At 43.4% G+C, this 45,946-nt stretch carries 42 protein-coding genes and 1 pseudogene; 23 read left to right on the top strand and 20 right to left on the bottom strand.

From position 1 onward, the window contains the following. Positions 1–471: 471 nt before the first annotated feature. Entirely contained in the window at positions 472–606 is a 135-nt protein-coding gene (gene psb30, locus LC653_RS18055; RefSeq protein WP_199784655.1) for a photosystem II reaction center protein Ycf12/Psb30, read from the bottom strand. A gap of 232 nt (positions 607–838) precedes the next feature. On the opposite strand from psb30, the gene LC653_RS18050 reads away from it, so the two are divergent. The 3 genes from LC653_RS18050 (at position 839) to LC653_RS18040 (ending at position 2,121) form a co-directional block, all read left to right on the top strand. Next, the gene (locus LC653_RS18050) at positions 839–1,189 is read left to right on the top strand and encodes a YkgJ family cysteine cluster protein (protein WP_229483706.1); all 351 of its coding nucleotides are present in this window, start codon (positions 839–841) and stop codon (positions 1,187–1,189) included. A gap of 101 nt (positions 1,190–1,290) precedes the next feature. Next, the gene (locus tag LC653_RS18045; RefSeq protein WP_229495820.1) at positions 1,291–1,722 is read left to right on the top strand and encodes a TMEM165/GDT1 family protein; all 432 of its coding nucleotides are present in this window, start codon (positions 1,291–1,293) and stop codon (positions 1,720–1,722) included. Positions 1,723–1,818: 96 nt separating this feature from the next. Next, positions 1,819–2,121 carry a TMEM165/GDT1 family protein gene (locus LC653_RS18040; RefSeq protein ID WP_109010448.1) on the top strand — a complete coding sequence of 101 codons (303 nt, stop codon included), beginning with the start codon at positions 1,819–1,821 and terminating at the stop codon, positions 2,119–2,121. A gap of 504 nt (positions 2,122–2,625) precedes the next feature. Here the strand turns inward: LC653_RS18040 and LC653_RS18035 are convergent. Next, positions 2,626–3,552 (bottom strand): cobalamin-binding protein, encoded by a 927-nt coding sequence (locus LC653_RS18035; RefSeq protein WP_229495819.1) that lies wholly within the window; start codon positions 3,550–3,552, stop codon positions 2,626–2,628. A gap of 460 nt (positions 3,553–4,012) precedes the next feature. Between LC653_RS18035 and LC653_RS18030 the strand changes: the two genes are divergently transcribed. From LC653_RS18030 to LC653_RS46845, 3 genes are all read left to right on the top strand, one after another. Then, on the top strand, positions 4,013–6,241 hold the full coding sequence (locus tag LC653_RS18030; protein WP_229495817.1) for a hybrid sensor histidine kinase/response regulator: 2,229 nt from the start codon (positions 4,013–4,015) through the stop codon (positions 6,239–6,241). 357 nt (positions 6,242–6,598) lie between these two features. Further along, complete coding sequence (locus LC653_RS18025) at positions 6,599–6,805, top strand: hypothetical protein (RefSeq protein ID WP_229495815.1); 207 nt, start codon at positions 6,599–6,601, stop codon at positions 6,803–6,805. A gap of 68 nt (positions 6,806–6,873) precedes the next feature. Then, positions 6,874–9,387 (top strand): beta strand repeat-containing protein, encoded by a 2,514-nt coding sequence (locus LC653_RS46845; protein WP_308189099.1) that lies wholly within the window; start codon positions 6,874–6,876, stop codon positions 9,385–9,387. A gap of 136 nt (positions 9,388–9,523) precedes the next feature. On the opposite strand, the gene LC653_RS18005 is transcribed toward LC653_RS46845, so the two are convergent. The 3 genes from LC653_RS18005 to LC653_RS17995 all read right to left on the bottom strand — a co-directional run bounded on the left by LC653_RS18005 (position 9,524) and on the right by LC653_RS17995 (position 13,741). Beyond that, on the bottom strand, positions 9,524–9,997 hold the full coding sequence (locus LC653_RS18005; protein WP_372478186.1) for a GNAT family N-acetyltransferase: 474 nt from the start codon (positions 9,995–9,997) through the stop codon (positions 9,524–9,526). Between the two features lie 177 nt (positions 9,998–10,174). Next, positions 10,175–13,207, bottom strand: coding sequence for an L-glutamate gamma-semialdehyde dehydrogenase (pruA, locus tag LC653_RS18000; protein ID WP_229495814.1), 3,033 nt, complete (start codon positions 13,205–13,207; stop codon positions 10,175–10,177). A 249-nt stretch (positions 13,208–13,456) separates the two neighbouring features. Beyond that, complete coding sequence (locus LC653_RS17995) at positions 13,457–13,741, bottom strand: protein kinase family protein (RefSeq protein WP_229495812.1); 285 nt, start codon at positions 13,739–13,741, stop codon at positions 13,457–13,459. Between the two features lie 42 nt (positions 13,742–13,783). Between LC653_RS17995 and LC653_RS17990 the strand changes: the two genes are divergently transcribed. The 3 genes from LC653_RS17990 to LC653_RS17980 are packed head-to-tail and all read left to right on the top strand — an operon-like array spanning position 13,784 to position 18,424. After that, positions 13,784–14,176 (top strand): hypothetical protein, encoded by a 393-nt coding sequence (locus LC653_RS17990; protein WP_229495811.1) that lies wholly within the window; start codon positions 13,784–13,786, stop codon positions 14,174–14,176. A gap of 9 nt (positions 14,177–14,185) precedes the next feature. Beyond that, the gene (locus tag LC653_RS17985) at positions 14,186–14,977 is read left to right on the top strand and encodes a P-loop domain-containing protein (protein ID WP_229495808.1); all 792 of its coding nucleotides are present in this window, start codon (positions 14,186–14,188) and stop codon (positions 14,975–14,977) included. Positions 14,978–15,004: 27 nt separating this feature from the next. Beyond that, positions 15,005–18,424: a toll/interleukin-1 receptor domain-containing protein gene (locus tag LC653_RS17980; protein WP_229495806.1), complete on the top strand. Its 3,420-nt coding sequence runs from the start codon at positions 15,005–15,007 to the stop codon at positions 18,422–18,424. A 113-nt stretch (positions 18,425–18,537) separates the two neighbouring features. Here the strand turns inward: LC653_RS17980 and LC653_RS45935 are convergent, their stop codons facing one another. Together LC653_RS45935 and LC653_RS17970 are read right to left on the bottom strand one after the other, a co-directional pair. Beyond that, positions 18,538–19,122 carry a tyrosine-type recombinase/integrase gene (locus LC653_RS45935; RefSeq protein WP_233718333.1) on the bottom strand — a complete coding sequence of 195 codons (585 nt, stop codon included), beginning with the start codon at positions 19,120–19,122 and terminating at the stop codon, positions 18,538–18,540. A gap of 267 nt (positions 19,123–19,389) precedes the next feature. Next, positions 19,390–19,635, bottom strand: coding sequence for a hypothetical protein (locus tag LC653_RS17970; protein ID WP_229495802.1), 246 nt, complete (start codon positions 19,633–19,635; stop codon positions 19,390–19,392). 200 nt (positions 19,636–19,835) lie between these two features. Here LC653_RS17970 and LC653_RS17965 point away from each other — a divergent pair, with 200 nt between their 5' ends. Next, entirely contained in the window at positions 19,836–20,486 is a 651-nt protein-coding gene (locus LC653_RS17965) for an HD domain-containing protein (protein ID WP_229495801.1), read from the top strand. A 691-nt stretch (positions 20,487–21,177) separates the two neighbouring features. Here LC653_RS17965 and cpcF read toward each other — a convergent pair. The 7 genes and pseudogenes from cpcF to cpcB form a co-directional block, all read right to left on the bottom strand. Beyond that, entirely contained in the window at positions 21,178–21,906 is a 729-nt protein-coding gene (cpcF, locus tag LC653_RS17960) for a C-phycocyanin alpha-cysteine-84 phycocyanobilin lyase subunit CpcF (protein WP_229495799.1), read from the bottom strand. Between the two features lie 170 nt (positions 21,907–22,076). Beyond that, positions 22,077–22,922, bottom strand: coding sequence for a C-phycocyanin alpha-cysteine-84 phycocyanobilin lyase subunit CpcE (gene cpcE / locus LC653_RS17955; protein WP_229495798.1), 846 nt, complete (start codon positions 22,920–22,922; stop codon positions 22,077–22,079). A gap of 5 nt (positions 22,923–22,927) precedes the next feature. Further along, positions 22,928–23,179, bottom strand: a pseudogene (cpcD, locus tag LC653_RS17950) (rod-capping linker protein CpcD); the annotation flags it as partial. 123 nt (positions 23,180–23,302) lie between these two features. After that, on the bottom strand, positions 23,303–24,172 hold the full coding sequence (locus LC653_RS17945; protein WP_229495794.1) for a phycobilisome linker polypeptide: 870 nt from the start codon (positions 24,170–24,172) through the stop codon (positions 23,303–23,305). 159 nt (positions 24,173–24,331) lie between these two features. Next, positions 24,332–25,144, bottom strand: coding sequence for a phycobilisome linker polypeptide (locus tag LC653_RS17940; protein ID WP_229495793.1), 813 nt, complete (start codon positions 25,142–25,144; stop codon positions 24,332–24,334). Between the two features lie 162 nt (positions 25,145–25,306). Next, on the bottom strand, positions 25,307–25,798 hold the full coding sequence (gene cpcA / locus LC653_RS17935; RefSeq protein WP_229495791.1) for a C-phycocyanin subunit alpha: 492 nt from the start codon (positions 25,796–25,798) through the stop codon (positions 25,307–25,309). Positions 25,799–25,885: 87 nt separating this feature from the next. Next, positions 25,886–26,407 (bottom strand): C-phycocyanin subunit beta, encoded by a 522-nt coding sequence (gene cpcB, locus LC653_RS17930; RefSeq protein WP_229495790.1) that lies wholly within the window; start codon positions 26,405–26,407, stop codon positions 25,886–25,888. A 703-nt stretch (positions 26,408–27,110) separates the two neighbouring features. Here cpcB and LC653_RS17925 point away from each other — a divergent pair. Both LC653_RS17925 and LC653_RS17920 read left to right on the top strand, forming a co-directional pair. Further along, the gene (locus tag LC653_RS17925) at positions 27,111–27,338 is read left to right on the top strand and encodes a hypothetical protein (RefSeq protein ID WP_229495788.1); all 228 of its coding nucleotides are present in this window, start codon (positions 27,111–27,113) and stop codon (positions 27,336–27,338) included. 10 nt (positions 27,339–27,348) lie between these two features. Continuing rightward, positions 27,349–27,510: a hypothetical protein gene (locus LC653_RS17920; RefSeq protein WP_229495786.1), complete on the top strand. Its 162-nt coding sequence runs from the start codon at positions 27,349–27,351 to the stop codon at positions 27,508–27,510. 489 nt (positions 27,511–27,999) lie between these two features. Here LC653_RS17920 and hpnH read toward each other — a convergent pair whose 3' ends face one another. From hpnH to LC653_RS17905, 3 genes are all read right to left on the bottom strand, one after another. Beyond that, positions 28,000–29,019, bottom strand: coding sequence for an adenosyl-hopene transferase HpnH (hpnH, locus tag LC653_RS17915; RefSeq protein WP_229495785.1), 1,020 nt, complete (start codon positions 29,017–29,019; stop codon positions 28,000–28,002). 63 nt (positions 29,020–29,082) lie between these two features. Continuing rightward, a complete protein-coding gene (gene hpnA / locus LC653_RS17910; RefSeq protein ID WP_229495784.1) occupies positions 29,083–30,114 on the bottom strand; it encodes a hopanoid-associated sugar epimerase in 1,032 nt (343 codons plus the stop codon). Further along, positions 30,114–32,813, bottom strand: a complete 2,700-nt coding sequence (locus tag LC653_RS17905; protein ID WP_229495783.1) for an efflux RND transporter permease subunit — start codon at positions 32,811–32,813, stop codon at positions 30,114–30,116. The genes hpnA and LC653_RS17905 overlap by 1 nt, the downstream gene beginning before the upstream one ends. On the opposite strand from LC653_RS17905, the gene LC653_RS17900 reads away from it, so the two are divergent. The 4 genes from LC653_RS17900 to LC653_RS17885 all read left to right on the top strand — a co-directional run bounded on the left by LC653_RS17900 (position 32,783) and on the right by LC653_RS17885 (position 37,334). Further along, complete coding sequence (locus LC653_RS17900) at positions 32,783–32,983, top strand: hypothetical protein (RefSeq protein ID WP_229495836.1); 201 nt, start codon at positions 32,783–32,785, stop codon at positions 32,981–32,983. The genes LC653_RS17905 and LC653_RS17900 overlap by 31 nt on opposite strands. Next, on the top strand, positions 32,964–33,818 hold the full coding sequence (locus LC653_RS17895; protein WP_229495781.1) for a ferritin-like domain-containing protein: 855 nt from the start codon (positions 32,964–32,966) through the stop codon (positions 33,816–33,818). The genes LC653_RS17900 and LC653_RS17895 overlap by 20 nt, the downstream gene beginning before the upstream one ends. Then, the gene (locus tag LC653_RS17890; RefSeq protein WP_229495780.1) at positions 33,811–34,527 is read left to right on the top strand and encodes a 5'-methylthioadenosine/S-adenosylhomocysteine nucleosidase family protein; all 717 of its coding nucleotides are present in this window, start codon (positions 33,811–33,813) and stop codon (positions 34,525–34,527) included. Before LC653_RS17895 ends, LC653_RS17890 begins: the two co-directional genes overlap by 8 nt. A gap of 1,094 nt (positions 34,528–35,621) precedes the next feature. Next, positions 35,622–37,334 (top strand): putative bifunctional diguanylate cyclase/phosphodiesterase, encoded by a 1,713-nt coding sequence (locus LC653_RS17885; protein WP_229495779.1) that lies wholly within the window; start codon positions 35,622–35,624, stop codon positions 37,332–37,334. 506 nt (positions 37,335–37,840) lie between these two features. Here LC653_RS17885 and LC653_RS17880 read toward each other — a convergent pair. Next, the gene (locus LC653_RS17880) at positions 37,841–38,506 is read right to left on the bottom strand and encodes a helix-turn-helix transcriptional regulator (RefSeq protein WP_229495778.1); all 666 of its coding nucleotides are present in this window, start codon (positions 38,504–38,506) and stop codon (positions 37,841–37,843) included. A gap of 420 nt (positions 38,507–38,926) precedes the next feature. Between LC653_RS17880 and LC653_RS17875 the strand changes: the two genes are divergently transcribed. The 4 genes from LC653_RS17875 to LC653_RS17860 all read left to right on the top strand — a co-directional run bounded on the left by LC653_RS17875 (position 38,927) and on the right by LC653_RS17860 (position 41,832). Continuing rightward, on the top strand, positions 38,927–39,346 hold the full coding sequence (locus tag LC653_RS17875; protein WP_229495777.1) for a DUF6220 domain-containing protein: 420 nt from the start codon (positions 38,927–38,929) through the stop codon (positions 39,344–39,346). Between the two features lie 214 nt (positions 39,347–39,560). Beyond that, positions 39,561–40,394, top strand: a complete 834-nt coding sequence (locus LC653_RS17870) for a sulfurtransferase (RefSeq protein ID WP_229495776.1) — start codon at positions 39,561–39,563, stop codon at positions 40,392–40,394. Between the two features lie 36 nt (positions 40,395–40,430). After that, positions 40,431–40,625 (top strand): hypothetical protein, encoded by a 195-nt coding sequence (locus LC653_RS17865; RefSeq protein ID WP_229495774.1) that lies wholly within the window; start codon positions 40,431–40,433, stop codon positions 40,623–40,625. Positions 40,626–40,707: 82 nt separating this feature from the next. After that, positions 40,708–41,832 (top strand): site-2 protease family protein, encoded by a 1,125-nt coding sequence (locus tag LC653_RS17860; RefSeq protein ID WP_229495772.1) that lies wholly within the window; start codon positions 40,708–40,710, stop codon positions 41,830–41,832. A 101-nt stretch (positions 41,833–41,933) separates the two neighbouring features. Here the strand turns inward: LC653_RS17860 and nagA are convergent, their stop codons facing one another. Further along, the gene (nagA, locus tag LC653_RS17855; RefSeq protein WP_229495770.1) at positions 41,934–43,154 is read right to left on the bottom strand and encodes an N-acetylglucosamine-6-phosphate deacetylase; all 1,221 of its coding nucleotides are present in this window, start codon (positions 43,152–43,154) and stop codon (positions 41,934–41,936) included. A 277-nt stretch (positions 43,155–43,431) separates the two neighbouring features. Between nagA and purE the strand changes: the two genes are divergently transcribed. Continuing rightward, positions 43,432–43,950 (top strand): 5-(carboxyamino)imidazole ribonucleotide mutase, encoded by a 519-nt coding sequence (gene purE / locus LC653_RS17850; protein WP_229495768.1) that lies wholly within the window; start codon positions 43,432–43,434, stop codon positions 43,948–43,950. A 500-nt stretch (positions 43,951–44,450) separates the two neighbouring features. Then, positions 44,451–44,618: a hypothetical protein gene (locus LC653_RS17845; protein WP_229495766.1), complete on the top strand. Its 168-nt coding sequence runs from the start codon at positions 44,451–44,453 to the stop codon at positions 44,616–44,618. Here the strand turns inward: LC653_RS17845 and LC653_RS17840 are convergent. After that, the gene (locus LC653_RS17840) at positions 44,607–44,864 is read right to left on the bottom strand and encodes a hypothetical protein (RefSeq protein ID WP_229495765.1); all 258 of its coding nucleotides are present in this window, start codon (positions 44,862–44,864) and stop codon (positions 44,607–44,609) included. The genes LC653_RS17845 and LC653_RS17840 overlap by 12 nt on opposite strands. A 242-nt stretch (positions 44,865–45,106) precedes the next feature. Here LC653_RS17840 and LC653_RS17835 point away from each other — a divergent pair, with 242 nt between their 5' ends. Beyond that, a complete protein-coding gene (locus tag LC653_RS17835; RefSeq protein ID WP_229495764.1) occupies positions 45,107–45,886 on the top strand; it encodes a class II glutamine amidotransferase in 780 nt (259 codons plus the stop codon). Positions 45,887–45,946 lie beyond the last annotated feature (60 nt).

The raw sequence follows: 45,946 nt of genomic DNA, 5'->3' as shown, positions 1-45,946 counted from the left end.
ACTCGATGGATTGGATCACCATAAGAGCGGAAATCGTAACTGTAAGGTTTAGCCATAGTAAATCAGGCGAGAGTCGGTCATGATAATACTTATAGTCTATGTCCTAATGGGCTAGACGGTTGCTATAGTATCAGTTTCAGTCCCTAAAAAGCAGGACGCTACGTGTAGCTTGCTTCCCCGTAGGGGTAAGACAGGTCTTACAGTGAGCTTGCCGAACTGCTGAGGAACCATCGGGGTTTAAATCCCCCGAAGTTGCCACAACGCGGGGAACCCGCGCAAGGCACTTCTCTTTTCTACGAGACGCTACGCGAACGTCTGAAATGTCTTTGATTTTGAATTTTGAATTATTAACACTTGTGACTGTGACACCGTGAGTGCTGATTTATGAGTTATGAGTTATGAGTTGAGAATAAAATTTAATTCCTCACTCCTAACTCCTCACTCCTAACTCTCAATCAGCACTCATAACTCTTATAGGTTGCCGTTGCGAAATGCCAGCAAAAAGATTACCACTGGCCCAGCAATCACAATTAGCGCCACGGACAGCAATTGGAAAATAACTTCCCAATTAATACTGGTAAAAGCGTTAAACAAAGAGTCAAACATTTTTCCTTTTCTCCTCTCAATTGCCTTAAAAAATTCAATAACTTAATTACAAAACCCGCAATCGATCATATCTGGCTATGGCCTGTTAGATTTAATTTACTTAACAAAATTATAAGAAAAGATATAAAAACGTAAAATAAGGGGATTGGGGACTGGGAAAATTTTCTCAATACCTAATCCCCACTCCCTAATCCCCAATCCCCAGTCCCCAATCCCTACTCCCCAATCTAAAATGTCAACTTGGCAATGTGTAAAACAATGTGGAGCCTGCTGTAATCTTGATCCAGCAGAGCGTCCAGATTTGGATGAGTACCTCTCACCACCAGAACTAGAACTCTACCTCAGCATGGTAGGCGAAGGGGGATGGTGCGTTAACTTCGACCATACCACGCGAGAATGCCGCATCTACTCAGATCGTCCTCGTTTCTGCCGTGTGGAATCAGAAGTTTTTCAAGATATGTATGGTGTTGAACCAGAAGAAGTTAACGATTTTGCTATCGACTGCTGTCGCCAGCAAATAGAAGGAGTATACGGCGATCGCAGTCTGGAAATACTACGCTTCAATAAAGCTGTCGGGCTGTGACACTCCCATTACTCGTTTTAGTATCTGGAGTTGCAATTTATTACAACAATCTGAGAATATGATAGAAATATGAAAACAACCTCGCAACAAAACTATTGCCTGTGAAACTTGATTCTGCTCCTTTGGACATTTCTGGCATATCTCAGACTGAGATCGAGCTAGAACTGAAAGACAGCAATGATTTTAACTTAACTCCTGCGATCGCCCAAGCAGTTCAGCCTGTAGTTGCCGATAGTCCTCAGAAGCAGCAATCAGCACTAGTAGTTTTTGGTACAACTTTTATAACCATTTTTCTAGCAGAAATTGGAGATAAGACTCAGCTATCCACCTTGTTAATGAGTGCAGAATCTCATTCGCCGTGGGTGGTATTTATCGGATCTGCGGCTGCGCTGATAACCACCAGCTTATTAGGCGTGCTTTTAGGTAGTTGGATAGCCACCCGACTCAGCCCAAAAACTGTAGAAAAATCAGCAGGTGTGATGTTGTTGGTAATTTCTCTAATGCTCTTTTGGGATGTATTTACTAGTCATTAGTCATTAGTCATTAGTCATTAGTCATTAGTCATTTTCCTCCTGCCTCCCCTGCCTCCCCCACTCCCCACTCCCCACTCCCCACTCCCCCTTAATAATATGGATTGGCATCTTTTAGGACTAAGCTTTATTACAGTTTTTTTATCAGAATTGGGTGACAAAAGTCAGCTAGCAGCGATCGCACTTTCAGGGCGTTGTAATTCTCCGCGTGCAGTATTTTTTGGTGCAGCAGGCGCATTGCTGTTGACAAGTCTGTTGGGAGCATTAGCAGGGGGTGCAGTAGCAGAATTATTACCTACACGCTTGTTAAAAGCGATCGCTGCTGTGGGATTTGCCATCCTCGCTGCACGCCTGCTGTTATTTAACAATGAACCATCGGCAGATTCTGAGCAAACACCTTAAAGAAGAATTCAGAATTCAGAATCCAGGAATCAGAATTATTCTTCATGGGGGATTGGAAACCGCCAAGGTTTTAAACTAATAAGTAATATCAAGTACGTCGGATTACTTATAATAAAATCTATCAATGTAGGTTGGTAGGTTGGGTTGAACTTAAGTGTTACCCAACATGAACATGGATCAAATGTTGGGTTTCGTTCCTCAACCCAACCTACAGATATTATAAGTGTTTAATCGAACCTGATATAACTACGCAAAATTACCCATAATAAAAGAACCCCACCCCCAACCCCTCCCCGCATGCGGGGAGGGGAGACAAAGCATAGCTTTGGCGGGTGGGGTTCTCCGGGTTTAATAAGCGATCAAGCGGACATAATATCACCCAGTACTTCTCTACGAGACGCTGCGCGAACGACAAGCTCAGTAACCATCGGACTCGAATTCATACTGAATTCTGACGCCTCGGCAAAGCGTCTCCGGCTTTGCTCCTGAATTCTGAATTCTTCTTTACAAAAGTTCCCAATTGGTTCCTTTGTAGCCGTATTGAAAAATTTCTGGATGCAAAATTTCTGCCAAAATTTCTAGAGAATCGACCAGTCGCGGCCCTGGACGATTGAAAAAAGAATTGCCATCAGTGATGTAGACTCTGCCAGCTTTCGTAGCGTGCAGTTTTTCCCAGTCTGAATGTTGAGTTAATAAATTGGCTTCTTGGCGAGTGCGATTTAAATCAAAGCCACAAGGCATAAAAACAATTACATCAGGATCGGTTGTTAATAGTGTTTCCCACGGCAAGATAGGAGAAGGCTGACCTGTAGTGCAAAATAAGGACTGTCCTCCTGCTAAGTTAACTAATTCTGGAATCCAATTGGCGGCTACCATCAAAGGATCAGTCCACTCGATACAGGCGACTGTAGGCAGTTCATTTAACGAAAGTCCCTGGATTTTTTGCTGACAAATTTTGACGCGAGCTTCTAAGTTTTCTATGACTTTTACAGAATCTACGCCAAAGGTGTTACCGACTCGCTCAATGTCAACCCAAATATCCTGGAGAAGATTGGGTTGTAAAGAAATAATCTGCGGTTTACTGTCAATGAGTGTAGCAACTGCCTTTTCAACATCGTGTAAGCTGACAGCACAAACATCACACTGGTCTTGAGTGAGAATGTGGGTAGGCTGCAATTTCTCTAAAACATCTGTTTTGATTTGGTAAATACTGAGAGCAGATTGCAATAAATTGCTCACTTCATCATGAATTTGGCTGCTGGAGGCGTTGGAGTTTAAGCGTGCTTCGGTACAAATAGGGCGATTGAGGATTTCTGGAGGGTAATCGCATTCGTGCGATCGCCCCACAATAGCATCAACCAAGCCTAGTGTCGCTAAAATCTCCGTTCCACCGGGAATCAGGGAAACAATTCTTACATTACTATCGGTCATCGCTCCACCTCCACAAAAGCTGCCGTCACTTCAATTCTTGCAAAATTTGAGTCATTAGGCATCTTTCTCTAGGAGAATTAAGCGTGTTTTGGTAGTCAACACTCAGTAATAAATTAAACTGAGTGTTGGGTATTGAGAAGAGTCTTTCCTAGTCCTCAGTCCCCAGTTCCTAGTCCATAGACTCAAATTCAAAATACTATACTACTTGATAGTAGAATTACTTGATAGTAGAATTCTTGGAAATGCTAATTATCCCCTGGCGAAAATCACTGTCATGAAGTAACAGAAACGATGAACAAAATCTACTTTGAAACATCTTATCCAAAATCATAAATTTTAATTAGAAAAAATATACATTCCGGTGATGAAAAACCATATCAAGTAATTGTAGTTATACAAAGACGGTTCTAATTTTATTGTAGAACTGCAAGGCAAAATTGTTTCTTCTTGAGGTCAACTAATGCAGGTGGTGTCAGCTAGAGATATTACAGAGCGCAACCAGTCCCAAAAGGCTTTGCAAATCAAAGAAAATCGTCGGCGAAAACAAAGCCAGACGCTGGTGCAGTTGGCAAGAAGCAAGACATTTCAGCAAGGTGATCTCAATGCGGCTTTAAGAGAAATAACAGAGGCTGCTGCTCGGACGCTTTTAGTGAAGCGAGTTGGTGTATGGTTATTTAATCAAGAACGTTCAAAAATTGAATGCATCGATTTATATGATGTAAATACCAAGAAGCATAGTTTTGGTAACTCGCTTTCAGAAAAAAATTATCCAGCTTATTTCCAAGCTTTAGAAGAAGAACGTACCATTGCCGCAGATGATGCCATAAACGATACAAGAACCCAAGAATTATCCGAGTCTTATCTTTCAGTTTCGGGCATCACATCCCTGCTGGATGCACCGATTTGGCTAGAGGGTCGTTTGATAGGCGTAGTCTGTCACGAACACATAGGCGAAGAACGCCAATGGACTTTGGAGGAAGAGACTTTTGCTGGCTCGATTGCAGATTTCGTGACGCTGGCTATAGAAGCGAAGGAGCGAAACCTCGTAGAAGAAGCATTGCGACATAGTGAGGCGCAATTTCGGGCGATTTTTGAGCGTTCTTCTATCGGCATTGGACTTATAGATATGAAAGCGCAGATAGTCGATACTAATCTGGCACTGTGCGAGATTTTAGGATACAGCCGAGAAGAGCTATACGGCAAGCGCTTTACAGATTACATTTCCCCACAAAGGGGGGATTTAAAACTTTACAAACAACTGATATCAGGAATTCACACAAACTTAAAAAGAACTTCGAGGGTAGGCTTCCAACCTTCCAAACATCAGGAACAGTTTGTCGAAAGACATCGGATTGAAATGGAAAGACGCTGCCTGCATCAAAATGGTAGCTTAGTTTGGACTCATATCTCTGTTTCTGTTATACCAGCCAGCAATGGTGAACCTGAGTTTTTTCTAGCGATGATTGAGGATATTACTGAACGTAAGGAAACAGAGTTGAAACTTCGTGCCTCTCAAGAAGCAGCAGAAGCTGTCAGTCGGGCAAAAAGTGAATTTTTAGCAACCATGAGCCATGAGTTGCGGACGCCTCTCAATGCAATTATGGGTTTGTCGCAGTTGTTGCAACAAGAAATAGTTGGCTCTCTCAATGAAAAGCAGAACGAATATGTAAATTGTATATACAGTAGTGGTGAATATCTGCTGGCACTGATTAACGATATCCTTGATTTATCTAAGGTAGAAGCAGGCAAAGAGGAACTGTTACTCTCAGCTTTGCCAGTGTCAGATTTATGTAATTATGCTATATGGACAGTGCGCGATCGCGCCTTAGAACAGGGATTGCAACTCACCTGTAAAATTGACCTAGAAGAGGATATTTGTATTGCTGATGAGCGGCGCATTAAGCAAATGCTACTCAACCTGCTCACCAATGCGATTAAATTCACCCCAGCCGGTCAGGTATCGCTGGTAGTCAAAAAAGTATCGCAAGGAATAACGTTTACAGTTTCAGATACTGGAATTGGTATAGACTCAAATCAGTTTCAATTTCTATTTGAACCCTTTAAACAACTTGACAGTCGGTTAAATCGGCAGTATGAAGGTACTGGTTTGGGTTTAGCTTTAACACGCAAATTAGCGCGTTTGCATGGTGGAGATGTGACTGTTACATCGACTTTGGGAGAAGGTAGTCAGTTCACTCTATTTCTACCAAATTTAGTGGATATGCAAACAGAACAAGATGAAGGAAATCAGCAAGATACAGCAGCAACATCCTCCCCAGCTACCCCCCAAAATAAAATCATTTTACTTGTGGAAGAAGATAAAAATACTGCCATAGTATTGCAAGATTATCTTCAGACAATTGGCTATAAAGTTAAGTGGATAGACAGCGTAAATAAATTTTTAGAACAAGTGCGAAACCTCCGACCAAATTTAATTTTGTTGGATATCCAGTTAGTAGGTGATGCTAATAGCCGGGATTTGCTAAATGTTCTCAAACAAGAGCCTTATTTACCAGATTTGCAGGTGGTGATGATGGGCTTTAGTGACCTTCCACAGGAAAAGCTTTCTATTCTGCAAGCTGGTGCTAACGACTATCTTCTTAAACCAATTCGGGTAGTCCAATTAGAGTCAATATTGACACGATATTTGAGTTATAGCGATTTTCAGAACAACCAAACATCCTTTTAGAGCGGAGCGATCGCATTCATATTTTTAGTCTTAAAGAGGTATTGTAAAATCATGCGAGGCGATCATCTAACCTTCATCATCCCTTAGGCGTAGCCTAACCCAGGCATCGCTGCCATCAATATAAAAGTGTGAATATTATACAAAGTTCAGTATTTTTATATACATTTATCAATCAATAATGTGAAGACTATGCAAAGATGTCTCTTTAAGTATAGACATCTAAGTAAATATTTTGTATTTAGTTATCATGTTGCCAAAAGCTTCAACTCTTTGCGAGTTAATTGTGTCCTAAAACAGCACTAATACCAATTCACGAAAATCCTGATACATATAGATTTCTCGTAGGGGCAAGGCGCAATGCCCATAGGTGTCAACTTAAGCTCAAACGCTTATCCACAAGCGTTTTACCCCACCCCTCAATCCCCTCCTTGCTTGCGGGGAGGGGAAGTTTTGGCTTTAGACAAAACTGGGGAACTCAATATCACGTCTTTACAAGAGTTTCACGTTAAGTTGACACCAATGGGCATTGCCATGCCCTTACCAGGGTATTTGTATCATTATTAAAGTGAAATGGTGTAACAGTAGGTTGATAACTTAAGTTAGTAAAAAATCGATTCAGGTAGGTAAAAGTTATGGCAAATATCATTGGAACCAACGGTAATGATACTCTAGTGGGCGACTACTTCGACGGGGATACAATTGACGACTACTTCGACGGGGATACAATTGACGGTCTAAGAGGGAACGATACCATCACAGGTGGTAGGAACAATGATATCCTGACTGGTGGCAGCGGCAAGGATAAATTTGTTTATGACTTGTACGACGGCATCGATATTATCACCGATTTCGGTGGCGTAGGTAAAGGCTCAAATCCCTCGGCAGCAGTCATTGCCGAAGTGGATACCCTGATATTCCAAGATAGAACTGCCCGAAATCTGCTACTCGTCCAAAATGGTAACAATCTGGAAATTACCTTTGAAGAGGTGGGTGATCTGGGTGATCTGGTTGGTAACTATCTGGTTTACTCTGGCGATCCAGATTTCGTTGAGACGAAAGTCATCTTGCAAAACTTTACCCTGGAAAACCTAGATAACCTATCAACGCTGGGCAATATCCAGTTTTCTGCGCAAAGCACCATCAGTGATAGCTTTGATGTCGTCAATGCCAACTCCACCCAAGAGAACCCGTTCAACAAGAAGAGAGTTACCTTTTTTAACGACCTGAATAACTATGTCATCGGCTTTGACAACTCAAATGATGTCATCAATGGTCAGGGAGGTAATGACACCATCAACGGCAAAAGTGGCAACGACCTGCTGCGCGGTGGTACGGGGAATGATACTCTCATTGGTGATCTGGGCAATGACACCCTTGTTGGTGGTACTGATAAAGACCTGCTGCGAGGTGGTACGGGGAATGATACTCTCATTGATGATAGTGGCAACAACATCCTCAACGGTGGCACTGGTAACGATACCTTGAATGTTGAGGGTTCAACAGGCGATAACCTACTCTCTGGGGACAATGGCAATGATTATCTCTTTGCCTCCAACACCTATCGCTACCCCTTGTATTCTACTTCAGGGAATAACACCCTCAACGGTGGCGCTGGTGACGATACCTTGGATGTTGACGGTTCAACAGGTGATAACCTACTTTTTGGGGACAATGGCAATGATTATCTCTCTGCCTCTGGTTACTTCGACTACTTCTACTTTGAGAAATATGAGACTTCAGGCAATAACACACTCAACGGTGGTGATGGTAACGATACCTTGGATGTTCGATCTTCAACAGGCGATAACCTAGTCTTTGGGGGCGATGGCAATGATTATCTCAGTTCCTATGCCTACACAATTAGAGGCAGTCTCTTTGACTCCTCAGGTAATAACACTCTCAACGGTGGCGATGGTAACGATACCTTGATTGTTGGTGGAACAGGCGATAACCTAGTCTTTGGGGGCGATGGCAATGATTCTCTCTCTGTCTATGGCTACTTTGAATCCTTCCAAGAATTCAATAATGTTCCTGGAAATAACACCCTAAACGGTGGCGCTGGTGACGATACCTTGAATGTTGACCTACCACAAAGCGATAACCTTCTAAATGGGGGCGATGGTAATGATTCTCTTTTTGTCTCTCGCCAGTATTATTACAACGATGATGGCGCTTTTGGAAATAACACCCTAAACGGTGGTGCTGGTGACGATACCTTGAATGTTTACCTACCACAAAGCGATAACCTTCTAAATGGGGGCGATGGTAATGATTCTCTTTTTGTCTCTCGCCAGTATTATTACAACGATGATGGCGCTTTTGGAAATAACACGCTAAACGGTGGTGCTGGTGACGATACCTTGAATGTTGACGGTTCACCGGGTGATAACCTACTCTCTGGGGGCAATGGCAATGATTATCTCTTTGCCTCTCGCTCCTACTACAACTACTACTTGGAAAACGACATCTACAACTACATTTATGAAGCTTCTGGCAAGAACACCCTCAACGGTGGTGCTGGTAACGATACCTTAAATGCTGACATATCAAAAGGCGATAACCTACTCTCTGGGGGCAATGGCAATGATTATCTCTTGGCCTCTGGCAACCTTGACGGTAATATCGCCTCAGGTAATAATACCCTCAACGGTGGCGCTGGTAACGATATCTTGAAGGTTGACAATTCTACAGGCGATAATCTACTTGATGGGGGCAATGGCAATGATTTCCTCTCTGCCTCTGGCGCCTTGGGCAATAACACCCTCAAGGGTGGCGCTGGGAATGATACCCTAACAGGTGGGAACGGTAATGATACCCTCTATGGAGGAAATGGTGCTGATACCTTTGCTTTCAATAGTTATAACGAAGGCGTTGATAGTATTTATGACTTCAACGCAAATAATGAAGATATTCAGGTATCGGCTGCTGGTTTTGGTGGGGGGTTATCTCTATATTTCCTCTCTGCTAGTCGGTTTACACTTGGAACATCTGCAACAACGATCGCTCAACGATTTATCTATGATAACAGTACAGGTGCATTGTACTTTGACCAAGATGGCAGTGCAGATGCGTTTACTCAGGTAAAATTTGCACAACTATTTGGTGGAGTGTCACTAACCAATAACAATTTTTATGTGATTGCTTAATCGTGATGAGCGCTTGATGATTCTAGCCAGATAAAAATAATAAATTCTGGAAATGTGAGGTGCTATTATAGGCATCTCGCATTCGATTTATTAATGAAAATAGTGTTAACAACGCAATCGATATAGCAATCCTAAATCATTCTAAGTAGAAAATTTTTCTCATTTTCACATGGAGAATCCCAGCTTCTTCAAATATTTCTCCTTCTTCTACAAAGTTTAATTTTTGGTATAAAACTTTTACAGACTCTTGGGCGTGAATCACAACTTCTCGAACATTTTTACTAGCTATAATCTGTAGTGCATTTTCCATGATTTTCTTCCCAATACCCTGCCCTCTTGCTGTAGATAAAACAGCAAGTCTTTCTATTTTGGCTGTTTTTTCATCTAAATATCTAATTCTGGTAGTACCTACAGCTTTCTCATCTAAATAAGCAATCAAATGCTGAGATATTTCATCTTTACCATCAAACTCTAAAGCGGGATTTACCCCTTGTTCTTCCTGAAAAACTGATTTTCTAATTGCTGCGATCGCTGGAAATTCTTCAGGTAAATCAGCAACTTTTATGATTAATATCATGTTCGCATAATTAGTTATGATTTCCACAGTCATTGCACCCCACCCCTTAATCCCCTCCCCGCAAGCGGGGAGGGGAGACGAAGCGTAGCTTTGGCGGGGTGGGGTTCTTCGGGTTTAATAAGTAATCAAGCGAACATGATATAAATTACTCATCCAACTCTTTCTATATATAGTATATAAAAAAGGTGGGCATTGCCCACCCTACAAGCTTTAATCTGCCCCTTCAATTGGTGCAAAACCTTGGCGCTGAATATTTTCTGTCACCGCGCGTGGTTCGAGGAATTGCAAGAGGTAATCAGGGCCTCCAGCTTTAGAACCTACTCCAGAAAGTTTGAATCCACCAAAGGGTTGCCGCCCAACGATCGCTCCTGTAATATTGCGGTTGATGTACAAATTCCCAACTTCAAATTCTGTCTGCGCCTGCTGAATGTGCGAAGGTGTTCTAGAATAAAGTCCTCCAGTTAAGGCGTAGTTTGTACCGTTGGCGACTGCTAAGGCTTCCTGGAAATCTTTCACCGGAATTACTGCCAGCACAGGGCCAAAAATTTCTTCCTGGGAAATTACCGCATTTGGCGATACTTCACTAAAGATGACTGGGCCGATAAAATATCCTTGTTTGGGTGCTGGTAATTCTAATGCCACTTGTGCTTCTGCCTTACCCTTTTCAATATACTCGCGGATGCGATCGCGGGCATTAGCATCAATCACCGGCCCAACTTGTGTACTCGGTAACTCTGCTTCCCCAATGTTCAAGGATTTTGTCGCTTCCACCAACCGTTGCACAAAGGCATCATAAATCGGTTGCAGCACAATCACTCTTGAAGCAGCAGAACATTTTTGTCCACTGTAACCAAATGCCGACTGCACTATCCCCACAACGGCTTGGTCTAAATCAGCACTTTCATCTACAATAATGGCATTCTTGCCACCCATTTCAGCAATCACCCGTTTCATGTGCTTTTGTCCGGGTTTTAAGATTGCCGCCTCTGCGTAAATTCTACAACCGACTTCTTGGGAACCAGTAAAAGCAATTACATGAGTATCTGGATGATTTACCAAATAAGCGCCGACTTGCGAACCCTTGCCGGGTACGTATTGAAATACACCTTTAGGAAAACCAGCATCTACTAAGATTTCTGTGAGTTTCGCTGCAATCACAGAAGATGTTTCCGCAGGTTTGAGGAGAGTACAATTGCCTGAAACCAAAGCTGCGACAGTCATACCGCAAGCGATCGCCAGTGGAAAATTCCAGGGAGAAATCACTACAGCAATTCCCCGTGGCTGGTAGATATAATGATTAGTTTCACCAGGTATGTCATAATTAACACCTTTATCTAACCGTTCTATCTCATCAGCGTAGTACCGACAAAAGTCTATCGCTTCCGAAACCTCTCCATCAGCTTCCTTAACGGGTTTCCCAACTTCCAAAACTATCCAAACTGAAAGTTCAGCGCGGCGGAGTTCCATCAAATCACCCGCTTTCCGCAAAATATCAGCGCGTTGTTTAGCTGGTGTTTTTTTCCATCCAGGAAAGGCCGCTTTCGCAGCTTGCATCGCCTGTTCTGCTTGTTCAACGCTAATCAACCCAACTTTACCAACTACTTCACTGAAATTAGAAGGATTGAGAGAATCAACAAATTCCGGCGGATTAACATACTCGCCATTAATTAGGGGTAAATAAGTTTTACCCAACTGTTGGCGAACGCTTTGAAAAGCTTGCGCTGCCTTCGTTCTCACCTCCTCCTGGGCGTAATCGGTATCAGCAGCACCGAGGAAATGAGAGTTAGGAGTTAGGAGTGAGGAGTTAGGAGTTTGTAGAGACGCGATTAATCGCGTCTGTACGTTAGGAGTTAAAGAGTTCTTTTCATCTTTGACAATCGGCGGCGCTAATAATTCTTCAATTGGTCGATTTTCGAGATTTTGCCGTAAAAAAGAACTATTAGCGGTATTTTCCAACAATCGGCGAATTAAATACGCCATTCCAGGTAATAATTCACCGTAGGGACAGTAAACTCTGACTCGATAACCCCTGTCAACCAAAGCCTTGGCAACTTTATCACCCATACCGTAGAGGACTTGTAATTCAAAGCGACGGCGGGGGACATTTAAACTTTCAGCTATGGCAATGGCGCGAGAGTGCGATCGCACATTATGGCTACCAATGGCAGAATACACATATTGATGATTTTCTAGCAACAACTGAGTGATGGTTTCAAAGTTAGCATCAGTTGCCGCTTTGTCGTTGTAAACTGGCTGTGGCCAATGCTTCTGCGCTGCTTTGATAGTTTCCTGATCCCAATATGCGCCTTTCACCAAGCGGATTGTTAGGGGATAGCCACGTTCTTTCAACCAGGAAATTAGGTCTTTAGTATCTTGCTCGCTATCACGCAGATATGCTTGAATAGTTATCCCAATATCTGTGCGTTGCCGAAACTCTTCTTCTAGTAGCAGTTTTTTCAGGATGCTAAGAGTTATGTCTTTATAGGCATACTGTTCCATATCAAAATGCACAGCTGCGCCTAATTCTTTAGCACGACGTAAGAGAATACGAATGCGATCGCTAACTCGCTCCTCACTACCTTTAGCATCTAAAGGGTCAAATTGCGAATAAAACGCCGTTAACTTCACAGAAACCTGAACTTTTGGGATTGGTTCGCCATCAGCCTCATCAATAGCCGGGATAACTGCCCAATTTTTCGATGCTTCCACCAATTGTTGGATTAATTCTAGATAGCGTTCTAGATAAGACTGCGCTTCGGCTTCGGTAATCACCGCTTCACCAAGTAAATCGATGGTGAAAGCCATTTTTTCTTTTCGTAGTCGTTCAACTGTTTTGATGACTTGTTTAATATTTTCCCCAGAAATATATTTATGAGCAAGAGTTTCAACGGCTGTACCAACGGTTGTAGCAGCAACTTGTCCTGGCATTGAGTCGGGGTTAGCAAAGTTTAGCATTCCCTTCAAAGCTGCCGGCAATTCTACAGACTCATCTCCTAAATATTCTTGTAAATGTGAGGCAATTTCTGATTTACTGTGTAAAGCAGGTAGCGTATCTATAAAGCGAAATAGTTGCACCCGCAACCCAGGATTACTCATCGCCCAAGCTAGTAACTTATCATCCCAGCGCATTTGATCCCGCAGGGAAGAAAAAAACGAACGATTTTCCTGCGTCGCTGTAAGAAGTTGTTTAGCAATTTCTTGGGTTTTAGCTTCGTAGGTGCTTGTTTGTACTTGTAATACCACAGATAATAAACTCCGTTAATCAAGGCAAGGCTTTTTGTACAAAGCCTGTGTCTTCTATTTTGACGCTTTCATTTAGCTGTCACCATGACGCTGAATTCGTAATTCGGAATATTCGTCAAAGGTGAGAAGCAATTTACTTACGCCGTGCTGTTCTAGGACTTGCAATTAAAAAAATATTCTATCGTAGGGGCGCAAGGCCCCTACCACAGATGTAGATTAAATACATAAAAACTACTGTAAACTCTACCATCACAACGTATTTAACAACGCCTGCTTAAATTCAGCAGCACTCTTAAAGTGGATTTCTGGCTTATCAACCAACGCCAAATCAATCACCTGCGCTAGTGGTTGCATAATTGTCGCATCTCGTTGGCGAATTGATATGGGATTATTCTCTAAAACTGCCACAAAGGGATCGCCTGTGAAGTTGCGGGGGAAACAACCTGTTAGCATATTGTAGAGACAAGCCGCAACTGCCCAAATATCTACCTCCGGCAGGGCATATTTAAAGTTAAGCACCTGCTGCCGCGGCATTACTCCGTCGCAATAATTACTATTAGTAGGAGAAAAACTACTGTGTCCAAATCTGTGTATGCGATCGCTGGAGTTGTTGTTGGCTTAGTCGTTAATCTCGTCGGCAACTTGCTCTCGGCGGCGATTCAACAGCAAGTTTTTTCGGATAAGTTCAGCAGACAATCAACCTGGTGGTTAGTCGGGTGTCTATTAGTAGGCGCACTAGTTGGCTGGTGGTTGGGTGAAAAAATACAAGTGCCAGCGCCAACAGCCACACCACCACAGCCAACTACCGGAAATCCAGGAACTCAGCAGACAACCCCAGTCAATCCTGATAAAGTAACTATGACTCGTCTGGGGGCAATAGCTTCCGTAATCAAGTCAAGAGGAAGTGGTGTTCGTCTTAGCGACATTTTCACACTTGGTTCCAAGATTGATATTGATACACGCGACTGACTACTTTTCATGACACACATAACAATCAATGCTCATAGCATCATTAAGCAGTTTCACGATTTCATGAAGCCAGATAGCGACATTCGGGTGTTACGCCTGACGGGGAAACCTAAGATGGGTAAAACTTACTTGCTAACTAAGGTTTTTCCAGAAGAACTGCGTCAGCATCACCAAGATTATTATTCGACTGTACTCGATTGTAATATACAGAAAATTATCGGTATCCTGGAACATATATATTTTGATCTTCTTTCACAAAATCTGACTCTTCCGAAGTTTTCTGCTGCCTATCAAGAGTGGAACAATGCCAAACCAGTAGTCGATATAAGTAAAACTACATTGATTGGTACTCATGTTAACATTACCGCAAATAGAACAGATGATATCTGGCACATGGCTAAGAATCTCACTGAAAAATTATTTATTGATTTGAATAATGTGCGTGGTAAAAAATTACTAATACTTGTGGATGCAGTAGATAACGACTCAGATACACAAAAATGGTTGATGGAAACCTTCCTTGTTCAATTAATCCATATTAAGCATTTAAGATTTGTTGTGGCTGGTCGTTCATTACCAGAAGCATCTAGTAACTATCTTGCATATTGTTGCGATTGTGAACTGAAGAAAGTTGAAGAGAAAGAAGAGTATATAAGTTACTCCAAAAAATTAGGATTTCAGATAGAAGAAAAAATAATTGAAGCTTTTGCACAAGGCTCTGGTTACACTCCTGGAATTTTTCACGATATATTCAAGAATTATTCAAATTGTCTATCAAAAAGCACAATTGGCAAGCAATAACTACATATTTGCAGCAGGAAGTATCAAATGGATGATTCATTCTTCGAGGCGTTACGAGCAGCAAATAATCCAGCAGAAATATCTGCAATTGTGGCTGAGTCAGTTTTTAATAGCTTGCCAACAGCAACAGCTTTAGTCGCACGGCGTTGTGTCATTTTGCATTGGTTTAACCAAGAAATTGTTGAAGCACTGTTGCCAGAAAGTACTTCAAATCAGGCAACAGAAGTTTATCAACAGTTAGAATCGCTTCCTTTTATTGCCTCTGTTACCTATGGATTGACTTATCACGATTTGACCCGTGAAGGATTATTAGAAGGCTACAGTGTTAGACAACCAGACTTACTGAAAGATGGGGCAAAAAAAGCGGCATTAGTCTATGAATCTCATAATAACAATTTAACAGTTGCCGCAGAAGCATTTTTTTGTCATGCCGTTGCTGGAAATTTAGCGGCAGCAATTCAGTGGCGAGATAAATTATTGGCAATTGCTACAGATAGAAAAGATTGGCAGTTTTATAATAATATTTTGCAGATGCAGCAAGAAGTTGAAAAGCTGCCTTTTGTCGAGCCTTTAAATAGCTTTTTTGCTCATGATGTTTTTATTTCTTACAGTTCTAAAGACCGAGAATGGGTACAAAATAAACTATTACCAGATTTAAAGAAACAAAGGTTAGAAATTTGGGTTGATTTTCGCAATATTAAGCCAGGTGATTCTATCGCTGCTGAAATAGAACGAGCAGTGCAAACTAGTCGCAAAATACTGCTGATTCTTTCACCAGATTACTTAAACAATGTCTGGACTCAATTCGAGCAATCTGTGCTGTATAAGCTAGAAATATCTAATTGGGCGAGTCGTTTAATTGTTTTACGTAAAGAGAAATTTGCATTTCTACCGCCTTTAAGCTACCTCAATTATGTAGATTTTGCCGAACCTAATAATTTAAATGTTGCCTGGAAGCAATTACTTGCAGCTTTGGGTAAATCAACTACTTCTGCATCTCAAGAAATTGAATTACCGCCAAAACAATGGTTCATCCCTCATCCCTACCCAATGCCACCGAATTTTACAGGGAGAGAAGTTGAGCGGCAAATGTTGAGTCAGTGGTTGGAGCATGATCGGGTTCACTCACTATTTATATTGCAGGCTTTGGGTGGCTTTGGCAAGAGCGCTTTAAGTTGGTATTGGCTGCTGCGTGATGTCAAGCGAGAACATTGGCAGCGAGTTGTCTGGTGGAGTTTCTATGAAACTGATGCTGGGTTTGACAGCTTTTTACAAAAGACACTAAAGTATTTGAGCGGTGAAACTTCAGATCAAGGTTCTATCCCAGCGCGTGAGCAAGTGGATAGACTGCTAAATTGGCTACGTCAGTCACGAGTTCTGTTGATTTTGGATGGTTTTGAGCGGTTGCTGCGGGTTTATGGCAATATGTCAGCCGCCTATCAGGGTGATGAAGATGCACATGTTGACAGCAAGGACAATGCACGAGACTGCGTTAACCCCACGGCTGAATATTTCTTGGATTCTCTAGCTAAATTAACCGGGATTCCAGGTAAAGTGCTGATGACCACTCGCCTGCGTCCTCGTGTTGTGGAAGTGAGGGAGGATGAATTGCTACCAGGCTGCAAGTCAGAGGAACTGAAGCAGATGCAGCCGGACGATGCAGTGCAGTTCTTCCTTACCCAAGGAGTGCGGGGTAGTCACACAGAAATTAAGCAGGCTGGAGAATATTATGGCTTTCACCCTTTGAGCTTGCGCCTCTTAGTTGGCTTAATTGTTCAGGATGCTCAACAACCTGGTGATATTGCAGCAGCAGCACGTTTAGATGTCACTGGTCAGTTAGTGCAACGCCAGCACCATGTTTTGCAGCAAACCTACGACAGCTTAACGCCAGAACGCCAAAAGTTATTGAGTCAAATTGCCTGTTTCCGGGGTTCGGTGGCTTACGAAAATTTAAGGGAAATAGCCGTCGAACAGGAGAATAATAGTCTTGATGCTGATTTGCAAGACTTGGTGAGTCGAGGTTTACTCCAGCATGACCAGCCAAATCACCGCTATGACCTACACCCCATTGTTCGCCGCTACGCTTACGACCGCCTCGGCAGTAATGAGCGCAGTATCGTACACAGTCAACTGCGAGACTACTTTGCCGCAGTACCGCGACCAAAACGAGTGCAGAGTTTGGATGATTTGAATCCTGTTATTGAGCTATATCATCATATGGTAAAGGCTGGGCAGTATGATGAGGCTTTTGACTTATTCAGCGATCGCATCGGTGAAACCACTCGCATCCAATTTGGTGCATATCTGTTGAATATTGAACTCCTGAAAGCCCTCTTCGCTAGTCCTGAAGAGGAACTGCCGCGACTGACGGGTAAGTGGGAGCAAGCTTCAACACTGAACTTACTTGGATTGAACTACCATTCCAGTGGTCAATCCCATAAAGCAATACTTGCTCATGAGCTAGCTATTGAAATAAGTGAGAAACAAAACAACAAGACAAACCTTGCTATTTACTTGAGAAACTTAACCCTAATTCAATTGGATTTGGGCAACCTGCAAGCAGCCGAGACCAACTTGCACCGCTCTATTGCCCTTTGCCAAGAGATTAAAAATGAGTCACAGGAGGCGTGGGGGCATTGGCTATTAGGAAGAAACTTAGCTTACCGGGGGATATTGGCTGAGGCAGAAGCAGAATTATCAACAGCCTTGGCAATAGTTGAGAATAACGGAGAAATAGGACAGCAAGTACTTATATGGAGTTATCGAGCATTAAAGACGCTACTTTTAGTACGGGCTACTAACTTAGCTCATCTAGTAGAGCAAAGGGACTTGCATAAAAATAAAATACCAGCTAGACAATCCATATCAAGAAGAATCCAAAACTTTATTGGTACATTATTCAACCGCGAATCACAAATCACAGAACAAGATACTAATCCCGTTGCCACTGCCCTAGTGGCAGCCCAGCGTTCATTAGAATTAGCAAATGAGTACGCACGCAGAAAATATCCTGATGTAGAGGACTATGTGCAGGCATACTGGCGACTAGGTGCAGCCCACCGAGTCAACGGCAATATAGAGGAAAGCGATCGCCATTTAACTGAGGCAATAACCCGTTGTCGTGCTATTAATTTAGTAAGATTTGAGGCAGATATTCTGCTGGAACTAGCCCGACTGCGGTTAGCAACAGAAAACCGAGATGAAGCGCTCAGGCTGGCTGATGAAGCGCTGGAGATAACAGAACGCTGTGGTTATGTGCTGCAAGGGGCAGATGTACATCTATTTCTGGCACAGCTAGCACTAGCAGATGACGACAGACCAAATGCATTATCTCATGCCAGGGAAGCACGACGGTTAGCAACCTGCGATGGTCCCCCTAATTACACCTACAAGGTTGCCTATGAAGAGGCTGGTGTACTGTTAGAGGAATTGGGGGAAGGGATATAATAGAAGTCACATCATGGTCGGTTAGGTACTAGGGTGTCCGCCGAGATACCGAGTACTGCGTTAGGCTCGATTGAGTAAAGAGTAACGCGCAATTGATTCTCAATAATCTGTCATTAGCCATTTTTCCGCCTATTATACAGTACATTCAGCAAATCAATCGCCCGTTTCTTCGCGGCTTCCCCACGCCTGTCATACTTACTTGTCGTATTTGGCGACGCATGACCTGCAAGTTTCGCTACTGTGACGATATCTGCACCCGCATCCAATAGATTACCGATAAAAGTTCTTTTAAAATCATCAGGTGTAAACGCTTCTACATCAGCTTTTTCCCCGTGTCGCCGCAATGCTCGTAACACTCCCTGCTCACTCATCCGCCGATGAATGATTTTATTTGCCTTATTTAAAGGATAAAAAAGCGACCCTGGTGCTTTACCCCGAATCAACAACAAATCAAGGACTGCTTGCACACCAGCTTCAGGTAAGTAAACAATTCGTTCACCCGACTTTTTGTATAATAGACCTCTTGCATAAGTCGAATAGACCCCCCTTAATCCCCCCTTATAAAGGGGAGAAACTTGAAATCTTGCGCCCTCCCCAATACATCGGGGAGGGTTGGGGAGGGGTGATTCAAGGATTTTTGCAAGAGGTCTAATGAATCTTCCGTTGTCCAGATGTTGATTGGGCGTCCAAAGTTTCATTGATTTATAACTTGTAAATATATCCGCATGAACTCACTCCTAACCCTTCCCTGCAAGTAAGCAACGGTGTACACACAAGTCGGAAAAACTTCATCCACCAAAGATTTGCGGTGAAGCAGCGCTGCAGGAGGGTTTCCCTCCGCAGGCGACTGCTGTTAGCGCAGCGTAAAGCCTGCGGCATGGCTTCGCTTAGAGCGACGCAGGAGCGTCACCCGTTCGCGTAGCGTCTCCGATAGGAGAAGGGTGCGTTACGCTGGCGTGACAAAGCTAAATTGTTGCAATCATGACGAACGCATTTGTTACTTCTGCGAACGCATTTGTTACTTTGGCGAACTCATTTGTTATTTCGGCGAACTCATTTGTTACTTCGGCGAACGCATTTGTTGCTTCGGCGAACGCATTTGTTGCTTCGGCGAACGCATTTGTTGCTTCGGCGAACTCATTTGTTATTTCGGCGAACTCATTTGTTATTTCGGCGAACTCATTTGTTATTTCGGCGTGTCCATAACGCACCCTACGAAACTACTAGAAGAGTTGAAACTTATACTGGTCATACTTGTGTGTACACCGTAGCTGCAAGTAAGGGGAGGAAAATTTGTCCCCTCTTTCTGCTAACGGAGTTAGAAGGTGAGGTTCTACTTGAAGTCTTCTACTGCTGTTTTAACAGTATGTACTTATTATTTTCCAATACTAAGAATGGGTATACTGCCTCTATGCCTACAGAAAACTTTATGGATATTTTATTTTATAACTGGCAACACACACTCCAATCCTTTGGTGTTGACCAAGTAATGGCTGAGAAAGCCTTTAGTGACTTGGTTACAGCTTACTCTACCCCTGATCGCTACTACCATACACTGAAACACATTGCTCACGTCCTCAGCACGATTCAGATTTTGCAAGGCTATACCAATAACCTAGCTGCTGTTCAACTAGCTGCCTGGTTTCATGATGTAGTATATGACACTCAAGCTCAAGATAATGAACAACGAAGTGCAGACTATGCTTTTGATCTGCTGAGTAATTTAGGTATTCCAGAAAGTACCATAACTATTGTCACGCGTCTGATTCTGAACACTAAAGACCACCAAGCTGCGGTGGATGACTATGATAGCCAAGTTCTACTTGATGCGGATTTAGCGATTTTGGCTACTAACTCAGTCGAGTATCCTGAATACGCCCATGCCATTCGTCAAGAATATGGCTGGGTGTCAGAGGCAGAGTATATCACAGGTCGTCAGCAGGTTTTAGAACGATTTTTACAGCGATCGCGTATTTACTTTACGCCTTTAATGTCAGAGTTCGCCGAACCATCTGCCCGTGGCAATATCCAGGGAGAAATTCAGTCTTTATTGTCTGGTTAGTTTCACAGCGATTCTCTTGTTTTAAATAGGTTTGAGCTTAAGTTGACACCAATACACAGCTATAAACCTGACAATTCAGGCCACAATACGCTTGGGTTAAGGATAATTGTAGGTTGGGTTGAACGAACACGAACAGCGTCCCGTAGGGAAGTGAAACCCAACAAATGCCTGAAAATGTTGGGTTACCCTGCGGGAAGCCCCTTTGGGTCTACGTTCCTCAAACGCCAGTTGCTTCAAGTCGGCAGAGCCGCCCAACGCACTGGCTCCCCAACCTACACATTTTTATTTTTTGGGCTTAACCCAAGCGTATTGATTCAGGCCATGTGCAAAAGCCCACGAAAAACCTAAACCCCTTAGCCCCCTTCCCCGACGCAAGAAGCAGGGTGGTTTCATACAACCACAGAAAAACTAAAACTGGGTTTCAAAGCCTCTCTCCGCTTCGGGGAGAGGAATGGAAGTGGGGTAAAAAGCTATGTCACAAAACGAGAAATCAAGACTTATGTATTTTTCTTTTTTCGTATGAAACCACCCTGCCTTCCCCGACGCAAGAAGGGGGAAATTCAAAGTCTCTCTCCTTTGAGGAGAGAGAAATAGAAGTGAGGTTTTCCAGATACGGTGAACAGCCAACTATGCACCCCTACGACAGACTTGTATTCCATGCAATTGGAATCGGCTAGAAATTTTGAATTACTTAACGTCTGCCAGCACCACGATGAGGCACTTCGGACACTTCCGTGTCTTGTAGCTTTCTTTTAGGTGCAAAGACTTCTTGATGTTGTTGCGGCTGAATTTTTTCCTGTGCAAACTTGACACGGGTACGAACTCCGAGATCAACATCTGTATCGAGCATTTGCTGAAGTTGATTTGTAATCCGCGACGCTTGCTCGGGTAAAGTGGCTGCGATGGCAATGGCTAGTGTTTCTAAACTCGTCACTGCTGCATAGCGCACTACCCATTCTGGATCTTGAGAAATTAGCAGTAGCGCCTCTAGTACCTGAGTCTGAATAGATTCTAGTTTCTCAGGCGGTACTTGATGCCAGCGCAAAGTGCCTAATCCCCTGGCAGCTGCCCGCCGCACACTAAGGGAAAAATCGGTTTTTGCTGCCTCTAACAAGGTATCCAGCGCCCGGACATCGCCAATTCCCGCTAAGGCACGAATAGCCCAGGCTCTAGCGCCGTAGTTGTAGTCATCAATTAGTTGCAATAGTGGCGATACTGCGGCTTCCCCGATCGCAATCAGCCCATCTACCGCCGCCACCGCCGCCCCTGGATTGTTGTAACCCAATGCTGCAATTAGTGTAGGAACAGCTTCTTCTATACCAGCTGCTGCTAACTCCTGAACTGCGTCTAATAACCGATCCGAGGAATCTGCTTCTTCTACAGCACGGATCAATATTTGGGCAAGATCGCTGTTATTCATAATAATTTTTCTTGAGTAATTTGTCGTCAGCCAATTGTAGCTTAAGCTATCCGTATTTGACATCATACATAAACCCCCTAGCCCTGATTTTACAGATAGCTAGGGGGTTTATGTGTGGTAAAAATTTTTTTATAACGTATTAATCACAACTGATTATCTAGAATTTATGACTACAACAGCGAGTCCATCAAATTCATCACTTTAATCGCACCTTCTGAGAAAGTGCTTGGTGTTATGTGATTAACTTGATGTTCTAATAATCCTTTAAGAGAAATTAGCTTTAGGCTATTTTCAGCAAGAGTCTGTGCGATCGCATCTGCTGCGGGTAGATACCCAATCGCTCCCAAATCTGCCAACACTGCTCGACGCAATTGCAATTTCTCTCCCGCCAGAGCTTGTACCAGCCGTTCTCCATAAACTGGTTCTTGGGTTAATTGATACATGGCTCGTGCAGCAGCATATTGCACCAATTCCATTGGATGCTCTAAGAATGGCTTTACCAAAGGAGTGAACTCAGTCGCCTTCAAAGTTCCCAAGGCTTCTAAAAGAGCCTCGTAGGGTTGAGATAAATCAGGCTGCTTTGATATGAGCTGCTCTAAGGGCAAACCTACTGCTAATAACTTGATTAGCGCCGGAATACAAACCGGATCGCCCAGCATCTCTAAGGATTGTGCCGCCGCTTCCCGTACATAAAAATCTGAGCAGTCTAAACACCCAATTAAAGATGATACTGCCTGGCGATCGCCTAGTTTCCCTAAAGCCCTAGCTGCGTTTCGTCGCAGAGGATATCCGCCTTCTGGTGTCCTGTCGGCTTCATCCTCTAACGCTTTGATCAGTGCTGTAACCGCAGCTGGTTCATTTATGCGAAACCTGCCCAACCACCAGGCAGCATAGAATCGCAGACCTAAATCTGCACTTTCAAGATTAGCTAGAGCTTGCTCTACTGTTAAAGATTCACCGTCGGCATTGTCACCTGTCGGTGATAAATCTTCAATTTTCTGCGGACTGAAATTCATTATCAAGAAGTAGAATCGCTTTGTTCGCTATTTGTTTGAGCTTCAGCGTTCAATGGCTGAATGCTGACTATTTTGCCACCCAAGCGAGTAATCCGCTGCATTTCTTGATTCATCCGGTTCTCAGGCACTGTGAAAAACACAGAGGCACTAGAACGAATGGGATAATTGGTTTTGTCGGTTTCTTCGCTTTGGCGCAGACCTACTACTTCATACCGAAAGTAGCGACTACTTGTTCTACTACTAATTTGTCCAACCATAAAATTAATTCCCAATTCTAAATTGTCATTAGTCTCAGTTGGTGCAGCGTCTCTCTTAGGATAAGTTCTGAGCAAAGGAAGCCTCCGCTCAGACTTCTCTATTTGTCCTTATGATTATTGACACTAAAGTGGTTTCACACTGGCTATTTTGCCACCTTGTTTTACCACTCTCTGGAAGTAAGCAGATAGTCCTTCATAAGGTATAATTACCGCTTGATTGACGCGGCGTGTGCTAGGATACCCAGCCCCAAAAACGCCTGCCACTTCAATGCGGTAGAGTCTGCCTTCTTGACCAAAAGTTCCTGCACCACCGAAAGTACTGTTGGGGGTAACGCCTTTTTCAGGAGCAACGTAGGAAAAACCTGAGGGACCACCAGAGGGAGGAACAACGACGGATGCACTATTACGACCTAGTTCGCTAGCAAGGCGGGATGACTTGCCTTTGAGTTGGGAGGTATCGCTACTGGCATAGCCGCGATAAAGTTGGAATATCCGGCTAAATCCCACAGTTTTCTGTCCTGTTTCGGTTTTAAAGCCACGATAGTAAGGCACAATATTTTCACCAAAGTTAGATTGATACTCTGGCGAATCAATATAAGAATCAATGTCGGCTTCATATCCCTTGTTTTGGTACAAGTCCAAGTGATAGACCACATCAGACTCATCATAGGGGGCACGACCCAACAAATGTTTATAGTTCAGTTCGATGACGCGAGTTTGGAAATTGTCGTAGAAAAACTTGGATTTGTATAGCTCTGATTTAGCTAGTTGACGCACAAACTCTTGCACTGTACTTTTCCCATCGCGCAGGATAGATTCAGCACTTATGAGGCGGTCAGATGTCAAGATGTAGTTGTTGCCCAAAACTTGACGATAGACGGCAGCAATTACTCTCTCAATGTCTTCTTTGGTGGCATTTGGACGCAATTCCACAGGAGACTGATCACTAAAAGGTTCTGTTCCCAAACGGGAAGCTGCTGTTGTAATAGCCATTGGTAATTTTCCCTTTGTAACTTAGTAGTTGGGAAAAGTTAGGAGTTAGGAGTTAGGAGTTAAGAGGAGGGGTAGAGTTAGGAATTCAAAACTCCTTACTTCTCACTCCTCACTCCTAACTAACAACTTCTAACTCCTCCTTAATTCCCGATTCCGTATTTATACGGCTGTAATGCTAATAACCCTACTGCCCTTGCGATTCAACTGCTGCAATTTACTAGAAAGTTGCTCGTAGGGTACGATCAATTCCGCAGTACCCCGCCGTACTACAGTTGAGTTCGGGGAAGCTGCTTGTAACACTCTGATGCGGTATGTTTCCCCGCGACCACCTGTAGAGAGACCTGTTAAGGCTCCTGAGGAGACTGGGTAAATGGGTGAAGCTAGATTCTTAGCTACTTCCCAGGTTAGCCGCCCTTGTTTTTGTCTTTGAGCGCGATCGCTATTAGCATAACCCCGATACAATTGAAACAATCGGCTATAGCCAACGTTTTTCAGTCCTACTTGGCTTTTAAAGCCTCGATAGTAGGGCACAATATTTTCGCCAAAACTCTCTTGATATTCTAATGAGTCAATGTAGGAATTAATCTCAGCTTCATAACCTTGTGAGTTGTAAAGCTCAACATGGTACGAAATTTCTGACTCATCTTCCGGGGCACGCCCCAATAGATGCTTATAATTCAACTCGATAAACCGAGTTTGGGAGTTGGAGTAGAAAAACTTATCCCGATAGAATTCCGATTGAGCAATGGCTTGCACAAATCCCCGAACTGAGATTCCACCTTGCTGCAACAGTGATTCTGCACTCTCTAGACGTTCTCCTTCCAGGAGATATGCATTACCCAATACCTGACGGTAAGCTGCCCGAATAACCACTGCTACATCCGCTTCTGTTCTATCGGGACGTAGTTCTACTAGTGGTAAGTTTTCAAATTCTCCAATCCCTAATCTTGCTGCTTGTCCCAAAGCTGCCATCTTTAACCTCCTCAGTTTTAACTGCAAAACTGAAAACTTTTTAGAAAAATTTTTTCTAGTCTTTTAACAGTCTTTTGAATATAAAAGTGCCCGGAGAGGTAAACAACTCATAGAACTCACTTGTCATAAGAGCTGATTTTCTCTCCGGGCTAAAGAAACACTCTAGCTTAGAGTATTGATTACATAGTCGATGTAAGAATTGGCTTCAACAGCTGGATCACCGCTTAGACCGTGGTTAGCTTTGATGTACTTGAGAGCTTCAATGTACCAGCTAGGAGACAGATCAAAAGTCCGGTTGATTTCAGCCAAGCCAGAAATCAAGAAATCGTCCAAGGGGCCTGTGCCACCAACAACTAAAGCGTATGTGATAATCCGCAAGTAGTAGCCGACATCACGTACACACTTGTTTTTGCCGCGTGCATCAGACGCGAAGTTGGGGCCTTGTTGTTGAGTGGTGTAAGGGAACTTGCTATACACTGCTTGAGCAGCACCTTCGGTCAAGCGTTGAGCATTAGCACTCAATGCTTTTGCTGCTTGTAGGCTAGCTGGTGCTTGGCGGAAGCGACCAAAAGCAACTTGAATTTCGGTGCTGCTGAGGTAGCGACCTTGAGAATCAGCCGATGCAATTGCTTCCGTTAGAGGTGTTTTTGACATTTTGGTATTTCCCTTTCACAAATTTTATGGTTGAATTTTTGTTTTGTCCTAAGGACAATAATTTAGTCAACATCAGCAATGCTTGGCTTAAGCCACAGCAGCAGCAGCACGATCAAAATAGCTAGCTATTTCAGATGACAGAGCGCTGCAATCTCCTCTGGTGATGTTATTTGGATCGTTGACAATGGCCAGCGAAGCTTGTTTCAGCTTCTGAATACCAACAGCAACTGACGCTCCTGGAGTTCCCAATGCTAAATAGGTTTCCCGCAAACCATTGAGGGCACGGTCATCTAGTACGCTGGAATCGCCAGCAAAGATAGCATAGGTGATATAGCGAAGAATGATGTCCAAATCTCTGATACAAGCAGCTGCACGACGGCTGGTGTAAGCATTACCACCAGGAGTGATCAATTGGGGTTGTTCTGCCCACAAATCACGAGCCGCAGCAGCAACAAGAGCAGATGCATTGCTGGTAATACGGTTAACGGCATCTGTACGCTTGTTACCATCTTTGACTAGTTCGCTCAAAGCATCCAATTGTGCATCGGAGAGATATTCTCCACGTGTATCAGCTTGGGAAACTACTTTTGCAAATGCATCTAAAACCATTGCCTTAAATCTCCTAGTTTGCTTGGTTAAGAATAATTGGACTCAAAACTGAATGGTTTCAGTTTTTTTTGATGTCAGTACTGCCTGACGAGTTACGAAAGGTTCAAAACAGACATCCACGGAATAAGTTTACGATCTCCAGGCTTTCAGATTATAACTTTTGTTAAAAAACTTCAAACTTCTGTGAACGACTGGAAAACCTGATTAAGATGTTGTTTTTTCCTTCCAAGATATCTTTATACAATGCTGCCGCGTCATTATTTATTACAAATTATTGTTATGTTTGTGAATTTGCTTTACATAAGTTTACAATTTTATTTCTTTTACCTATTGACTTTTCTCCCACCCCAAATATGGGATAATTTATCTGTGGGAAATCCCTTTAAGGGTGTGTAGGTGTAGCCCGTCGCAGGCATCGCACATTTAAGTTGTGTATTATTGGCTACTTACTAACTCCTGGCAAGGGCACGCGCCATATTTTGCGACTGCATTGCATCCATTGCAGTTAACTATGCAATCGGCAGACTTAGGATTACTACTAGCCCGGCCGAAGCTCTAGATTTGCAATAGACATCTCCGAAAAAGAATCTCAAACCCTTATTCTGCCTAGGTGAAAACCTAATTTCTGGAGATGTCTAATATCAAGTTCGGATAAATACTTATAATAAAGCTGGAAGAGTTGCAGTGCATCTATCTACGTCTTATGCCCAAACGGATTGCGATGCCTACGGCGGGCTACGCCTACGCAAACCACATTAGTTCCAATACAGTTCAGTTAGCGGCAAAAACCATAAACTGCGTAGGTTGGGGAGCCACTGCGTTGGGCGGGTTTCCCGACTTGAAGCAAGTGGCGTTGGAGGAACAAAACCCAACATTTTCGCGGGTTTGTTGGGTAACACTTAAGTTCCACCCAACCTACGATTATCCTTAACCCAAGCGTATTGACATTAGTTCGTTATCGTCAGGCAACAGAAGCAACACAACGAACGCAGCCATTACCAAATAATTTGGTTATTAGCGACGGGAAAAACACCGCAGGAGGTGGCGCAAGTAACAGGATATACAAGAATCTGGATTTATCAGTAGACATCTCCAAAAATTAATTATGTATGCGTTGCCCAAAATGCTTGATAAGCACAATTCATGAATTGTGCCTACATCCTTTTCGCTACGCACCAAAACATAATGCTTAAGGGTGCGTAGGGGTAGCCTGCCGCAGGCATCGCACTCTTGTTTTGTGTAGCATCTACTACTTACAGTACTATGTCAAACTAATACTGCTTGGATTAAATAACGAACCGCAGAGGCACAGAGAACACAGAGAAAAAGATTCTAAAACTTGGTTTACTCACCAAAGAAACTTTGCGGGGTTTATGGTAAGAAAATCAAGTTCTTTTCTGGCGTTGCTGAATCAAGGGATGATTCTTGTAGGGTGGGCGTCTCGCCCGCCCTGAAATACAAGGGACGGGCAAGATGCCCATCCCACAAAACTAGCAAAATCATCCCGCAAATATGCAACGCCTCTTTTCTTCCCCTGCTTCCCCTGATCCCCCTACCTGCATTCACCCATCATTATTTGGGTTGGTCGAGTACTAGCCCCTGCCAAACACACTGCCAAGGGCACGCGCCATATTTTGCGGTTGCATTGCATCCATTGCGGCGGTGGGTTCGTAGCCGCAGTGAACCATGCAATCGGCACACTTGGGATTACCACTCTTCTGGCCGTATTGACTCCAGTCAGTTTGTGCTAGTAATTCCTTGAAGGTAGAGTAATAACCTTCGTTTAGAAGATAGCAAGGTTTTTGCCAGCCGAGAACGCTATAACTAGGGCTACCCCAAGGGGTGCATTCATAGTCCTTCTCACCGGTGAGAAAATCTAAGAAAAGCGGATTGTGATTGAAGTTCCAGTTTTTTTCAGCAGCTTTGTAGGGAGCCAGAATTTGCCGGAAGAGGGCGCGTGTTTGTTCTCGATGGAGAAAATGATCTTGATCTGGTGCCCACTCGTAACTGTAACCGGGAGAAATCATCATCCCGTCAGTATTTAGTGTTTCTAGAAAGTCGAAGAACTCTTGCATATCTTTGGCTTGGGTACCCTCAAAGATAGTGGTGTTAGTGGTGACACGAAAGCCTTTAGCTTTAGCGGCACGAATGGCTTTGACAGCAATATCAAAAACACCTTTGCGATCAACGCACTGATCGTGCAACTCCCGCATCCCATCTAAATGGACGCTGAAAGTTAGGTAAGGGGAAGGTTGAAACTTATCCAGGCTCTTTTCTAATAACAAGCCATTGGTACACAAGTAAATATACTTCTTGCGCTCAATTAATCCCTGAACAATTTCATCAATCTGGGGATGTAGAAGAGGTTCTCCCCCAGGAATTGAGACAACCGGTGCGCCACACTCTTCCACTGCGGCAAAGCACTGTTCTGGGGTGAGATTTTGCTTTAAAATTTCCTTTGGATGTTGTATCTTACCACAACCAGTACAGGCTAGATTACACCGAAAAAGAGGTTCCAACATCAATACTAAGGGGAAGCGTTTACGTCCTTTCAAACGCTGGGTAACAAGATACTTCCCAATATCCATAGCTTGTTGTAAATTAACTGCCATTCTATTACTCCTCTATTGATCAAAACACCACGTTCTCAACCCCAAGATTTATCTGTGGGGTCTTTAATTTTGAATTTTGAATTTTGAATTTTGAATTTTTAATTCCCCAGAGGGGTTGACATACCCCTGAGCAACAAACCAATCTACAGCATCCTTAAGTGCCACCTTTAGCGGAGATTGAGGTAGACCCAACTCTCGTACAGCTTTGGCGGCATCGTAATACATAGGTTGTTTCGCCATCCGAACGCCATCCAATGGCACTGAGGGCGATTTTCCCAAGGGTGCGAGAATGTTTTCATCAACCCAGGCAACACTAAGGGGCAACCAAGCGGGTACTGTTCGTTGAGGTGCTATTAGACCTGTGATATCGGCGAGTTGTTCGAGTAGTTCCTTGAGACTTAGGTTTTGATGACCTAAGATATAGCGATCGCCTGATTTACCGCGTTGCAAAGCCAGTAAATGCCCCCATGCCACATCCCGCACATCGATAAAATTCAAACCAGTATCTAAGTAAAAGGGCATTTGCCGTCGCAAAAACCGCAGGATTATATCACCTGTCGGGGTAGGTTTGATATCCAACGAGCCAATTGGGCTGCTGGGATTGACAATAACTACCTCCTGACCTTTAGCAAAGGCTTGTATGGCTTCTTGTTCAGCGAGAAACTTAGACTTTTTGTAGTCACTCACCAACTTTTCTAAGGGACTCTGATGTGTTTCATCGACGACTTGACCAGATGATCCTACCCCAATGGCGGCTACTGAACTGGTATAAACGGTGCGCTCAATGCTAGCTTTGCGGGCTGCTGCCAACACATTGCGCGTACCCAGAACATTGTTATGGTGGAGTAACTCCCGATCTGTTTGCCAGAGGGAATAATGGGCTGCCACATGAAATAGATATTGACAACCTTTCATCTGTTGCCAGAGATTTGGATCGTTCAAATCGCCTTTGACAATTTCCACCTCCAAACCGCGTAGATTATCCAAATTGCTGCTTGAGCGGACTAGGGCTTTGACATCATATCCCTGTTGCAGCAACAACCGTACCAAGTGGGCACCAATAAAGCCCGTACCCCCAGTAACAAAAACTTGCATTAACTTCTCTCCCTCGTCTGAAATCGGGGAAACCAATCATCCAAAATAGCGTATACTACTGGCACAACTATCAAACTGAGGATAGTTGAAGTTACCAGTCCACCTGCGATCGCTACAGCCATCGGCGATCGCAATTCCGAACCAGCGCCAAAACCTAATGCGATCGGTAGCATCCCTAAAATAGTGGAGGCAGTGGTCATCATAATTGGTCTGAGGCGCACTAGTCCTGTGTTGAGGATTGCTTCGGTGCGGTCTAAACCAGCGTTGCGTAACTGGTTGATGTAATCCACCAGCAAGATGGCATTTTTATTTGCCAGCCCCAGCAAAAAGACGAAGCCGATGAGTGAAATCATCCCAAAGTCACTTTTGGTGATTAGTAATGCCAACATTGCCCCCACTAGCGCTAAAGGCAAAGAGACACCAATCACCAGAGGGTCTACCCAGCTTTTGAATAGCAAAATTAGTACAATGACAATACACAGGGCAGATAGAGCTAAAGTACTGCCAAAACTGCTAAAAACCTCTCCTTGGCTAGCAGAATCTCCTCCTAAATTTAAGGAAACATTAGGGGGTAACACCGCCTTAGCTTCAGCTAACACTTTGTCAGTAGCATCACCCAAGGATAAATCTTTGCCAAGATTAGCACTGACGTATGCCACCCGTTGATTATTCAGACGCTCGATTTGAAAAACTGTACCCTGTGGATTTGTTTCACCTGTAACTGTGACATCAGCGAATCCCGGTAGTCTCTGAATTCTCTCTTTAATTGCTTTGACTGCTTTGCTTAAGGCTTGGAGATCATTACCGCGTAAAGCTACTTGGAGGGGTTTTTGACCGCCAGAATCGACAAATTGAATATCTTCGACACTAGTAGTTACCCCAGAAAGAGTAGGTAATGAGGAGCGGAATTGGTCTTGTAGTTCCGCAGTGGTGATTGTGCGATTTTTTTTAAGCTTTACATATAGTATCCCTTTGTTCGGCTCACCCTCACGAGAACCAACAGTCGTAAATACCGTTTCAACTGCCGGTGATTTTCTTACAACTTCTTCTAGTTTCTTCGCAACCTCAAGAGAATCATTTAAAGGATTGGGGATTGGGGATTGGGGATTGGGGATTGGGGATTGGGGATTGGGAATATCGCTCCCTTGTCCTCCTTGTCCTCGTCTGCCCAAATCGGGGATACTCGGTAAAGGAGCGGTATAAGCAATATTAAATTCGCCGCGATCGAGTTTAGGAATAAAGCCTTTGGGAATTAGTGGAATCAGTGCTACACCTGCGATGAAGCTGAGTACAGCTAACCCGATAACTATCTTGCGGTGATTCAAAGACCAACTCAGCAAGTTTCTGTAAAATTGGGTAAACGCTACCGATATTTTTGCTTCTCGACGCGGGGAGAGTGAGGGTTTAGGTTTCAGCCAGTAGATAGCTAGGACTGGAGATAAAGTCCGAGCAACTAGCATAGAAGCGAGCATCGCGGCTGAAACAGTGATGCCGAAAGGCTTGAAGAACTGACCGATTACCCCACCCATCAAACCTATGGGCAGAAAAACCGCTACTGCTGTCAAAGTGGCGGCGGTGACTGTCAACCCAATCTCATTTGTAGCTAAAAGCGCTGCTTGGCGAGGAGTTTCCCCATCATCTACGTGTCGCATGATGTTTTCCACATCAACGATCGCATCATCAACAATACTACCAATCACCAAAGCTAAAGCCAGCAGGGTAATTGTTTCCAGGTTAAAGCCGAAAATTGCCATAACGATAAACGTCGCCAACAAAGACGTAGGAATCGCCAAGGCAGAAATTAGGGTGGCTCGCCAATTCCACAAAAAAGGAAAAATTACCACTATTGACAACAAGACTGCTTCCATCAGCGCATCAATTGTTGACTGAGTGGCTTGACGGATATATTCTGCTTGAGTAGAAGCTAAAGTTAGTTTGACATCCTTCAGACTAGACCGCAGCCTTTGGACTTCTTTTTCAACTCGACTCACTACTTCCAAGGTGTTAGCATTGCCACGTTTGATTACCTGAAATGCGAGTGCATCTTGCCCGTTAAACCGGACTAATGTTGCCCCTGCTTGGGGGATAGCTGCACTCGCATTCAATGGATTTAGGGGAGGAGTTGCAGTACCGCCACCCAACAGTGAGACTTTCAGGACTCCTGGCAGTTTAGCGATCGCACTCACAATCTCGTCTTTCGCCAACTTTGTCAAATCTGTGAGATTCCGTGTGGGACTCTCTATGGCATAGCTAATGGCGGCTGACTCATTCAAATTCAGGGGAATAATTTTAGAAGTCGCCCCTTGAGGTAGAGTCAACTGCTTGAGGGCAGTTTCGACTTCTTTGGTCGATGTTTCTAAATTCGTCCCAACGGCGAAAGAAAGGGCAACGGCTGTTTGACTAGGATAAGTGGATGAGCGAATATTCTCCAGTCCTTCTAGGGAGCGGAGGCGTTCTTCCAGGGATTTAGTGAGCTTCGCCTCTGTATCCAGGGCAGTTGTCAGGGGGGCTGTAGCATTCACAACCACCACTGGAAAGGTAATATCTGGAAACAAGGCATACTTGAGGGAACTGAAAGCCAGAATACCAGCTACTGTTACGGCAATCCAAAAACTCACCGTCAGCCACGAAAATTGAATCGCCAATTTAGAAATATTGAAGACTTCTCGTGCGGATTTGGAGTTATGAAGCTTTACCATCTTGGAAAATTATCGTGTGGGTGACACAATTATTTAGTCATGCTACAGCAATCACCTTCGGTTTGCGAGTTTTGGTTACTACTAAACAGCAATATTACTTATTGTCACTCAGATATGGCCCAATCTTTAATACAAAAGGAAACTTCAAAGATGAAACTTGGTTCTGTTGAGCATAAGGAATTATTCTGCCAGAGCTTTATGGAAAGCTACAGGGAATACGAACCGGAGAATTTCCCGTGGCCAGATTTGGACGATACAGCTTTGACTTTGCTACGCAGTATTCCCTTCTGGGATAAAGCTCTGGATACAGAGCGACAAGCCGGAGCCATAGTTAGTGGTTACGCAGCGACGGTGAATGATCCTATTTTACAAAATGCGATCGCTCTCCAAGGTAAAGAAGAATCGCGCCACGCCCGCCTACTTCAAACATTAATCGACCGTTACGGCATCGAACTGCCAGAACGTCAACCTATTGAAGTTCCCCAAAATATTGAGCCAGTCTTTACGCGCTTTGGCTTTGAAGAATGCCTGGATACCTTCTTTGCTTACGGGCTATTTGCGATCGCTCGTGAAGCTAATGTTTTTCCAGAGTCAATCTTCACAATCTTTGATCCGATCATAGACGAAGAGACACGCCATATTGTCTTTTTTGTCAACTGGTTTACATATACACAAATTCATCGTGGTCAGGAATTTACCCCTCTGCGGAGCGTCAAAACTCTCTGGCACTACGGCAAGGCACTCAGCAATTTGATTGCCGTCTTTGGCAATGATGACCCCAGTAAGACTGGCTTCGCCGTCACGGGTACTGACATCTTTACTAAAGACCTCACAATCGAAAAATTTCTCAGCATTTGTCTATCAGAAAATCAGCGCCGGATGAGCAAGTATGATCCGCGACTACTCCAACCGCAATTACTACCCAGACTTGCCAGTATCGCCCTCCGCATCCTTGAGTTAATACCCAAACGTAAACTTGAAACTGTCGAGAGGGCTAGTGCCTAATTTTTTGCCCATTAACACAATTCTGGTGCCTCAGGGAGCAGAATATAAAGCTGTCTGTCGCGGATTAAGCGGCGTTACTGGTTCTATCCCAACGGTAGTAGCCATACCTGTTGGGATGAAGCCTTTACTTAAATACCTACAACAAGGACAATTTTTAGCTCCATCCAGAGTGCTGATTATGGGTATCTGTGGCAGCTTGAGCGATCGCTATACAGTTGGTGATATTGTCCTATATCGAGATTGTGTTTATCAGGGAAAGCAGCGAGAATGCGATCGCACTTTCACAGCACAATTACACTCAGCACTCAGTACAGACGCGATTAATCGCGTCTCTCCCGACTCCCCACCAAATTTAGTCAAGTCACTGACAAGCTATCGCGTAATTTGGTCTGCTGCCGAAAAACGCCGTTTAGGTGAGACTTTGGCGGCTGATGTTGTTGATATGGAAGGATTTACCGCCCTAGAGTTTTTCAATGCGGCTGGAGTTGTAGTGGCAATGCTGCGAGTAGTCAGCGACGATTGTCAGCACAATATCCCCGATCTCACACCAGCAATTAACTCTGATGGCTCCCTAAATCCTTTTCCTTTAGCGATAGGAATGCTTCGACAGCCCCTTGCTGCTACTCGGCTGATTCGAGGTTCGTTAACAGCATTAAAGGTGTTAAAGCAAGTTACAAATCGGCTATTTTCTACTAATAAACTGGAATAAGTATTAGGCGACTAGAAGTCGCTACTACACAAACTCTCGTCCACCTCCGTGGACTAATACAAAATCAAAGGTTTGCTAACCTGCGGAGGCAGGTTTTGTCTCGTGTAGTCAAGCTAGTTCGACTTCTAACCGCCAGAGCTACTGCTTTTGGGAATGGAAGGGATAACCCCCTGCGGTTAATTTTTGAAGAAAAACATTATTATCAAAATAATGCTTTAATTAAACTTATCAGTAACAATCGAAAGCTACTGTTAAGGATTAGATTTATTAGAAGCTTCCATCTCAAAATTTCGGACTAAGTTTTGTGCGTAGGCGCAGCCCGTCGTAGACATCGCATCTTATGAACCTTCTGGATGCTGAAATTTACTCTCTTGATGAAGAAATTCATTGGTGTAAGAATAATCCGGGCGTTTTCCTTCTCGCCACTGTACTTCTTCATCATGAGCAATGACCAAATAATTAGTAATTCGTAATTCGTAATTCGTAATTTATGGTACAGAGCAACTAACTAAAGTTTATGGAGATAAATAAATTTTTTCCTTCTTTCAGAGCAAGCGACTTCAGTCGTGGGGTCATAACTACGAATTACGTAAGCGTTGCGGTAGCGAGTCATCGAGCGTCATTATCAATTACGAATTATCTTGACTATATCTCTATCTTGTACCCAGAGCGGCAATTCTGTAGTTTTTTCGCTACTCATACAAGTTGACTGGCTATAAACTTCGTTTCTCAGAATAAAGTTTTATGGATACAAGTCAATCAAAAAATATATAAAAGTAAAAAATATTTATAATTAACTCAAAAAAATTGACTTTTTAGACAAATCCAAATAATACCAATTATCTAAGAGACTGCACAAAATCAGGCTTGGCCAAACTTATCCAGCTACGTATTAATGCTGAGATTACTTATAAAATAAGTTTTACACAAACTTTATCGTTATATATATCAAGTAGAAAACTAAATTGGGAAGCATAATATGTAACCTTATCAGGGTTGGGTTCTATGAGAGCTAATTCCACTGGAATGTGAACTAAAAATACTTTTTTGTCAGAATAGCTCGGAACTAATTAGCCAACTATCAAACATCATTTATGAAGCTCAATCACAAGCTCTACCTATACTCGTTCTTAGCTCATTTCGGATGGCTCAAGAAAAGTTACACCGCTAAAATCATGTTGGTGGCATTTTTGGGCACTCATGTACCACTTTTGACCTTACTATTGAGTTTCGTCATCTCAAACTCCTATTCTTTCGAGATGGCGGCGCGAGTTATGATTATTGCCCTGTTGGCGACGTTAGCGGGTACGGCCGCCACCCTTTATGCGCTTAACCATCTCCTCAAACCGGTCATTTTGACATCTGCTACATTGCAAAATTATCTGGACACCAAAACCTTACCTGAATTGCCCACAGAATTTGCTGATGAAGCGGGTACATTGATGGCAGATACTTCACAAACTCTTCACAAATTAGATGAGTTAATTCACCACATCACTAATTATGATGACCTGACTGGATTGCCCAATCGTGATTTATTCTGCGATCGCCTCTTTGAAATTATATCCAAACCTGAAAATAACCAGCGCCTTGTAGCTGTCTTTTTGCTAAGTATTGATGATTTCACTGGGATAAGTCATGGGTTGGAGCATGAGGCAATAAATTTGTTGTTAAGAGCAGTTGCCCAGAGGTTATCAACCTGTATGGCCCAAACAGATATTCTTGCCCATTTGAGTGGAGATGAATTTGCCCTTGCCCGAATGGAGATTCATTCTGTTGAAAGTGTGATTAAGCTATCTCAGCTGCTGTTGAGTACCCTGAGCAAACCTTTTTCTGTTGAGGGTAACTCGATTCATATCACCGCCAGCATTGGGATCACAATTAATGGCATAAATGATCGCAATAGCATAGATCAACTTTTGCAGCAGGCTCATATAGCGCTTTACCAAGCGAAGCAGCAAGGGCGTAGCCAATACCAATTCTATTCGCCAGAAATTAATGCTCAGTTGCAGGAACGATTGACATTAGAAAATGAATTACATGGGGCGCTTGAGCGCAACGAAATGCTGGTTTATTATCAACCTCTGATTGATTTACAGAGCGGAAAAGTTACAGCTATGGAAGCGTTGATTCGCTGGCAGCATCCTACTTTAGGTATGATTTCTCCAGCAAAGTTTATTCCGATTGCAGAAGCCAATGGTGCGATCGTACCAATTGGCGAATGGGTCTTGCGAACTGCTTGCGCCCAAAACCGTGCTTGGCAGCTTGCTGGATTTACCCCAATTCGGATATCTGTGAATCTGTCAGCTCGACAGTTTGAACAACCGTATCTGGTTGAGGTGATCAACCAAATTCTTGAGGAGACTGGACTCCAAGCATCTGATCTGGAACTGGAAGTAACAGAAAGCTTCTTGATGGGTAACATTGAGCGATCAATTAAAACCTTAAAACAATTACGAGAACTGGGTATATGGTTGGCTCTAGACGACTTCGGCACCGGTTATTCCTCCCTGAGCTACTTGAAGCGCTTTCCTGTGAATATACTGAAGATTGATCAGTCATTTGTGCAGGATGTCATGTCTAATCCTGATAGCGCCGCCGTCACCGATGCCATTATTGCCCTCGCAAAAAGCCTCCGGTTGAGTATCACAGCAGAGGGTGTGGAAACCCAAGAACAGCTTGACTACCTGAAAATGCAGGGATGTGATGAAGGTCAGGGTTACTACTTCAGTCGTCCTGTCCCTGCTGATATAATTGCCCCGATGTTGCAGAAAATTTCTCAGCTTATGGAGACAATTGCAGCATAGTAGGACTTACGCATTGACAATAAATACCAAATATGGGTCAACGTTAAAAACCAATACAGTTGAGTTAACGCTAAAAACCTTAAACTGTGTAGGTTGGGTTGAGGAACGAAACCCAACATTTCCGGGGCTTTGTTGGGTTGCGCTTTGCTTAACCCAACAAAGCAATTTTTCACAAAGCCAAGCGTATTGGGTTAAAAACCATATCTTTTGTAAGGGCTAAGCAATGCTGTGCCCCTACAGCATGGTCTATTTACGATCGCAGGATAATTAAGAAAAGCCTGAAAACTTCCTCAAGATAGGTAATGCACATCACGATGCATTTGTACAGTGCGTAAGTCCTACATAGGTGGATGCCTAAGCCAGAGAGTCACCCGAATACGGTTCGGATAAGTAATCTTCACCTTCCTTGTGGTCTGGGAAAAGGTAAAGGATGTATTCAAAACCTTTTCCTTTTCCCCTTCAGCCGTTTCACCTTAATTTTTATAGAAATGGTTAGTACAGGGCATTTATTTTGAAACTGTGGAAAGCTTTGCAACCATCTGAGCACGAGATGAAACCTCAAGCTTGCGAAACATCCTTTTTAAGGCTTGCTTGACAGAGTTTTCAGTAATCCAAAGTTCAGCACTAATTTCTGCATTAGTTTGTCCTTGAGCCACCAAGGAAGCAATTTGCACTTCACGAGGCGTTAAACGCTCTGTCTGTAATAGTAATGGGTGTTGCGCTCGCACCATTGTCACCCAAGTAGAAATATGCAGACAAAGCGCACTTAAATCTGTGAGATTTTGTGAGTCGAATGCAGGCATTCCCTGCTCACGGGTAAAACCTACCACCCCCACTAACTTACCATTGCTGACAATTGGCCCTGCCATGACGTGCCAGTGATCGGCACGAGGACAAATCAACTGCCATGTCTTAGGTTCTACTACCAAAGCTTCATGAACAGGGGCATGGCGTTCTAGCAAGTAGCGTGCAACTGGATTGTGTTGGGGTGATAATGCAATTTGCAGCGCTTTTTGGAGCTTGCTGTTAGCTAGAGGAATTTGAGCAAAGAAAAACAGCCCACATCGTGTAGCTGAAAAATACTCACTCATTTCTGCGGGTATGTGCGATCGCAACGTCTGTTCATCTTCAGCTTGAGCAATTGCATGAAATAGAGTTTGTAATGCAATCATGATTAGCAAATTGTACCCGTTCGAGGTCTAGGCGCAGTATAGCAACCAGACCTATCCTAGCTTTTGTCACATCAAACCGCTTCGCGGAGTCATTAGTTATTAGTCAAAATAATTCGTAATTTATAATACTTCGGCTACGCTCAGTACAAGTTCGTAATTCGTAATTATTACCCCACGACTTCAGTCGCTTGCTCTGAAATAAGGAATAAATTTATTTGTCTCCATAAAATGTTAGTTAGTTGCTCTGTACCTTTAATTACGAATTACGAATTACGAATTAGTAATTATTCGGTCATTAGTCCTTAGTTTTTTTCGCCCACTCTCTTGCGAGGTATGTACCAAAAACTCTTTATCAATGACTAATGACTAATGACCGATGACCAATGACTAATTTGTTTGCTTTTTTTGGATTACTTAACCATGATTGTAAATTCTGGCATTGATGATACACAGATATCCCGGCGTTGGATTCAAATCAGTTTTTTTATTGCAGTAGTGTTTTTCAATCTCTGTTTAGCAACCCAAGTATTCAGTGTTGGACTGGCTTATTTTTACAACTCTGATTGGTGGAACCTACATATTTGGCTCGTGCGAGGATATAGCGGACTCTCAGTAATTTTGTTGGTATGGGTGTTTTTGATGCCGTTTCCTCGAAGAGTCCAAAGCCTTACAGCAAGTATCCCAGTGCTGCTTGGACTGCAATTTCTCACAATTCACTTGAAGACTTCTTTTCCTTTAGCAGTCTTCCACCCACTCATCGGCTTTTCCTTATTCTCTATTTCCACAACCTTAGTTCATCGGACATCACACATCGTATTTCCCAACCACAACCAAGACTAAATCCCTGACTTTTCACGTTATGTGGAAAAGCGCACGAAAAACCTAACCCCCTAACCCCCAACCCGTGGCGGGAAGGGGGAAAATTCAAAGTCTCTCTCCTTTTAGGAGAGAGATTTAGAGAGAGGTTTTCCAGATACCGTGAAAAGTTAGGACTAAATCCGAAGAGTAAACACAACTTTCAATTCTTTTAGCGCGATTACAGGAGAAATATTAAGTGTCTCAATACGCTCATCCATCCATTCTCGTTGATACCCAGTGGCTTGCAAATCATCTCAACGATCCAAACATCCGCATTATCGAAGTGGATATGAGTCCAGAGCCGTACAAAAATGCTCACATACCTGGTGCTGTCTTCTGGAACATTTTTACAGACTTACTATTGCCCGATTTGAAGATGAATTTGGATGCGCGAGCTTTTGAAAGGCTGATGGCACGCTCAGGCATCACCAATGACACAACAGTGATTGCCTATGGCGGTTATCCTGGAACCGGAGCCTGGATTTTCTGGTTATTGAAAGTCTTTGGGCATGAGAATGTACGAGTTCTCAATGGCGGTTACCAGAAATGGAAATCAGATGGTTGTCCACTGGCAACTGAGTTATCCACATTTCCTACCACTGATTACCGTGCCAAAGCTACTGATGCTCATCTGCGAGTATTACATAATGAAGTTCAGGCATCGATTGGTCAAAGCGATAGCGTTTTGTTGGATGTCCGAACACTTCAAGAATATTGTGGTGAGTGGTTTTTCGATCAGCCACCAAAAGAAGGTGAACTTACTGGACATATTCCAGGTGCAGTCCATCTTGAGCATATCTTAACTCTCAATGAGGATGGAACTTTTAAATCATTCGACGAATTGAAAAATCTTTATCATAGTAAGGGCATTACGGCTGATCGGGAAGTGTTTCCCTACTGTGCGATCGGTGGGCGTTCTGGATATACCTGGTTTGTCCTAAAGTATTTATTAGGCTATCCGAATGTTCGGAATTACGATGGCTCTTGGAATGAGTGGAGCCGCCTGCCTGATGTAACTATAGAGAGGTAGTGAGAGTTATATCATGTCCGGCAAATTGCTTATGATATGTCATTGCGAGTGCAACGAAGTGGAGCGTTCGCGGAGCGTCTTGTAGAGAAGCAATCGCAGAGTCCTTGTGATTGCTTCACAACGTTTGCAATTGACTTGTGTTCAACCGGACATGATATTACTTGGGATGCTGCCAATATTGCCAATAACCGCACCTTTACGGACGGACACTACTACCGTCATCAAAATTAAAATCTCTTAACCTTTCGTTACACTATAGACATTGAGAAGGACGAAAGCAAACCTCTCGAAGCTGAAATCAAAGGTGAACGACATGAATGGCACAATTCGCGTTGGTAATCTCTTGGGAATTCCCTTCTATATCCATCCGTCATGGTTTTTAGTTCTGGGTTTAGTAACTTGGAGCTATAGCAGTGGACTGGCGGCACAATTTCCCCAATTGTCTGCGGGATTAGCTTTACTACTGGGATTGATGAGTGCACTCATGTTATTTGCCTCTGTCGTCGCCCATGAATTAGGCCACAGTTTTGTTGCGATTCGTCAGGGTATTGATGTCAAATCTATTACTCTGTTTATATTTGGCGGTTTGGCTAGCTTAGAAAAAGAGTCAAAAACCCCAAGTGAAGCTTTTTGGGTAGCGATCGCAGGCCCAATAGTTAGTTTACTACTGTGCGGTATCGTTACAGCTATTGGTATTACTACTACTGCATCAGGGCCGTTAGCTGCAATTCTTGGTGTTTTAGCTTCCGTTAACTTGGCATTAGCCCTATTTAACCTGATTCCTGGCTTACCCTTAGATGGCGGTAATATACTGAAAGCCCTTGTTTGGAAAATTACAGGCAATCCTTATAAAGGTGTGACCTTTGCTAGTCGAGTTGGGCAAATCTTTGGTTGGGTAGCAATTCTTTCAGGTGTACTTCCCCTACTATTATTTGGCAGCGCCGGTAACTTCTGGAACTTGTTAATTGGCTTCTTCTTGTTGCAAAATGCTGGTAATGCGGCTCAATTTGCCAGAGTGCAAGAAAAACTCACAGGTTTGACAGCCGAAGATGCTGTAACCCCTGATAGCCCGATTGTATCTGCTAATCTTACCCTGAGAGAGTTTGCCGATGAGCGAGTTATAAGTGGGCAAAACTGGCATCGGTTCTTAGTGACTGATGATGATGGACAATTAGTAGGTGCGATCGCAGTTGATAATTTACGAACCATCCCAACAGCACTGTGGTCAGAAACTCAAGTAAAAGAAGTCATGCGACCAATTACCGAATCAACCACAGTTCAATCCGATCAACCTCTGCTGGAAGTTATGCAGTTACTCGAACAACAAAAGCTATCTGTGCTTCCTGTGATTCGTAAAAATGGTGTCCTAGTTGGAATCTTAGAAAAAGCTGCTATTATCCAGCTACTTCAAAGTGGAACCCAACCTAACCCTGCATAATAATTACGAATTACGAATTACGAATTGATATTAAAACTTCGACTCCACTCAGGTTAAAGGGAAAGGGATCATAAAACTTTTCTCTTTTGCCGACTTTGGAATTAGATGGAGTTGAGAGTAACAGATAAATTCCAACCTCCTGCCTTCTTCACCATCTCTGCGGTAAGAACACGTCGCCAAGTTAATTCTTTTGTAGTCTCATCCCAATGCCAGCGTAGTAAATTAGCGGGTTGACTCTTAACAATTCCTGCTAAACCAATCGCTTTTCTAGGTGCATTAGTAGCTAGTAAAATTGCACTTTCTACGTCACAAATTCCCCACTTCACTAAATTCTGCACTCCCACCAACAAAGGTAAAGTCGTCCCCGACAAAGTGCCATCCGCCAGTCGTGCCGTACCCTTTTTAACTTCAATTTGCCGACTGTCCCAAGGATACACCCCATCGGGTAGCCCCAGAGGTGAAAGGGCATCGCTGACGAGGAACAGCCCTTTTTCTTGATAGCTAGCGCGAAGTAGAATTTGCAGCATCGTGGGCGAAACGTGTTCACCATCAGCAATAAAACCACACATCACATCAGGATGGATAATTGCTGCCCCTAATAATCCTGGTTCGCGGTGATGTAATGCTGGCATGGCGTTGAAAGCATGGGTTACCATCGTTGCACCCTCCTCAAAGGCACGTTGCGCTTGGGTCGCTGTTGCTTGAGAATGCCCTAAACTGACAATAATCCCCAGAGAACGCAAATATGGAATTACTTCACCAGTTAAATCTAACTCTGGTGCTAAGGTGATAACTTTCACGAGCATTGCATAATTACCCAAAACCCGCTTTATCTGATCAATTGTTAAGGGTAACAGGTACTCTGCTGGGTGTGCGCCGCGCTTTTGGAAATTCAAAAATGGGCCTTCTAGATGTACTCCGAGAATCTTGGCACCAGCTTGTTGACTGGGGATAACCTCAGCAATCATAGCAAGCGATCGCTGAATATTTTCTACTGAAGTTGTCACAAGTGTAGGTAAAAATCCATCTACCCCAACATCCCACAAAAATTGTGAGATTTTTTGGAGTATATGAGCATTTTCAGCCGTCAATTCGGGAAATGCCAAACCCAACGCACCGTTAATTTGCAAATCAACGCCGCCTAAAGAAATCCAGTCACCTGCTACATCTAGTAAAGACGTACATCTGTGCGTCCCTACCGTACCCATTGGCAAGATTTCCTCAATTATGCCTTCTTGGTTAATCAAGAGCATCTGCAAATCTTTGTAACCAGGCACTCTAGCATTGATAATATCTACAGGATTTTGTGTTGCTTGGGTCATCACACTGACGAGATATTGCTAAATCTGATTTTAGATGCAACCAATATCAAACTGCTTCACGGAGTCATTAGTCATTTGTCATTTGTCCAAGAGATACCACGCGCACTCTTTGACGTGATTAGTTTTTTCGCCCACGCAACGGCTCGCTTGGGGCGAGGTATGTACCAAAAACTCTTTAAATCAATTCAAACAACGCCAATAGATGAGATGATGATCGGCATTACCTAGCTTCCATAAGTTAGCTCAAATAATTTTGAATTTTGTATTTTGAATTATTATGACTCCCTTAGTTGGTATTATTATGGGCAGCGATTCTGATTTGCCCACCATGAAAGACGCGATCGCAGTTTGTGAAGAATTTGGCGTTGAAAGCGAAGTGGCGATCGTTTCTGCTCATCGTACCCCAGAACGCATGGTGCAATATGCTCAACTTGCACACCAACGCGGTATTAAAGTAATTATTGCTGGTGCCGGTGGTGCTGCCCATCTGCCGGGAATGGTAGCGTCTTTAACTCCACTTCCTGTCATTGGTGTTCCTGTAGTCACTCGTAACTTACAAGGTGTGGATTCTTTGTATTCTATTTTACAAATGCCTGCGGGGATTCCTGTGGCAACAGTGGCGATCGGTAATGCCAAAAATGCCGGACTTCTAGCAGTACAAATCCTGGCAACTCAGCAACCAGAATTGTTAGAAAGAGTGCAGCAATATCGCCAAACCCTATGTGAATCAGTAATTGCAAAGCAAGCAAAATTAGAAGAATTAGGCTATGAGCAATATTTACAGCAAATGCCTTAAGTAATTCGTAATTCGTAATTCGTAATTCGTAATTAGAGGCTATTTATAAAGTAAAAATAAAATTACTGTAGGGTGTGTTAGGCGCATATTTGAATTATGGTTTGTCACGAAAAATTTTGGTCAAGCGCCTAACGCACCGTATTATGTGGCGGTGCGTTAGGCTAAACCCATAACACACCCTACTTAAGATTTACTTTATAAATCAACTCTTAGTTAAGAAAGCACAAGAACTTTTGGAGACATTTATAAAACTGTTAGGCGTGGTCTTTTAGATAATTTGTCTATTGATAACGCTTGTCTTGACGTTGCAATTGCTAGTCTCTACACACCATAACACCCCACCAATAACCTTAACCGAACTGTATTGAGGCAGGAGTAACGAAAAATTAGGCTTTTTGTTCCCCTCTCCGACACGGAGAGGGGTTGGGGGAGAGGTCAGAAAAGTACTTGTCGAACTCACGTCAAATTAATATGAGATTTTCATCCATAGATTTAACCTCTTGTTTTTTTTGTTTAACGATTCGACAACTGCCATTATTCCTGGCATGGGGCATTGGGCATTGGGCATTGGGCATACCAATTCAATTAATGATTGCAACACATCCTTCGGTGAAGACGCGATGAATCGCGTCTCTACAAATGGTTTATCTGTTGCATTATTTTCCTAAATTGGTATTACTTTGTTGTGATTTCGGCGATCGCATTTGCTTGTTGGGCGACTCCATTTGCTTGTTAGGCGACTCCATTTGCTTGTTAGGCGACTCCATTTGCTTGTTAGGCGACTCCATTTGTTTGTTAGGCGACTCCATTTGCTTGTTAGGCGACTCCATTTGCTTGTTAGGCGACTCCATTTGCTTGTTAGGCGACTCCATTTGCTTGTTAGGCGACTCCATTTGCTTGTTAGGCGACTCCATTTGCTTGTTTGGAGTGTTGGCGATAAGCGAAGCTTAAGCCTTCGGCTATCGAGTTTCCTAAAGACCTGCTTCAATAAACTTACTCAAAGTTAGGCAAAGCTATCTTCAATGTTATTGAGACGTGAGGCTCCTGCGGAGTTAGCCTTAAATTCTAAGATTGAAGCGATCGCTCCAGATCAATGCAGCATTCTGAAGTATCTTGATCCTGAGGCCTTAGTCAAAAATTGAGAGCTGCAACATCCATGTGTCAATTGCTCGGAATGAATTGCAATGTTCCAACGGATATTTGCTTTTCTTTTGAAGGGTTTTCTGCACGGGGAGGAAAAACGGATGATCATAGAGATGGTTGGGGCATTGCTTTCTTTGAAGGAAAGGGATGTCGAATGTTTTTAGATGCCCAGCCTTCTGTTGCTTCTCCTGTCGCAGAGTTCGTGCGGAGTTATCCCATCCACTCAACCCATGTCATAGCCCATATCCGTAAAGCTACTCAGGGTGAAGTTGCCCTACACAACTGCCATCCTTTCCGCAGAGAATTGTGGGGTCAGTATTGGGTGTTTGCCCACAACGGTAATTTACCAAATTTTGATCCAGAAAATTTGGGTTTTTATCAAGCCGTAGGTGACACCGATAGTGAAAAAGCATTCTGTATGATGCTAGAAACATTGCGATCGCGCTTTCCTGGGGGTAAGCCTGACATCAAGGAACTGTACCCTGTGCTGCAAGAAATTACTGCTGTCATTGCAAAACTGGGTATATTTAATTACTTATTATCAGATGGAGAACACTTTTTTGCTTATTGCTCAACCAAACTCAGTTACATCGTCCGCCAAGCGCCCTTTGCAGCGGCCCATTTAATTGACCAAGACATGACCGTAGATTTTCGGGAGGTGACTACAGAACGCGATCGCGTCGCTGTCATTGCTACCACACCCCTCACTGACAACGAAGTTTGGACACAAATCCAACCGGGAGAATTACTAGTTTTTCAGGACGGACTACCCCTGAAATATGCACTCAGTTAAGAATCTGATCCTGTTGGCGAATTCAAAAATTAACCAGAAATTTTTCCCATTTAGATACTT

Source organism: Nostoc mirabile CHAB5784, from assembly GCF_020829645.1.
In the GTDB taxonomy this organism is placed as follows: domain Bacteria; phylum Cyanobacteriota; class Cyanobacteriia; order Cyanobacteriales; family Nostocaceae; genus Nostoc; species Nostoc mirabile.
The sequence above is the reverse complement of the archived record's forward strand: the minus strand, read 5'-3'. Positions and strand labels throughout refer to the sequence as shown.

Coding starts and splice junctions, on each gene's coding strand:
- LC653_RS17995 (WP_229495812.1), bottom strand. CDS start 13,741: ATGCCGCGGCAGCAGGTGCTTAACTTTAAATATGCCCTGCCGGAGGTA.
- LC653_RS17835 (WP_229495764.1), top strand. CDS start 45,107: ATGTGTCAATTGCTCGGAATGAATTGCAATGTTCCAACGGATATTTGC.
- LC653_RS17865 (WP_229495774.1), top strand. CDS start 40,431: ATGTCATTGCGAGTGCAACGAAGTGGAGCGTTCGCGGAGCGTCTTGTA.
- LC653_RS18040 (WP_109010448.1), top strand. CDS start 1,819: ATGGATTGGCATCTTTTAGGACTAAGCTTTATTACAGTTTTTTTATCA.
- cpcE (WP_229495798.1), bottom strand. CDS start 22,922: ATGAATTTCAGTCCGCAGAAAATTGAAGATTTATCACCGACAGGTGAC.
- hpnA (WP_229495784.1), bottom strand. CDS start 30,114: ATGCAAGTTTTTGTTACTGGGGGTACGGGCTTTATTGGTGCCCACTTG.
- purE (WP_229495768.1), top strand. CDS start 43,432: ATGACTCCCTTAGTTGGTATTATTATGGGCAGCGATTCTGATTTGCCC.
- LC653_RS18035 (WP_229495819.1), bottom strand. CDS start 3,552: ATGACCGATAGTAATGTAAGAATTGTTTCCCTGATTCCCGGTGGAACG.
- psb30 (WP_199784655.1), bottom strand. CDS start 606: ATGTTTGACTCTTTGTTTAACGCTTTTACCAGTATTAATTGGGAAGTT.
- LC653_RS17895 (WP_229495781.1), top strand. CDS start 32,964: ATGAAACTTGGTTCTGTTGAGCATAAGGAATTATTCTGCCAGAGCTTT.
- LC653_RS18005 (WP_372478186.1), bottom strand. CDS start 9,997: ATGACTGTGGAAATCATAACTAATTATGCGAACATGATATTAATCATA.
- LC653_RS18030 (WP_229495817.1), top strand. CDS start 4,013: ATGCAGGTGGTGTCAGCTAGAGATATTACAGAGCGCAACCAGTCCCAA.
- cpcA (WP_229495791.1), bottom strand. CDS start 25,798: ATGTCAAAAACACCTCTAACGGAAGCAATTGCATCGGCTGATTCTCAA.
- LC653_RS46845 (WP_308189099.1), top strand. CDS start 6,874: ATGGCAAATATCATTGGAACCAACGGTAATGATACTCTAGTGGGCGAC.
- nagA (WP_229495770.1), bottom strand. CDS start 43,154: ATGACCCAAGCAACACAAAATCCTGTAGATATTATCAATGCTAGAGTG.
- LC653_RS17860 (WP_229495772.1), top strand. CDS start 40,708: ATGAATGGCACAATTCGCGTTGGTAATCTCTTGGGAATTCCCTTCTAT.
- hpnH (WP_229495785.1), bottom strand. CDS start 29,019: ATGGCAGTTAATTTACAACAAGCTATGGATATTGGGAAGTATCTTGTT.
- LC653_RS17940 (WP_229495793.1), bottom strand. CDS start 25,144: ATGGCAGCTTTGGGACAAGCAGCAAGATTAGGGATTGGAGAATTTGAA.
- LC653_RS17985 (WP_229495808.1), top strand. CDS start 14,186: ATGACACACATAACAATCAATGCTCATAGCATCATTAAGCAGTTTCAC.
- LC653_RS18025 (WP_229495815.1), top strand. CDS start 6,599: ATGCCCATAGGTGTCAACTTAAGCTCAAACGCTTATCCACAAGCGTTT.
- LC653_RS17905 (WP_229495783.1), bottom strand. CDS start 32,813: ATGGTAAAGCTTCATAACTCCAAATCCGCACGAGAAGTCTTCAATATT.
- LC653_RS17925 (WP_229495788.1), top strand. CDS start 27,111: ATGCCCAAACGGATTGCGATGCCTACGGCGGGCTACGCCTACGCAAAC.
- cpcF (WP_229495799.1), bottom strand. CDS start 21,906: ATGAATAACAGCGATCTTGCCCAAATATTGATCCGTGCTGTAGAAGAA.
- LC653_RS17840 (WP_229495765.1), bottom strand. CDS start 44,864: ATGGAGTCGCCTAACAAGCAAATGGAGTCGCCTAACAAGCAAATGGAG.
- LC653_RS17980 (WP_229495806.1), top strand. CDS start 15,005: ATGGATGATTCATTCTTCGAGGCGTTACGAGCAGCAAATAATCCAGCA.
- LC653_RS17945 (WP_229495794.1), bottom strand. CDS start 24,172: ATGGCTATTACAACAGCAGCTTCCCGTTTGGGAACAGAACCTTTTAGT.
- cpcB (WP_229495790.1), bottom strand. CDS start 26,407: ATGGTTTTAGATGCATTTGCAAAAGTAGTTTCCCAAGCTGATACACGT.
- LC653_RS17965 (WP_229495801.1), top strand. CDS start 19,836: ATGCCTACAGAAAACTTTATGGATATTTTATTTTATAACTGGCAACAC.
- LC653_RS17875 (WP_229495777.1), top strand. CDS start 38,927: ATGATTGTAAATTCTGGCATTGATGATACACAGATATCCCGGCGTTGG.
- LC653_RS45935 (WP_233718333.1), bottom strand. CDS start 19,122: ATGAAACTTTGGACGCCCAATCAACATCTGGACAACGGAAGATTCATT.
- LC653_RS18050 (WP_229483706.1), top strand. CDS start 839: ATGTCAACTTGGCAATGTGTAAAACAATGTGGAGCCTGCTGTAATCTT.
- LC653_RS17885 (WP_229495779.1), top strand. CDS start 35,622: ATGAAGCTCAATCACAAGCTCTACCTATACTCGTTCTTAGCTCATTTC.
- LC653_RS17880 (WP_229495778.1), bottom strand. CDS start 38,506: ATGATTGCATTACAAACTCTATTTCATGCAATTGCTCAAGCTGAAGAT.